This is a genomic window from Ferrovibrio sp. (assembly GCF_964218355.1).
GTDB lineage: Bacteria > Pseudomonadota > Alphaproteobacteria > Ferrovibrionales > Ferrovibrionaceae > Ferrovibrio.
This window is the reverse complement of sequence record NZ_CAXPMC010000019.1, coordinates 169,836-224,430: the sequence shown is the minus strand read 5'-3', so window position 1 is coordinate 224,430 and position 54,595 is coordinate 169,836. Positions and strand designations below refer to the sequence as shown.

General features: G+C 67.3%; 54 protein-coding genes and 1 CRISPR repeat array (1 of these 55 running past the window's edge). Of the genes, 29 read left to right on the top strand and 25 right to left on the bottom strand.

The features are described from left to right. From ACEQZY_RS13660 to ACEQZY_RS13650, 3 genes are all read right to left on the bottom strand, one after another. On the bottom strand, positions 1-1,219 hold the 5' portion of the coding sequence (locus tag ACEQZY_RS13660; RefSeq protein WP_370155193.1) for a pyruvate dehydrogenase complex E1 component subunit beta. The gene continues 164 nt to the left of window position 1, outside the view; the window shows 1,219 of its 1,383 coding nt (coding positions 1-1,219); the start codon lies at positions 1,217-1,219; its stop codon lies off the left edge, out of view. 20 nt (positions 1,220-1,239) lie between these two features. Next, a complete protein-coding gene (gene pdhA / locus ACEQZY_RS13655) occupies positions 1,240-2,256 on the bottom strand; it encodes a pyruvate dehydrogenase (acetyl-transferring) E1 component subunit alpha (protein WP_341704930.1) in 1,017 nt (338 codons plus the stop codon). A gap of 153 nt (positions 2,257-2,409) precedes the next feature. After that, positions 2,410-2,721 (bottom strand): septum formation initiator family protein, encoded by a 312-nt coding sequence (locus ACEQZY_RS13650; RefSeq protein WP_341704931.1) that lies wholly within the window; start codon positions 2,719-2,721, stop codon positions 2,410-2,412. 155 nt (positions 2,722-2,876) lie between these two features. Between ACEQZY_RS13650 and ACEQZY_RS13645 the strand changes: the two genes are divergently transcribed. Genes ACEQZY_RS13645 through ACEQZY_RS13635 form a run of 3 tightly spaced genes read left to right on the top strand, consistent with a single transcriptional unit; the run spans position 2,877 to position 5,093 of the window. Then, a complete protein-coding gene (locus ACEQZY_RS13645) occupies positions 2,877-3,506 on the top strand; it encodes a DUF1190 domain-containing protein (protein WP_370155190.1) in 630 nt (209 codons plus the stop codon). A gap of 13 nt (positions 3,507-3,519) precedes the next feature. After that, a complete protein-coding gene (locus ACEQZY_RS13640) occupies positions 3,520-4,656 on the top strand; it encodes a glutathionylspermidine synthase family protein (protein ID WP_370155188.1) in 1,137 nt (378 codons plus the stop codon). Positions 4,657-4,667: 11 nt separating this feature from the next. After that, entirely contained in the window at positions 4,668-5,093 is a 426-nt protein-coding gene (locus tag ACEQZY_RS13635) for a DUF350 domain-containing protein (protein ID WP_341704934.1), read from the top strand. On the opposite strand, the gene ACEQZY_RS13630 is transcribed toward ACEQZY_RS13635, so the two are convergent. The 3 genes from ACEQZY_RS13630 to eno form a co-directional block, all read right to left on the bottom strand. After that, a complete protein-coding gene (locus ACEQZY_RS13630; RefSeq protein WP_341704935.1) occupies positions 5,087-6,475 on the bottom strand; it encodes an adenylate/guanylate cyclase domain-containing protein in 1,389 nt (462 codons plus the stop codon). The two genes, ACEQZY_RS13635 and ACEQZY_RS13630, sit on opposite strands and share 7 nt — an antisense overlap. A 127-nt stretch (positions 6,476-6,602) precedes the next feature. Then, positions 6,603-6,965, bottom strand: coding sequence for a hypothetical protein (locus ACEQZY_RS13625; protein ID WP_341704936.1), 363 nt, complete (start codon positions 6,963-6,965; stop codon positions 6,603-6,605). A 2-nt stretch (positions 6,966-6,967) separates the two neighbouring features. Beyond that, the gene (eno, locus tag ACEQZY_RS13620; protein ID WP_370155185.1) at positions 6,968-8,248 is read right to left on the bottom strand and encodes a phosphopyruvate hydratase; all 1,281 of its coding nucleotides are present in this window, start codon (positions 8,246-8,248) and stop codon (positions 6,968-6,970) included. Positions 8,249-8,460: 212 nt separating this feature from the next. Between eno and ACEQZY_RS13615 the strand changes: the two genes are divergently transcribed. Further along, entirely contained in the window at positions 8,461-8,997 is a 537-nt protein-coding gene (locus tag ACEQZY_RS13615) for a peroxiredoxin-like family protein (RefSeq protein WP_370155182.1), read from the top strand. Positions 8,998-9,022: 25 nt separating this feature from the next. Here the strand turns inward: ACEQZY_RS13615 and ACEQZY_RS13610 are convergent, their stop codons facing one another. From ACEQZY_RS13610 to secG, 6 genes are all read right to left on the bottom strand, one after another. Beyond that, complete coding sequence (locus ACEQZY_RS13610) at positions 9,023-10,177, bottom strand: hypothetical protein (RefSeq protein WP_370155180.1); 1,155 nt, start codon at positions 10,175-10,177, stop codon at positions 9,023-9,025. Positions 10,178-10,272: 95 nt separating this feature from the next. Beyond that, a complete protein-coding gene (locus ACEQZY_RS13605; protein ID WP_370155178.1) occupies positions 10,273-10,560 on the bottom strand; it encodes a hypothetical protein in 288 nt (95 codons plus the stop codon). Between the two features lie 185 nt (positions 10,561-10,745). Then, complete coding sequence (locus ACEQZY_RS13600) at positions 10,746-11,390, bottom strand: hypothetical protein (protein ID WP_341704329.1); 645 nt, start codon at positions 11,388-11,390, stop codon at positions 10,746-10,748. Between the two features lie 11 nt (positions 11,391-11,401). Continuing rightward, on the bottom strand, positions 11,402-12,247 hold the full coding sequence (gene kdsA, locus ACEQZY_RS13595; protein WP_341704330.1) for a 3-deoxy-8-phosphooctulonate synthase: 846 nt from the start codon (positions 12,245-12,247) through the stop codon (positions 11,402-11,404). 223 nt (positions 12,248-12,470) lie between these two features. After that, positions 12,471-14,102 (bottom strand): CTP synthase, encoded by a 1,632-nt coding sequence (locus tag ACEQZY_RS13590; RefSeq protein ID WP_341704331.1) that lies wholly within the window; start codon positions 14,100-14,102, stop codon positions 12,471-12,473. Positions 14,103-14,201: 99 nt separating this feature from the next. Beyond that, positions 14,202-14,519: a preprotein translocase subunit SecG gene (gene secG, locus ACEQZY_RS13585; RefSeq protein ID WP_370155174.1), complete on the bottom strand. Its 318-nt coding sequence runs from the start codon at positions 14,517-14,519 to the stop codon at positions 14,202-14,204. Between the two features lie 244 nt (positions 14,520-14,763). Here secG and ACEQZY_RS13580 point away from each other — a divergent pair, with 244 nt between their 5' ends. The 4 genes from ACEQZY_RS13580 (at position 14,764) to cas2 (ending at position 20,347) form a co-directional block, all read left to right on the top strand. Further along, positions 14,764-15,717 carry a 2-hydroxyacid dehydrogenase gene (locus ACEQZY_RS13580; RefSeq protein ID WP_370155172.1) on the top strand — a complete coding sequence of 318 codons (954 nt, stop codon included), beginning with the start codon at positions 14,764-14,766 and terminating at the stop codon, positions 15,715-15,717. A gap of 221 nt (positions 15,718-15,938) precedes the next feature. Continuing rightward, positions 15,939-19,058 carry a type II CRISPR RNA-guided endonuclease Cas9 gene (gene cas9 / locus ACEQZY_RS13575; RefSeq protein ID WP_370155170.1) on the top strand — a complete coding sequence of 1,040 codons (3,120 nt, stop codon included), beginning with the start codon at positions 15,939-15,941 and terminating at the stop codon, positions 19,056-19,058. Positions 19,059-19,067: 9 nt separating this feature from the next. Further along, positions 19,068-19,997, top strand: coding sequence for a type II CRISPR-associated endonuclease Cas1 (gene cas1, locus ACEQZY_RS13570; RefSeq protein WP_370155167.1), 930 nt, complete (start codon positions 19,068-19,070; stop codon positions 19,995-19,997). Beyond that, complete coding sequence (cas2, locus tag ACEQZY_RS13565; protein WP_370155165.1) at positions 19,994-20,347, top strand: CRISPR-associated endonuclease Cas2; 354 nt, start codon at positions 19,994-19,996, stop codon at positions 20,345-20,347. Before cas1 ends, cas2 begins: the two co-directional genes overlap by 4 nt. Positions 20,348-20,419: 72 nt before the next feature. Continuing rightward, positions 20,420-21,109: a CRISPR direct-repeat array (repeat unit 36 nt; unit sequence AGCCTAGCATTTCAGAAATCGCGGTCCAGCCGGAAC). A 320-nt stretch (positions 21,110-21,429) separates the two neighbouring features. Here the strand turns inward: cas2 and ACEQZY_RS13560 are convergent. Both ACEQZY_RS13560 and tpiA read right to left on the bottom strand, forming a co-directional pair. Continuing rightward, positions 21,430-22,476 carry a lysine-2,3-aminomutase-like protein gene (locus ACEQZY_RS13560; protein WP_370155164.1) on the bottom strand — a complete coding sequence of 349 codons (1,047 nt, stop codon included), beginning with the start codon at positions 22,474-22,476 and terminating at the stop codon, positions 21,430-21,432. Positions 22,477-22,485: 9 nt separating this feature from the next. After that, positions 22,486-23,241, bottom strand: a complete 756-nt coding sequence (gene tpiA / locus ACEQZY_RS13555; protein WP_370155162.1) for a triose-phosphate isomerase — start codon at positions 23,239-23,241, stop codon at positions 22,486-22,488. 194 nt (positions 23,242-23,435) lie between these two features. On the opposite strand from tpiA, the gene ACEQZY_RS13550 reads away from it, so the two are divergent. The 7 genes from ACEQZY_RS13550 (at position 23,436) to ACEQZY_RS13520 (ending at position 30,959) form a co-directional block, all read left to right on the top strand. Beyond that, a complete protein-coding gene (locus ACEQZY_RS13550) occupies positions 23,436-25,343 on the top strand; it encodes a SurA N-terminal domain-containing protein (RefSeq protein WP_370155160.1) in 1,908 nt (635 codons plus the stop codon). Positions 25,344-25,370: 27 nt separating this feature from the next. Beyond that, on the top strand, positions 25,371-26,891 hold the full coding sequence (gene trpE, locus ACEQZY_RS13545; RefSeq protein WP_341705137.1) for an anthranilate synthase component I: 1,521 nt from the start codon (positions 25,371-25,373) through the stop codon (positions 26,889-26,891). 51 nt (positions 26,892-26,942) lie between these two features. Beyond that, entirely contained in the window at positions 26,943-27,839 is an 897-nt protein-coding gene (locus ACEQZY_RS13540; RefSeq protein WP_370155158.1) for a methyltransferase domain-containing protein, read from the top strand. A gap of 17 nt (positions 27,840-27,856) precedes the next feature. Then, entirely contained in the window at positions 27,857-28,579 is a 723-nt protein-coding gene (locus tag ACEQZY_RS13535) for a DNA-3-methyladenine glycosylase I (protein WP_370155155.1), read from the top strand. A gap of 44 nt (positions 28,580-28,623) precedes the next feature. Further along, positions 28,624-29,370, top strand: a complete 747-nt coding sequence (locus ACEQZY_RS13530; protein WP_341705134.1) for an SDR family NAD(P)-dependent oxidoreductase — start codon at positions 28,624-28,626, stop codon at positions 29,368-29,370. A gap of 4 nt (positions 29,371-29,374) precedes the next feature. After that, complete coding sequence (locus ACEQZY_RS13525; protein WP_341705133.1) at positions 29,375-29,986, top strand: 2-hydroxychromene-2-carboxylate isomerase; 612 nt, start codon at positions 29,375-29,377, stop codon at positions 29,984-29,986. A gap of 94 nt (positions 29,987-30,080) precedes the next feature. After that, on the top strand, positions 30,081-30,959 hold the full coding sequence (locus tag ACEQZY_RS13520) for a methyltransferase domain-containing protein (RefSeq protein ID WP_370155152.1): 879 nt from the start codon (positions 30,081-30,083) through the stop codon (positions 30,957-30,959). Positions 30,960-30,996: 37 nt separating this feature from the next. On the opposite strand, the gene ACEQZY_RS13515 is transcribed toward ACEQZY_RS13520, so the two are convergent. Beyond that, positions 30,997-32,349, bottom strand: coding sequence for a divergent polysaccharide deacetylase family protein (locus ACEQZY_RS13515; protein WP_370155150.1), 1,353 nt, complete (start codon positions 32,347-32,349; stop codon positions 30,997-30,999). 158 nt (positions 32,350-32,507) lie between these two features. On the opposite strand from ACEQZY_RS13515, the gene ACEQZY_RS13510 reads away from it, so the two are divergent. From ACEQZY_RS13510 to ACEQZY_RS13500, 3 genes are all read left to right on the top strand, one after another. After that, positions 32,508-33,035: an O-acetyl-ADP-ribose deacetylase gene (locus tag ACEQZY_RS13510; protein ID WP_370155148.1), complete on the top strand. Its 528-nt coding sequence runs from the start codon at positions 32,508-32,510 to the stop codon at positions 33,033-33,035. A 242-nt stretch (positions 33,036-33,277) separates the two neighbouring features. Continuing rightward, on the top strand, positions 33,278-34,027 hold the full coding sequence (gene lexA / locus ACEQZY_RS13505; protein WP_370155146.1) for a transcriptional repressor LexA: 750 nt from the start codon (positions 33,278-33,280) through the stop codon (positions 34,025-34,027). A gap of 117 nt (positions 34,028-34,144) precedes the next feature. Continuing rightward, positions 34,145-34,618 (top strand): gamma-glutamylcyclotransferase family protein, encoded by a 474-nt coding sequence (locus ACEQZY_RS13500; protein WP_370155144.1) that lies wholly within the window; start codon positions 34,145-34,147, stop codon positions 34,616-34,618. Positions 34,619-34,625: 7 nt separating this feature from the next. On the opposite strand, the gene ACEQZY_RS13495 is transcribed toward ACEQZY_RS13500, so the two are convergent. Continuing rightward, on the bottom strand, positions 34,626-36,932 hold the full coding sequence (locus ACEQZY_RS13495; RefSeq protein WP_370155142.1) for a ComEC/Rec2 family competence protein: 2,307 nt from the start codon (positions 36,930-36,932) through the stop codon (positions 34,626-34,628). Between the two features lie 59 nt (positions 36,933-36,991). On the opposite strand from ACEQZY_RS13495, the gene gltX reads away from it, so the two are divergent. Further along, positions 36,992-38,395: a glutamate--tRNA ligase gene (gene gltX, locus ACEQZY_RS13490; protein ID WP_370155140.1), complete on the top strand. Its 1,404-nt coding sequence runs from the start codon at positions 36,992-36,994 to the stop codon at positions 38,393-38,395. A gap of 28 nt (positions 38,396-38,423) precedes the next feature. Here the strand turns inward: gltX and ACEQZY_RS13485 are convergent, their stop codons facing one another. The 4 genes from ACEQZY_RS13485 to ACEQZY_RS13470 form a co-directional block, all read right to left on the bottom strand. Beyond that, positions 38,424-39,296, bottom strand: coding sequence for a hypothetical protein (locus ACEQZY_RS13485; protein ID WP_341705630.1), 873 nt, complete (start codon positions 39,294-39,296; stop codon positions 38,424-38,426). Positions 39,297-39,442: 146 nt separating this feature from the next. Beyond that, positions 39,443-39,961 carry a hypothetical protein gene (locus ACEQZY_RS13480; RefSeq protein WP_370155138.1) on the bottom strand — a complete coding sequence of 173 codons (519 nt, stop codon included), beginning with the start codon at positions 39,959-39,961 and terminating at the stop codon, positions 39,443-39,445. Positions 39,962-39,966: 5 nt separating this feature from the next. Further along, on the bottom strand, positions 39,967-40,176 hold the full coding sequence (locus tag ACEQZY_RS13475) for a hypothetical protein (RefSeq protein WP_341705255.1): 210 nt from the start codon (positions 40,174-40,176) through the stop codon (positions 39,967-39,969). A gap of 85 nt (positions 40,177-40,261) precedes the next feature. After that, positions 40,262-40,486: a sulfurtransferase TusA family protein gene (locus tag ACEQZY_RS13470; protein ID WP_341705254.1), complete on the bottom strand. Its 225-nt coding sequence runs from the start codon at positions 40,484-40,486 to the stop codon at positions 40,262-40,264. Positions 40,487-40,636: 150 nt separating this feature from the next. On the opposite strand from ACEQZY_RS13470, the gene ACEQZY_RS13465 reads away from it, so the two are divergent. Genes ACEQZY_RS13465 through ACEQZY_RS13455 form a run of 3 tightly spaced genes read left to right on the top strand, consistent with a single transcriptional unit; the run spans position 40,637 to position 43,235 of the window. Next, the gene (locus ACEQZY_RS13465; protein ID WP_370155136.1) at positions 40,637-41,725 is read left to right on the top strand and encodes a YeeE/YedE family protein; all 1,089 of its coding nucleotides are present in this window, start codon (positions 40,637-40,639) and stop codon (positions 41,723-41,725) included. 42 nt (positions 41,726-41,767) lie between these two features. Further along, positions 41,768-42,511: a cytochrome c biogenesis CcdA family protein gene (locus ACEQZY_RS13460; RefSeq protein ID WP_370155134.1), complete on the top strand. Its 744-nt coding sequence runs from the start codon at positions 41,768-41,770 to the stop codon at positions 42,509-42,511. Positions 42,512-42,557: 46 nt separating this feature from the next. Continuing rightward, complete coding sequence (locus ACEQZY_RS13455) at positions 42,558-43,235, top strand: SOS response-associated peptidase (protein WP_341705251.1); 678 nt, start codon at positions 42,558-42,560, stop codon at positions 43,233-43,235. Positions 43,236-43,238: 3 nt separating this feature from the next. Here ACEQZY_RS13455 and ACEQZY_RS13450 read toward each other — a convergent pair whose 3' ends face one another. Continuing rightward, positions 43,239-43,988, bottom strand: a complete 750-nt coding sequence (locus ACEQZY_RS13450) for an SDR family NAD(P)-dependent oxidoreductase (protein ID WP_341705250.1) — start codon at positions 43,986-43,988, stop codon at positions 43,239-43,241. A 131-nt stretch (positions 43,989-44,119) separates the two neighbouring features. On the opposite strand from ACEQZY_RS13450, the gene ACEQZY_RS13445 reads away from it, so the two are divergent. Both ACEQZY_RS13445 and eutC read left to right on the top strand, forming a co-directional pair. Further along, positions 44,120-45,514 (top strand): ethanolamine ammonia-lyase subunit EutB, encoded by a 1,395-nt coding sequence (locus ACEQZY_RS13445; RefSeq protein ID WP_341705249.1) that lies wholly within the window; start codon positions 44,120-44,122, stop codon positions 45,512-45,514. Further along, positions 45,511-46,257, top strand: a complete 747-nt coding sequence (gene eutC / locus ACEQZY_RS13440) for an ethanolamine ammonia-lyase subunit EutC (protein ID WP_370155131.1) — start codon at positions 45,511-45,513, stop codon at positions 46,255-46,257. Before ACEQZY_RS13445 ends, eutC begins: the two co-directional genes overlap by 4 nt. Here the strand turns inward: eutC and ACEQZY_RS13435 are convergent. Both ACEQZY_RS13435 and ACEQZY_RS13430 read right to left on the bottom strand, forming a co-directional pair. Then, complete coding sequence (locus ACEQZY_RS13435) at positions 46,247-47,668, bottom strand: FMN-binding glutamate synthase family protein (protein WP_341704393.1); 1,422 nt, start codon at positions 47,666-47,668, stop codon at positions 46,247-46,249. The two genes, eutC and ACEQZY_RS13435, sit on opposite strands and share 11 nt — an antisense overlap. Before the next feature lie 112 nt (positions 47,669-47,780). Beyond that, on the bottom strand, positions 47,781-49,172 hold the full coding sequence (locus ACEQZY_RS13430; protein ID WP_370155288.1) for a class II fumarate hydratase: 1,392 nt from the start codon (positions 49,170-49,172) through the stop codon (positions 47,781-47,783). Between the two features lie 339 nt (positions 49,173-49,511). Here ACEQZY_RS13430 and ACEQZY_RS13425 point away from each other — a divergent pair, with 339 nt between their 5' ends. Then, a complete protein-coding gene (locus tag ACEQZY_RS13425; protein WP_341704394.1) occupies positions 49,512-50,567 on the top strand; it encodes a methyl-accepting chemotaxis protein in 1,056 nt (351 codons plus the stop codon). 15 nt (positions 50,568-50,582) lie between these two features. Here the strand turns inward: ACEQZY_RS13425 and ACEQZY_RS13420 are convergent, their stop codons facing one another. Together ACEQZY_RS13420 and ACEQZY_RS13415 are read right to left on the bottom strand one after the other, a co-directional pair. Then, a complete protein-coding gene (locus ACEQZY_RS13420; RefSeq protein ID WP_370155127.1) occupies positions 50,583-51,512 on the bottom strand; it encodes an SAM-dependent methyltransferase in 930 nt (309 codons plus the stop codon). Positions 51,513-51,532: 20 nt separating this feature from the next. Continuing rightward, on the bottom strand, positions 51,533-51,736 hold the full coding sequence (locus ACEQZY_RS13415; protein ID WP_370155125.1) for an Arc family DNA-binding protein: 204 nt from the start codon (positions 51,734-51,736) through the stop codon (positions 51,533-51,535). Between the two features lie 426 nt (positions 51,737-52,162). Between ACEQZY_RS13415 and rpsF the strand changes: the two genes are divergently transcribed. From rpsF to rplI, 4 genes are read left to right on the top strand one after another with little or no spacing between them, the layout of a single operon-like run. Then, the gene (rpsF, locus tag ACEQZY_RS13410; protein ID WP_370155123.1) at positions 52,163-52,633 is read left to right on the top strand and encodes a 30S ribosomal protein S6; all 471 of its coding nucleotides are present in this window, start codon (positions 52,163-52,165) and stop codon (positions 52,631-52,633) included. After that, a complete protein-coding gene (gene rpsR / locus ACEQZY_RS13405; protein WP_341704398.1) occupies positions 52,633-52,902 on the top strand; it encodes a 30S ribosomal protein S18 in 270 nt (89 codons plus the stop codon). Before rpsF ends, rpsR begins: the two co-directional genes overlap by 1 nt. A gap of 47 nt (positions 52,903-52,949) precedes the next feature. Then, positions 52,950-53,936, top strand: coding sequence for a DUF2232 domain-containing protein (locus tag ACEQZY_RS13400; RefSeq protein ID WP_370155120.1), 987 nt, complete (start codon positions 52,950-52,952; stop codon positions 53,934-53,936). Next, the gene (rplI, locus tag ACEQZY_RS13395) at positions 53,936-54,493 is read left to right on the top strand and encodes a 50S ribosomal protein L9 (protein WP_370155118.1); all 558 of its coding nucleotides are present in this window, start codon (positions 53,936-53,938) and stop codon (positions 54,491-54,493) included. Before ACEQZY_RS13400 ends, rplI begins: the two co-directional genes overlap by 1 nt. Positions 54,494-54,595: the final 102 nt, after the last annotated feature.

The following is a 54,595-nucleotide window of genomic DNA, read 5'->3' as shown; positions in this document are numbered from 1 at the left end:
TTTCCGAACCGACGCCCGATTGCGGGAAACCCTCTTCCACCACGACCAGGCGGTTGGTCTTCTGCACCGACTGCACGATGGCGTCCTTGTCCATCGGCCGGATGGTGCGCAGGTCGATCACCTCGGCATCGATGCCTTCCTCGGCCAGCTTCTCGGCCGCCGCCAGCGCATGGCCGACGGCGATGGAATAGCCGACCAGGGTGACATCCTTGCCGGCGCGGGCGATGCGCGCCTTGCCGATCGGCACCACGTAATCGTCCAGCTTCGGCACCTCGAAGCTGCGGCCGTAGAGAATCTCGTTCTCCAGGAAGATCACCGGATTGGGATCGCGGATCGCGGCCTTGATCAGGCCCTTGAAATCGGCGGCGGAATACGGCGCCACCACCTTCAGGCCGGGGATATGCGAATACCAGGCGGCGTAATCCTGGCTGTGCTGGGCGGCAACACGCGCCGCGGCGCCGTTCGGGCCGCGGAACACGATCGGGCAGCCCATCTGGCCGCCCGACATGTACAGGGTCTTGGCCGCCGAATTGACGATCTGGTCGATCGCCTGCATGGAGAAGTTGAAGGTCATGAACTCGACGATGGGCTTCAGGCCGCCGAAAGCGGCGCCGACGCCGAGGCCGGCAAAGCCCATCTCGGTGATCGGCGTGTCGATCACCCGGTCGGGACCGAACTCGTCCAGCATGCCCTGGCTGATCTTGTAGGCGCCCTGGTACTGCGCCACCTCCTCGCCCATCAGGAACACGCTGTCGTCGCGGCGCATCTCTTCCGACATGCCCTCGCGGATCGCCTCGCGCACCGTCATGGTCACGAACTCGGTGCCGTCCGGAATGTCCGGGTCCTTCAGCTCCGGCGCCGGGGTCGGCGCCGCAGTCACAGCCGAAGCCTTGGCGGCGGCGGGCGCGGCGGCCTTCGCCGGCGCAGGCTCCTGCTTCGGCGCGGCGGCAGCGGCCGGTGCGGCGCCGGGCTTCTCGTCCTCGCCGCGCAGCAGCGCGATCGGGGCATTGACGGCGACGCCCTCGGTGCCTTCGGGCACCAGGATCTTCTCGATCACGCCCTCGTCGACCGCCTCGAATTCCATCGTCGCCTTGTCGGTCTCGATCTCGGCCATGATGTCGCCGGCCTTCACCGTGTCGCCGGCCCGGACCAGCCATTTCGCCAGCTTGCCCTCGGTCATCGTGGGCGACAGGGCCGGCATCAGAATCTCGATTGCCATGATTTTCTCCTCCGGCCCGCTCAGGCTTCCACGTAGACGTCGGTCCACAGCTCCGATGGATCGGGCTCGGGGCTTTCCTGGGCGAAGTCGGCGGCTTTCTGGACGATATCCTTGACCTCCTTGTCGACGGCCTTCAGCGCATCCTCGTCGGCCATCTTGTTGCCCAGCAGCACGCTGCGCGCCTGATCGATCGGGTCATGCTCGGAGCGCATCTTGCTGACCTCGTCCTTCGAGCGGTATTTCGCCGGGTCGGACATCGAGTGGCCGCGATAGCGGTAGGTCATCATCTCCAGGATCACCGGCCCCTTGCCGGCGCGGCAATGGGCGACAGCCTCCTCGCCCGCTTCCTTCACGGCCAGCACGCTCATACCGTCGACCTGGCGCCCGGAGATGCCGAAGCTCTCGCCGCGCTTGTACAGCGCCGGCTGCGCCGAGGCGCGGGCCACCGAGGTGCCCATGGCATACTGGTTGTTCTCGATCACGTAGATGACCGGCAGCTTCCACAGTTCGGCCATATTGAAGCTTTCATAGACCTGGCCCTGGTTGGCCGAGCCGTCGCCGAAATAGCAGAAAGTGACGTTGTCGGTCTTCCTGTACTTCTGGGCGAAGCCGAGGCCGGTGCCCAGCGGCACCTGGGCGCCGACGATGCCGTGGCCGCCGTAGAAATGCTTCTCGCGGCTGAACATGTGCATCGAGCCGCCCTTGCCCTTGGAATAGCCGCCGATGCGGCCGGTCAGCTCGGCCATCACCCCGTTCGGGTCCATCCCGGTGGCCAGCATGTGGCCGTGGTCGCGGTAGGAGGTGATGACGGCATCGCCGTCCTTGGCGCAGGCCTGCAGGCCGACGACGACGGCTTCCTGGCCGATATAGAGGTGGCAGAAGCCGCCGATCAGGCCCATGCCGTAAAGCTGGCCGGCCTTCTCCTCGAAGCGGCGGATCAGAAGCATGTCGCGGTAATAGCGGAGCATCTCGTCCGCTGCCGGCAGCTTGGCCGCCTTTTTGGCCGCGGTTTCGCCCGCCTTGCCTGCTTTCGCCATCTGTATCCTCCCGGAATGACGCAACGGCATGCACCGTTTATTGGCGCTGTCGGAGGCGGAAGATGGCGGCTAACTTAGGTTAAAACAAGGGATATTCTGTAGTTAACTTGATTTCGGTTAATCGACGCAATTCCGTTTCTTCGCGCACCCCGTTCAGCGTCCGAGTATTACCAGATCATGGGGCCTGATCATACCCAGAACCCGTCGCGACTGCTCTTCCAGCATGTCGGCATCCAGCGCATCCTCGCGCAGCAGGCCGGTGCGCCGCTCGAGAATCCGCCGTTCCGCCGTCACCGCCGCCAGCGCCGTCTCGGTCTGCTGGATCTGCAGGGTCAGGCGGGTATAGGCGTTGATGCCATGCTCGCCCTCGATGGCGTGGTAGCAGAAATAGCCGATGGCCGCGAAACAGATCACGGGCACGATGGCCGCAAGGGAATGACGCCGGATTTCGCTGTATGCGCTCATGGGGGAATCGAATCACATCCGAGTCGCCGGGTCAACGCGAATCGACTCGGCGAGTCGTGATTCGTGCCGGAGAGTCAAAGTCTTATAGGCAGCTCGATGGCTGGGCGCCAGCGCCGCCCCTTCCCCGCGGCGGGGCAACCCGCTATTTTGCAGCCATGTCCAGATCGCACCCGCGCCGCAAATCCCGTGTCATCCGCCTGGCCCTGATGGGCACCGTCGGCCTGGTCGGCCTGACCGGCTGCGAGGAGAAGGACCCGCTGGCCGGGCAGGACGTGATCCGCGACCAGGCGGAATGCAGCAGCAAGGCCGATCCGGATGCCTGCCGCATGGCCCTGGCCGATGCCCGCGAGGCGCATCTGCGCAGCGCCCCGCGCTTTGCCAGCCTGACCGACTGCGAAGACCGCTTCGGCCTTGGCAACTGCGGCACGCCGCAGCAGGTGCTGGCCGGCAACGACGCCTTCCGGGCCGCGCAGCCGGCCGCCGGCACCGCCCCGCAGTCAGCGACCCCGCAGCAGACCGCCCCGCAGGAGCAGACCGCGCAGGGCTCGGGCTCGCTCTTCATGCCGATGCTGATGGGCTACATGCTGGGCCGCGGCCTCGGCGGCACCTCGCCCTGGGCGGCGCAGCCGCTCTACCGCGACCCGGGCAACACCGTGTATTCCGGCAACCGCAATCTCGGCCAGCTCAGCACCAGCCGTTTCCCCGATGCGCCGAAGGCGACCCCGGCCAGCATCGCCCGCGGCGGTTTCGGCACCACCGGACGCGCCTTCACGGTTGCCGGCTGAGCCGGGCGGCTGCATGCAGCGCCTCGCGGTCGATCCCCGCCCCGACTGGCGCGAGCGCGCCGAGGAACTCGGCTTCGCCTTCCACACCATCGACGGCCAGCCCTACTGGTGCGAGGATGCCGCCTACTGCTTCTCGGCAGCGCAGATCGACGAGCTCGACGATGCCGCCCAGCGACTGGAGGAAATGAGCCTCGACCTGGTCGAGGACGTGGTGCGCCGCGGCGCCTACGAACCCTTCCGGCTGAGCGACACCGCCTGCGCGATGATCGAGGAATCCTGGCGCCGGCAGGACAAGAATCTGTATGGCCGCTTCGATTTCGCCTGGGCCGGCAGCGGTCCGCCGAAGCTGCTGGAATACAACGCCGACACGCCGACCGCCCTGTACGAATCCAGCGTCGTGCAGTGGGAATGGCTCGACAGCTACTGCGCCCATTGCGACCAGTTCAACGGCATCCACGAGATGCTGATCGAAGCCTGGAAGAATTTCGGCCTCTGGGGCCACCGCGTGCATTTCACCTGCGTGCGCGACCATGCCGAAGACATCGGCACCGTCGACTATCTGCGCGACACCGCCCTGCAGGCCGGACTGGAGACCGGCCGGATTTTCGTCGACGAGATCGGCTGGAACGGCAAGCGCTTCGTCGATCTGGTCGCCAAGCCGATCACCGTGCTGTTCAAGCTGTATCCGTGGGAATGGCTGCTGCAGGAAGGCTTTGCCGGCCATATCGGTCCGTCGGGCGTGCGCATGATCGAGCCGGCCTGGAAGATGCTGCTGTCGACCAAGGCCCTGCTGCCCCTGCTGTGGGACCGTTTTCCGGATCATGAGAATCTGCTGCCGGCCAGCTTCGAGGCGGATGCCATCCGCGGCGCCCGCGTCTCGAAACCCTTCTGGGGCCGCGAGGGCGCCGGCATCACCCGTCTTGCCGCCGATGGCAGCATCGCCGAGGCCGTGCCGGGCCAGGCCGAGATCGCCGAAGCCGCCGATGCCATGGTCTGGCAGCAGGCGGTCGAGATGCCGTGCTTCGATGGCTTCTATCCGGTGCTGGGTGTGTGGATGATTGCATCGCGCGCCTGCGGACTCGGCATCCGCGAAGATAACAGCCCGATCACCCGCAACAGCAGCCGCTTCGTTCCCCACCTCTTCGAGTAAACGGACCGCCCATGATCAGCACCGCGACACCCGACCTCAGCCGCTATCTCTTCACCCTGCCGGATTTCGCGATCTTCTTCATCTGCGCGATCATCCTGCTGATGGTGTTCCTGGTGGTCTACACGCGCCTGACCCCGCAGAAGGAATGGAGCCTGATCAAGCAGGGCAGCAATGCCGCGGCGATTTCGCTGTCGGGCGCCACCATCGGTTTCGCCATCCCGCTGGGCAGCGCCATCACCTATTCGCAGAGCCTGGCCGACATGCTGGTCTGGGGCGCGGTGGCGCTGGTGATCCAGTGGGGCACCTTCGTGGCCGTGCGGCTGCTGATCCCCGGGCTGCCGCAGCGCATCACCGACGGCGAGACGGCGGCCGCCATCACCGTGGCCGGCATCAGCATCGCCGTCGGCCTGCTGAACGCCGCCTGCATGACCTACTGACCGGGTTTCGCCGCCGTCCCGGCCGGCCAGACACAGACCTCCACGCTCTGCTGCCGGCCCGGCAGATGCACGGCGCCGGCCGCGGCAAAGGCCGGCAGGTCGGGCGCACTGTCCCGCGCCGTCGCCAGGCAGGCGGCCGAGACCGCGATCCGGCAATCCAGCTCGCGGGTCAGCGCCTCCAGCCGGCTGGTGATGTTGACGGTGTCGCCCAGCACGGTGAATTCCAGCCGCCGGTCGCCACCGATATTGCCCACCACCACCGGCCCGCAATGCACGCCGACCGACAGCCGCACGGTATCGGCGCCCCGCGCCGCCCGCTTGGCATTCCAGCGGTCGATCTCGGCCTGCAGGTCGACGGCGCAGCGCAAGGCGCGGGCAGCCGAGTCAGGGGCTGCGGCAATCGCCCCGAAGGTGGCCAGGAAGCCGTCTCCCATATACTTGTCGAGCGAGCCGCCATGGCCGAACACCACGCGGCTGCCGCGTTCGTGGAAGCTCTTCAGCAGCCGCACCACCCGGTCCGGCGGCAGCTGTTCCGACATCGCCGTGAACCCGACGATATCGGCAAACAGTATCGCCACCTCGCGGGTGGTCGGCACGCCGAACGGCCGCTCGGAGGCGATGATGGCATCGGCCACATCGGGCGAGACATAACGCGCCAGATCGGCACGGGCGATCTCGGCCCGGGTCTGGCGCAGCAGCATGCGGCGGGAGCGCCAGACCGCCGCCGCCAGGATCGCGGTGGCAATCACCGCCAGCACCATCTGGTTCATCAGGGTGAAGATGCTGACGAAATGGGGATCGACGATCATGCCCAGCAGGGCCTGCGATGATTCCGCCTGTACCGGATCGTAGGGCAGCGTGTCAGGACGCAGCAGCACCAGCAGCACGCCAGTTCCCCACGCCGCCACCGCGCAGAAGCCGGTCCAGATCACCTGCAGCGGCGAGTAGGACAGCGCCGCACCGACGATCAGCAGGATGAGATAGAGGAATTCCGGTCCGCGCACCCGCATCTGGATCGGAAAGCCGGAATCGATATGGCCCGGTGGCGGCAGGATGACCACTGCCGTAACCAGAATGGCATCGAGCAGCACGAAGGCCAGACGCAGCGGTACGGCATAGCGGTGCCGGCGCAGCAGATACGGAACCACCCCCAGCAGGAGCAGAAGCAGGCTGACCGAGAGATAGTAGACTTGGCGTTCGGGCTCGATTGCCAGCACCAGCCACAGCATCACCGCAAGCACCGCCACCAGCCGGGCGCGGAAGGCGAAAACCAGGCCGCGCTGCTCCTCGTCGGCAATGGCCCGGTGGATACGGGCCTCGAGCCGGGTGCGCGGGCCGCGGCGCTGCCACAACCGCGCCGCCGTGTCTGGCTGCCGATTCATCACGTCTCCCTGCCGCCGGGTCGCACCGGCCGCGGCGGCACTGTTCCGCCCGGCAGGCAAACCTAGCACCCGGTTCCACGGCTGGGCTGTGACGGATGTCGCAATCCGGCGCCGCGGTGCACAATCCTCAGCGGCAGCGCACCAGCATGCGGTCGGCCTCGATGGTCTCGTCGAAAGCCACCAGCTTCTGCGGGGTCAGGTCGAATACCACCAGCGCCAGCTCGCGGTCCGGCTGCTCGGCATCGATCAGGATGATCTTGTCGCGCTCGGTGCGGACGCGGCCCTCGCGCGGATCGCCCTCGTCCAGCGTCGAACGGAAGCCGCCTTCCTGGGTGAATTCCAGCAGCTCGCCAGCCTCGCAGGCGGCAGGATTGATCGCCCAGCGGCCGAGGATCATGCCGGGCCGCACCGTCACCGCCTGCGCCATCGCCGCTCCCGCCATCAGCAGGGCGACCAGCGCAACCGGGAGTGAAGACCCGGCGCGATGCATGCTCAGCGCCGCTTCAGGGCGGCCAGGCCCGGATATTTCGCCGCCGCCTCGAGTTCCTGCTCGATGCGGATCAGCTGGTTGTACTTGGCCATGCGGTCGGAGCGGGCCAGCGAACCGGTCTTGATCTGGCCGCAATTGGTGGCGACCGCGAGATCGGCGATGGTGCTGTCCTCGGTCTCGCCCGAGCGGTGCGACATCACGGCGCGGTAGCCGTTCTTGTGCGCCAGCTCGACGGCTTCCAGCGTCTCGGACAGGGTGCCGATCTGGTTCACCTTGACCAGGATCGCGTTGCCGACGCCCTTCTCGATGCCATCGGCCAGACGCTTCGGGTTGGTGACGAAGAGATCGTCGCCGACCAGCTGGCACCTGCCGCCGATCACGTCGGTCAGTTCCTTCCAGCCGGCCCAGTCGTCTTCGGCCATGCCGTCCTCGATGGAGACGATCGGATAGTCGCCGACCAGCTTGGCCCAGTATTTCACCATATCGGAGGGCGACAGCTTCAGGTTCTCACCATCCAGATGATACTGGCCGTCCTTGAAGAATTCGGTGCTGGCGGCATCCAGCGCGATCATCACATCCTTGCCGGCCCTGTAGCCGGCGGCCTCGATGGCCTGCATGATGAAATCAAGCGCGCCGCGGGTGCTCGGCAGGTTCGGCGCGAAGCCGCCCTCGTCGCCTACATTGGTATTGTGGCCGGCATCCTTCAGCTTCTTCTTCAGCGTATGGAACACCTCGGCGCCCATGCGCACGGCATCGGCGATGCTCGGCGCCGCCACCGGCATAATCATGAATTCCTGCACGTCGATCGGATTGTCGGCATGGGCGCCGCCATTGATGATGTTCATCATCGGCACCGGCAGCACATGCGCGGCCGCGCCGCCGACATAGCGGTACAGCGGCAGGCCGGCTTCCTCGGCAGCCGCCTTGGCCACGGCCATGCTCACACCCAGAATCGCATTCGCACCCAGCCGCGCCTTGTTCGGCGTGCCGTCCAGCTCGATCATCATGCTGTCGATCTTCAGCTGCTCGGCCGCCTCGATGCCCGACAGCGCATCGAAGATCTCGCCATTCACCGCCTGCACGGCCTTCAGCACGCCCTTGCCCAGATAGCGCTGCTTGTCGCCGTCGCGCAGCTCGACCGCCTCATGGGCACCGGTCGAGGCACCCGAAGGGACCGCGGCGCGGCCCATGGCGCCGGATTCGAGATGCACGTCGACCTCGACGGTCGGATTGCCGCGGGAATCGAGAATTTCGCGGGCGACGATGTCGGTGATGCCGCTCATGGCGGAAAACCCCTTGTTCTGGCCGGAAGGAAAGACGGAAAACCGGCCGAAGGGATAGCCCGCCGGGCGCAGGCGGGCAAGGCTTCCGCCTGCGGGGGGATCACGCAGGTGTTATGCCGCTTTCCCGCCGGCCTGCGTTAACTGACTGTCCTGAACTGACTGTCCGGGCCGTGAGAGGCCACAAACCACAACCCAGCAAGGGGAAATACCCGATGACCCGTCTGATGCCGCGCCAGCCCGTCCCCGCCCTGGACGTTCCCACCGCAGGCGGCCCCGCCTGGTCGCTGGCGGCGCAGCAGCCGGCCCGGTTCACCCTGGTGGTGTTCTTCCGCGGCCTGCACTGCCCGATCTGCCGCACCCAGCTGCGCGACCTGCAGACGAAGCTGCCCGATTTCGAGAAGCGCGGCGTCTCCGTGATCGCGCTCAGCAGCGACGACGAGGAACGCGCCACCCGCACGAAGACCGAATGGGGCCTCGATGGCCTGACGCTCGGCTACGGCCTGCCGCTGCCGAAGGCCCGCGAATGGGGCCTCTATGTCTCGGCGGGCCGCGGCAAGACCTCGATCGGCGTGGAAGAGCCGGCACAGTTCAGCGAACCGGGCCTGTTCCTGATCCGGCCGGACGGCACGCTGTATTTCGCCAGCGTGCAGACCATGCCGTTTGCCCGGCCGCAATTTGCCGACATCCTGAACGCCATCGACTTCGTGGTGGCCAAGGATTATCCGGCCCGCGGCGAAGTCGCCGCCTGACGCCGGTCCCGGCGCACCCGGCCCGTCAGCGCGCCCGGTTCACCCGGGCGACGAAGCCATAGGCCCGGGCCGGGCCCTCGCCGGCCTGCAGCGGACAGGCGCGGTCGGCGGCGGCCCCGACGGCGCGGAACAGCGGCTCGAAATCCGCCTGCACCCGCTGCAGCCATTCGGCGGCGGCGCTGTCGATGCCCTGGCGGTATTGCGGCTGGTCGGCACGGGCCTCGCCGAGCTGGCGCCGCACGCCGTCGGCCTCGTCGATCATCAGGCCGTATTCATAGGCGGCCTCCTCCAGCCGGCCGGCCTGCAGCAGGTTCAGCACCAGTTCGGCGCGGTTCCACAGGAAATCCTCGATGCTGCCCCGCTCGCGGCCAGACCGCATGGCGCGGTAGGAGAAATCCATCCGCGCCTCGTAATAGGCCTGGAAGTCGCGGCAGGCTTCGGCGAGGCCGCCCTCGCGCCAGACGGATACGACCGGCACCAGCGGGCCGCACTGGCCGCAGCCCCGGAAATAGTTGCCCCAGCGGTCGTTGGAACTGACCAGGGCGAAACGGCCATCCCGCTGCAGGTCGGCGGCAAGGATCGGCCGGCCGCTGTCGCGCGGGGTGATCTCGTCGATCTCCGCACCCAGCGCCAGCACCGACAGCTCATAGCCGGCATAGCCGGAACCGCCGGACCCGAATTCGACGAACAGCAGCGGCCGGCCGGTGCCGAAGGGATCGCCGCCGCTGGGTTCGACGATGCGCACCAGCCAGTCCTCGGCACTCAGCCGTTTCGCCGGCGCGACCGTGCCGTCCGCAGCAATGGCAACGTCGTGGATCTCGAACACCATCGCGCCGCCCCGGGCGGGATCGGCGGTGTCGCGCAGGTCCCAGACCAGCGCCAGCCGGGCCGGATGGTCGGCGCCCGCACGCAGCAGAAGCTGCTGCACCAGTGTCGCCCCGGCCGGCTGCGACTTCTGCAGGGCGGCGGTCAGCGCCGCCATCCAGTGCGGCCAGTGGCGCTGCGGCACCAGGAAGGGCGTGTCCGGCCCGCCCTGCGGGTCGGCCGGATCGCCCGCCGTCTCGCCAAGATAGTGGAATGTGGCCGGATCGCGCGCCAGCGCCGGTGCCGCCTGCCACAGGGATGCCGCCAGACTGGCGACCAGCGCCAGCAAGCCTGTCCGGAGTCCAATTGTCGTCATGTGTCCCGTCCCGCCGATGAACCTGCCCTGGACGGATCAGGCGCCCGGATTGTGGCGGGATCGGGGATGAATTCGGGCGAAGCGGCGGCAGCCGCTCAGTCCGCGGCCTGTTCCTTCATCCAGGCATCCAGCTCGGCCAGCAGATGCGGCGCGGCGGCCAGCGCCTGCAGGATGGCCACATCCTGCTCGGGCGAGCGGCGTTCGTCGAGGATGGCGCAGACATAGGCGGTGATGCCATGCACCAGCTCGTTGCTGGCCAGCAGCTCGGCCGGATTGGTCAGGCCGCGCGCCCGCTCGGTTTCGGCATGCACCAGCCGGGTCAGCAGGGTGACCTTCTGGATCGGCGGCAGCGCCGCAAAGGCGCCCTGCAGGGCGGTGGTCATTGGTTCTCCCCCGTCGTCACCCTCGGGCTGGACCCGAGGGTCCATCCTATCAACGCGCAGGGCCGACCTGCAAACACCATGGCTACGAAGACGTGGACCCTCGGATCCAGCCCGAGGGTGACGATTTTGGCATCTTCAGATGTCATGGCCGGGCCTGTCCCGGCCATCCACGACTACTGTTGCCTTTATCGACCGCTTGGAGGAATTCCAGCCAATTGCAGAAACCGCAGCCCAAGCTTCTCATAGTCGGTTCCTGATCTCACCTGCCGGTCCACAGCGTGGTAGCGGCTACCAGACTGGCCTTCGATTATCCATCGCCAGCCGTCTGTCGCAGGAAGTTCGTCCGACGTAGGTGTCATGCTCCAGAAGGATGTGCCACTCATAACCACTTTGAATTCGTGCCACTCAGCAACAGTAAGCGGCCGAGTTATTTTGCTTAAGATCTGCTCATTGGCTGGAGACATCACTGTCGCCTCCAGCCGGTAATCGCGCATCTCACTCAAGATACGCACAACTACAACACTGGAGAAGCTCGGAATCCACAGCAGCCGGTAGGCTTCTGTATTTGTAGCCCTAGCGCAAGAAAGCGAAGGCTCCCCTGCATTCCGTAATCGGCGCGCATAACTTTCCCCCGCATTGCCGTACCTGTTCTGGAAAGTCCCACGTGGGAAATATTCTTCGCCGGCTTCGCATTCGGTCCTGACATTCTCGGATTGAGCGCCGCAGGCTCCAAGAATAACGCCAATAACAGCCAGCACCGACACCCTGAAAACGTGGATGGCCGGGTCAAGCCCGGCCATGACAGTTTTGGGGATGGCGGACAGCCGCACGGGCTAACCGCTTAATGCCCTGCCTTCGCCAGATGGTCAAACTCAAGGAGCTGTTCGAGGATCGGTTCCAGCTTGTCGAAATGCACCATGTTGGGGCCATCGGATGGCGCGCTGTCCGGGTCCTTGTGGGTTTCCATGAACACGGCGGCGACGCCGATGGCGACGGCGCCGCGGGCGAGGATCGGCACGAAGCGGCGGTCGCCGCCCGAGGCCGTGCCCTTGCCGCCCGGCTGCTGCACCGAATGGGTGGCGTCGAACACCACCGGGCAGCCGGTCTCGGCCATGATCGGCAGCGCGCGCATGTCGTTGACCAGGGTGTTGTAGCCGAAGCTGACGCCGCGCTCGCACAGCATCACGTTCGGGTTGCCGCAATAGTCGAATTTCTCGACGATGTTCTTCATGTCCCAGGGGGCGAGGAACTGGCCCTTCTTCACGTTGACCGGCTTGCCGGTCTGGGCGGCGGCGACCAGAAGGTCGGTCTGCCGGCACAGGAAGGCCGGGATCTGCAGCAGGTCGACATGCGGCGCCACGGTGCGGCACTGCTCTTCCGTGTGCACGTCGGTGATGACCGGCACCTTGATCTCGCTGCGCACCGCATCGAAGACCGGCAGCGCATTCTCCAGCCCGAAGCCGCGGTTCGACCGGATCGAGGTGCGGTTGGCCTTGTCGAAGGAGGTCTTGTAGACGAAGTTGATGCCGAGCCTGTCGGTCATTTCCTTCAGGCTGCCGGCCATGTCCAGCGCGTGCTCGCGGCTTTCCATGGCGCAGGGCCCGGCCAGCAGGGTGAAGGGCAGGTCGTTGCCGATCTCGAAGTCGCCGACCTTCACATGGCGGACTGGATTCTGGGTGTCGCTCATACCGGTTTCTCCTGACTACGCGCCCCTGCCACCCTTATACGCGCCGGGCCGGGATTTGTCCCTGCCGAGATAGGGCAGTCCGGTTAACAAACCACCCGGTCTGACAAGCCGCCCGCTGGCCCGGGTCTGGCTCCCCGCTTTCGCGGGGATGACGGAAAAAGAAACCGTCGTTCCCGCGCAAGCGGGAACCCAGTGCCGAAGCTGCGCCCGGAAACAGCTGGGCCTAGACCAGCCGGGACTGTTCCAGCGCCGCCTTCACGAAACTGGCGAACAGCGGATGCGGCTCGAAGGGCTTCGACTTCAGCTCGGGGTGATACTGCACGCCGATGAACCACGGATGGTCGGGCAGCTCCACGATCTCGGGCAGCAGGCCATCGGGCGACATGCCGGAGAAGACCAGGCCGCATTCCTCCAGCTTCGCGCGATACTTGGTGTTGACCTCGTAGCGGTGACGGTGGCGTTCGGAAACCGTGGTGCTGCCGTAGATTTCCGCCACCCGGCTGCCGGCGGCCAGCGCCGCGTCATAGGCGCCCAGCCGCATGGTGCCGCCGAGATCGCCGGCCCTGCTGCGCTGTTCCAGCTCGTTGCCGCGCATCCACTCGGTCATCAGGCCGACCAGCGGCTCTTCGGCGGGGCCGAATTCGGTGCTGCTGGCCTTTTTGATGCCGGCCTTGGAGCGCGCGTATTCGATCACCGCCATCTGCATGCCGAAGCAGATGCCGAAATACGGCACCTGGCGCTCGCGGGCGAAGGTGACGGCGCGGATCTTGCCTTCCGAACCGCGCTCGCCGAAGCCGCCCGGCACCAGGATCGCATGCACGCCGTCCAGCGCCGCCAGCGCGGTCTCGTCCTTCTCGAAGGCCTCGGCCTCGATCCACTCGATGTTGACCTTGACGTTGTTGGCGATGCCGCCATGGGCCAGCGCCTCGGCCAGCGATTTGTAGGCATCCTTCAGGCCGGTATATTTGCCGACGATGGCGATCTTCACCGCGCCTTCGGGGGCGGTGACGCGCTGGACGACATTCTCCCAGCCCGACAGGTCGGGTTCCTTCGAGGCATCCTCGCCGAAGGCCTGCAGCACCTGCACGTCCAGCCCGGCCGCGTGATAGGCCAGCGGCGCGGCATAGATGGTGCTGACATCCAGCGCCGGGATCACCGCCTCTTCGCGCACGTTGCAGAACAGGGCCATCTTCTTGCGGTCGCCCTGCGGAATCTCGCGGTCGGCGCGGCAGAGCAGGATATCCGGCTGAATGCCGATCGAGCGCAGCTCCTTGACGGAATGCTGGGTCGGCTTGGTCTTCAGTTCGCCCGAAGCCGCGATGTAGGGCACCAGCGTGCAGTGGATGTAGATCGCCTGGCCGCGCCCGGCTTCCAGCCCGAACTGGCGGATCGCCTCCAGGAAGGGCAGGCTCTCGATATCGCCGACCGTGCCGCCCACTTCCACCAGCATGAAATCGACGCCCTCGCGGTCGTCGGCGATGAAGTCCTTGATGGCATCGGTGATATGCGGGATCACCTGCACGGTGCCGCCCAGATAGTCGCCGCGGCGCTCCCTGGCGATCACGGTCTGGTAGATGCGCCCGGTGGTGATGTTGTCGGTCTTGCGCCCTGGCACGCCGGTGAAGCGCTCGTAATGGCCGAGATCGAGGTCGGTCTCGGCCCCGTCATCGGTGACGAAGACCTCGCCATGCTGATACGGGCTCATGGTGCCCGGATCGACATTGATATAGGGGTCGAGCTTGCGCAGGCGGACGGTATAGCCACGGGCCTGCAGCAGCGCGCCGAGAGCCGCCGAAGCCAGACCTTTGCCAAGGGATGAGACCACGCCGCCGGTGATGAAGATGTACCGCGTCATGGGCGTCCTGTTTAACTGATTCATCCGACACAAAAAAGGGCTTTGCGCGCCGCGGCGCGCGATTTCACAGGTCTGAAATTATTCTTTCAGGCCAGACAGTTACTTCGAGAGCGGAACCTGCGGCTGGGCCGGCTGGGCGGGCAGTCCGGCCGGGGCCTGGGTGGCCGGCGCGTCGAGAATCGAGCGCGGGGTGCCGCGGTTGCCGGCCAGAATCGCCAGCACGATGCTGGTGCAGATGAACAGGGCCGCCAGGATGGCCGTGGTGCGGGTCAGCAGATTCGCCGTGCCGCGCGCCGACATGAAGCCGCCGCCACCGCCGCCGATGCCCAGCGCGCCGCCTTCCGAGCGCTGCACCAGGATCACGCCGATCAGCGCCAGCGCGAGCAGGATGTGCACAACGAGCAGGAAGGTCATCATCGGTCCGGTCTCCGCGACTTAAGCCGGGGGGCTTTTACACCCTGTGGCCGGGGAGGAAAAGCCCCAACCCGGCGACGGGCGGTCAAATCGCCGCCATGACGGGGATTTGGCCGGGAATCCGCCCATTCCGGCCCCGCGGCCCCGCCCCTGTGCGCTTCCGGCAAATCCCGCTACGGTACCGGCCAGCCCCGCATCCGACGGGGAATCAGCCATACCCTCCCCCCGCTTCACGAGGCCCCGTTCCGTGCCCTCCGACATCCTGCTGCTGATGGTCCAGGTGCCGGCCGCCTTCCGCGACCGCATGGCGGCCCGTTTCGAAATCCTCGGCCCCTTCGACCGCCATCCGGCGGCGGCCCTGACCCCGGACCAGGCCGGGCGGGTGAAGGCCATCGTCACCTTCGGCTCGCTGGTCAGCGACGCCGCCCTGTTCGACGCGGTGCCGCATGCGAAACTCGTCTGCTGCTGGGGCACCGGCTTCGAGCGGGTCGACCGGGCGGCCGCGCAGGCCCGCGGCATCACCGTCACCCATAATCCCGGCGCCAATGCCACCGCGGTGGCCGATCATGCCATGGCCCTGATGCTGGCCAGCATCCGCCGGGTGATCCCCACCGACCGCTTCCTGCGCACCGGCGCCTGGCAGGGCAACGCGAAAACCCGGCAGGTGCCGGTGCGCGGCCTGACCGGACGGCGGGTCGGCATCTACGGACTGGGGGCCATCGGCGCGAAAGTCGCCACCCGCTGCGCCGCCTTCGAGATGGAGGTCGGTTACTGCAGCCGCAGCCGGCGCGACGGCATGGCCTATGCCTACTTCCCGACGCTGCTCGAGCTTGCCGGCTGGGCCGACGTGCTGGTGGTGGCGGCCCGCGCCGACGCGGTCACCCGCCACAGCGTGAATGCCGGGGTGCTGCGTGCGCTGGGCCCGGACGGCCATGTCGTCAACATCGCCCGCGGCAGCATCATCGACGAGGCGGCGCTGATCGCGGCGCTGGAGCAGAAGGTGATCGCCGGCGCCGGACTGGATGTCTACGAGCACGAACCCGCCGTGCCGGAAGCCCTGCGGGCGCTGGAGAATGCCGTGCTGACCCCGCATACCGGCGCCGGCACCCTGGAGGCACGCGACGCCATGCTGGACATGACGGTCGCCAATATCGAAGGCTTCTTCGATGCCGGCCGGGCGCTGACCCCGCTGCCGGAATGACTGCAGCGGCCTGATCGCGGCAGCCTGATCGCACCGCCGGCCAGGCTTGACGGCCGGCCTGGAGATGACAAAGGGGGCCGGAGCCCCCTTTGCGATCTTGTGACGATCCAATCGTCTTGTTAACGACCAGACCACGATTTCTGAAATGCCATGCCAGGTTGCATACTTTGTGGCAGCTTGTCAATATAGTTGCCGAAAAATGCCGTTTAGGGGGGCTATGGATGCAACTGCACTATCGTCTCGCACTCGACATTGGCACCAATTCCATTGGCTGGTGGCTGTATGAGCTCGACAGCAAGGGCTCACCTGTCCGTTCTCTCGACGGCGGGGTGCGGATTTTCAAGGATGGCCGCAACCCGAAAGACAAGACCTCGCTGGCCTCCACCCGCCGCCTCGGCCGCTCGATGCGCCGGCGGCGCGACCGCTATTTGCGCCGGCGCAGCAAACTGCTGAACCGTCTGGTTGCCTGTGGCCTGCTGCCGACCGAGGAAACGGCACGCAGGGCCCTGGTCTCGCTCGACCCCTATGCCCTGCGCGCTGCCGCACTGGAGCGCCGGCTGGAGCCGCACGAGATCGGCCGTCTGCTGTTCCACCTGCATCAGCGCCGGGGCTTCAAATCGAACCGCAAGACCGACCGGGCCGACAGCGAACGCGGCGTGGTGCGCCAGGGCGTCAACCGCCTCAAAGCCCTGATGGAGGAGGCCGGCGCCCGTACGCTGGGGCAGTTCCTCCATGCCCGTCATCTGAAAGACGACTGGGTGCGCGCCCGCAAACGCCCGATGGCCAACGACAAGGGCAAGACGGTCGAGCAATACGACATCTATCCCGAACGCGCCCTGGTGGAAGCCGAATTCGATGCCGTCTGGGCCGAGCAGGCGAAACACCATCCGGCGATCATGACCGCCGAAGCCCGCGCAAAACTGAAAGACGCGATCTTTTTCCAGCGACCGCTGAAACCGGTCGATCCCGGGGTCTGCACCTTCAACCCGTCCGAACGCCGCCTGCCCTGGGCCGATCCGCTCAGCCAGCGCCGTCGCCTGTACGAGCAGGTGAACCAGCTGATGATCGTCGTGCCGGGCCAGAAAAGCATCGCTCTTACCCGGCCGCAGCGCGATCTTGTGGCCGAAGCCCTGCTGACCAATCCGAAGCGCACCTTCAACCAGATCCGGCGCCTGCTGAAACTGGCCCCGGATCTCCGGTTCAATCTGGAAAGCGACAAACGCAAAGACCTGATCGGGGATGAGACCGCCGCCATTCTGGCGCGGGACGGGCATTTCGGCCCCGGCTGGCGCCGGCTGCCGCTGGAACGGCAACGGCAGATCGTCAGCCGCCTGCTGGAGGAAGAGGACGAGCAGGCGCTGGCCGCATGGCTGCAGCAGGAATGCGGTCTCGATGCCGCGCAGGCCATGACTGTCGCGCTGGCGCCCCTGCCGGGCGGATACACCGCCCTGGGCGAAACCGCGTCGCGCAAAATCCTGGCCGAACTGGAAAAGGACGTGGTTGTTTACAGCAGGGCGGCGGAACTGGCCGGCTACCATCATTCCGACTTCCGCACCGGGGAAATCCGCGACAGCCTGCCCTATTACGGTGACTGGCTGCCCACGGCGGTGAAGCCCGGCACCGGCAACCCGGAAGACGACGAGGCAACACGCTATGGCCGCATCGCCAATCCGACCGTGCATATCGCCCTCAACCAGTTGCGCCGGCTGGTCAATGAGCTGATCGCCCGGCATGGGCATCCGGCGCAGATCGTCGTCGAACTGGCGCGCGATCTCAAAGCGAACAAAAAGCAGCGCGAGGAACAGGACAAACGGCATACGGCCAGCAAGAAGCAGGCGGATACGCACCGGGAAATTCTGGCCGGCCTGGGACAGCCGGATACCGGCGAGAACCGCCTTCGCCTGCGCCTGTACGACGAACTGGCGCCGCTGGAGCACAAATGCCCCTACAGCGGCAAGCCGATCAGCCAGCGCATGATCTTCAGCAGCGAAGTGGAAATCGACCACATCCTGCCTTTCTCGCAGACGCTCGATAACCGTTTCGACAACCGCGTGCTTGTTCTGAGCGAGTGGAATCGCCGCAAGGGCAATCGCACGCCCTACGAGGCCTTCGGGTCCACCCCGGACTGGGAGGATATCGCGGCCCGGGCCGAGCGGCTTTCACCCGGCAAACGCCGCCGGTTTCAGCCCGATGCGATGGAATGGTTCCTGAAGAACGAGAAGGACTTCCTCGCCCGTCACCTGACCGATACGCAGTATCTGAGCCGCACCGCCCGGCAGTATCTGTCGGCAGTCTGCGATCCCGATCAGGTCTGGGCGATCCCCGGCAGCCTGACCGCGCTGATCCGGGGCAAATGGCGGTTCGACGAATTGCTGGGCAGCAACACCAAAAACCGCGACAACCACAAACACCATGCCAAGGATGCCGCGGTGATCGGCCTGATCGACCGCGGGCTGCTGAATGCCATATCCCGCGCCTCGGCACAGGCGGCAGATCGCGGCGACCTCGAACATATCGAAGTACCGATGCCGTGGCCGGGCCTGAAAGCCGAGATCAGGGCCCGTCTCGACGCCATTGTGGTCAGCCACAAGCCCGAGCGCAGCGAGGCCGGCTGCGGCCGGGTCGGCAAATTCTTCAAGGACACGGCTTATGCCGTAGTCGGCCCGCCGGACCGGCGCGGCGTGCCGCTGGTGGCCCATCGCGTGCCGCTGGAAAGCCTGAAAACTGCCGCCGACCTGGAGACCATTCATAATAACGAGCCGCTGAAAGCAGCGTTGCGCGCGGCCACGCATGGCAAGGAGGGCAAGGCATTCAGCGAAGCCCTGCTGGCCTTTCGCGAGGCCGACGGCCCCTTCAAGGGCATCCGCCGCGTCCGCGTTGCCGAGCGCACCAGCGTGATCATGGTCCGCAACCGGCAGGGCGTTGCTTACAAGGGGTACGCGTCGGAGGGAAATTTCAGCTTCACCATCTGGCGGCTGCCGAATGGGAAATGGCAATCGGAAATCGTGTCGCTGTTCGATGCCGCTCAGGCGGCGCCGTCATCGGAAATCCGCAAGGCGCATCCCACCGCAAAAAAGATCATGACCTTGCGGCAGGACGACATGATCGCGATCGAGGATGCGGAAGGGCGGTGCATCATGCGGGTGGTGAAATTTTCGACCAACAAAACGATACAACTGGCCGAGCATTTCGAAGCCGGCGCGCTGAAGGATCGCGATGCCAACAGGGACGACTACTTCAAATACACGAACACCTCTGCCAGCGGCCTGCAGAAGCTGAAGGCGCGCAAGCTGCGCATCACGCCGGGCGGAAAGATATATGATCCCGGCCCGCTGGAATGATGGCTGCCCGTGGAACGCATCGTCGATATCAGCCAGGATAACCAGCATCTCAGCATCCACCGCGGATTCCTGCTGGTCGAACGTGATGGCACCGAAGTCGGCAGGGTGGCGCTGGACGATATCGCCGCCCTGCTGGTTCATGCCCATGGCATCACCTACTCCAACTCCGTGCTGGTCGAGCTCGCGGCCCGCAACGCACCCCTGGTGGCCTGCGGCCCCAACCACTTCCCGGTTGCCTGGTCGCTGCCCATAGACGGCCATCACGATCAGGGCGGTCGCCTCCGTGCCCAGTGGGATGCACCGCGCCCACTGATGAAGCGTTTGTGGCGGGATATCGTGGCTGCCAAGATCAGGGCCCAGGCTGCATTGCTGCTCTCGCGTGGAGAACGTGGCGGCGAAGGCATTCGCGCCATGGCACAGCGCGTGAGATCAGGCGATCCGGAGAACCTGGAGGCACAGGCGGCGCGACGCTACTGGCCTTTGCTGTTCGGCGAGGACTTCCGGCGCGACCGCGCCGCCGATGGCGCAAACGCCATGCTGAATTATGGCTATACTGTCCTGCGGGCTGCAACGGCACGCGCCGTGGTTGGCGCCGGCCTGCATCCAACCATCGGCATAGCCCATGTCGGGCGCGGCAACGCCTTTGCTCTGGTCGACGATCTGATGGAACCGTTCAGGCCTGTTGTCGATCACGCAGTCATGGGGTTGCTGCAGGATGGCGAGCAGGAGGTGTCTCGCACGGTGAAAGAACGGCTGGCCGGCGTGGTAGCCACCGACATGCAGCTCCCTGACTGTGTCAGTCCGCTTCATGTGGCTCTCGACCGCTTCACCCTGTCGATAGCCAGGGCTTTCGAAAATGCCGATGGCAAACTCGACTTTGCACGTCCGATTTTCGGACCACGGCAGCTTGGCTTCGGCGACATGGAAGCCGGTACATGAGCGGCGGCAACTCCCGGTTCACGATCCTCAGCGGATATCGCCTCATGTGGATGATGGCCCTGTTCGATCTTCCGGTCGACGATCCAGAGCGCCGCAAGGCCGCGGCGGATTTTCGCAATGACCTGCTGGATCTGGGATTCCAGATGACCCAGTTTTCGGTGTATTTGAAGTATCTGACCGGCAAGGAGCAGGCCGAGACATTGATCCGGCGGATTGCAGCTGCCGTACCGGAATATGGCGATGTGAAAATCCTGTGCTTCACCGACAAGCAGTACGAGAATTTAGTCAGCTTCCGGGGGCGAAAGCGGGAAGCCGCTCCGAAGAATCCTGGTCAGCTGGCGCTGTTCTGACAGCACTTGCTCGCTTTAGGCGGCGTAGATTTGTCGATAACGCCGCACTTACAACAGGTTACAGACAAATCCAGCCTAGCATTTCAGAAATCGCGGTCCAGCCGGAACGTCCCGCCTGCTGCCCGCCGGCCATGACTAGCCTAGCATTTCAGAAATCGCGGTCCAGCCGGAACCTGTAACTCGGCCTTCTTGGTCAGCCAGTAGCCTAGCATTTCAGAAATCGCGGTCCAGCCGGAACAACAGGCCGGCGAGGATGGTGAATGCGAGGAGCCTAGCATTTCAGAAATCGCGGTCCAGCCGGAACTGAACAGCCTGCTGGGTGGCAACAAGACCAGCCTAGCATTTCAGAAATCGCGGTCCAGCCGGAACACACGGCGCTAGAGTGTGGCGGAGCAGGAAGCCTAGCATTTCAGAAATCGCGGTCCAGCCGGAACCGCGCCATTCGTCGGTGCTGATGATGCCGTAGCCTAGCATTTCAGAAATCGCGGTCCAGCCGGAACGAGCCCGACCATGGCTGACCTTGCGAAGCAGCCTAGCATTTCAGAAATCGCGGTCCAGCCGGAACACACGGCGCCGGAGTGTGGCGGAGCAGGAGAGCCTAGCATTTCAGAAATCGCGGTCCAGCCGGAACTGCTGATCGGCCAGATGTTCACCGCCGGCAGCCTAGCATTTCAGAAATCGCGGTCCAGCCGGAACCGAGCGCGCGAAGGGTGGTGAGGGATGAGCAGCCTAGCATTTCAGAAATCGCGGTCCAGCCAGCCACACATCGCCTGGCACCCCAGGCACCCGACCCCAGTTTGGCAAAAATAACGTGGATGGCCGGGTCAAGCCCGGCCATGGCGGATAGCGGGAGCAACCCTTCTTGACATCGGGCTGCGCGTTCTCATCTTGTTCTGAGCAGCCGCCCGCCGGGAAAAACCGGCGAACGGGGCCGCGTGCCATTCATTCAGAAGGAGCAATAAGCGCCAGCGGTCACTGGCGGTCAGAAACGGTCTCCAGCGGTCAGAAACGGTCACCAACGGTCACCAGTGGGCCGCAGCGGTCAGCAGCGGTCACCAGCGGTCCGCAACGGTCAGAAACGGTCACGACCGGTCGGCAGCGGGATCTGCATACAGGTGCGTGCAGCCCCAGGGGTCGGTGACCTCCCAGCCCTGGCCGTCCGCCCGCGGCGCCGCATAGAGCGGGCCGACCGGCACCTTCCCGTGGCCGCCGGGGATGTCGAGGATGTAGGTCGGCTGCATCAGGCCGGAATGGCGGCCGCGCAGGCTGCGCATCAGCGCCTGGCCGCGGCCGAGGCTGACGCGGAAATGCGCGGTGCCGCGGGCCAGGTCGCCGTGATGCAGGTAATGCGGCTTCACCCGGTTCCGCACCATGGCCCGGAACAGGCCGGCCAGCGCCTCGGGCGTGTCGTTGACGCCGGCCAGCAGCACCGACTGGCCGAGCACCGGGATGCCGGCATCGACCAGGCGGGCGATGGCCTCACGGGCGGGGGCGACGAATTCGCGTTCGTGGTTGGCATGCAGCAGCAGCCACACGGCTTTGTCCCGCCCTTCCGCTCCCCGGCCGCTCTTCAGGGCGTCGATCAGGGCAGGCGAGACACGCTCCGGATCGACCACCGGCACCCGGCTGTGCAGGCGGATCACGCCCAGATGCGGGATCGCCGCCAGCCGCTGCAGCACGGATTTCAGCCGGCGCGGCGAGACGATCAGCGGATCGCCGCCGGTGAGGATCACCTCCCAGACCTCCGGGTGATCCGCGATATAGGCGATGGCGGCATCGAGCTGGCCGGCGGTCAGGCCGCGGCTGCCGGGTCCGACCGTCTCGCGGCGGAAGCAGAAGCGGCAGTAGACGGGGCAGACATTGACCAGCTTGAGCAGCAGCCGGTCGGGATAGCGGTGCACGATGCCGGGCAGCGGGCTGTGGGCCTCGTCGCCGATCGGGTCGGCCGCTTCGTGCGGATGCGTCACCAGTTCGGCGGCATCGGGCAGGAACTGGCGCGCGATGGGATCGGCCGGGTCGGCCGGGTCGATCTGCGCCTGCAGATGGGGCGTCACCGCGACGGCAAACTGCGCGGCCACCTGTTTCAGTGCCGCGATATGCCCGTCCCGGTCCCGCTCCTCGGCGCCCATGGCCCGGCGTTACTGCAGGCCCTTGGCCTGGACGATGGGCCAGAAATCGGCCGCCTTCAGGCTGGCGCCGCCGACTAGGGCGCCATCGACATCGGGCACCGCCATCAGTTCGGCGGCATTGTCCGGCTTGACCGAGCCGCCATAGAGGATGCGGAAGCCGGCGCCGTCGTCGAAGCGGGCCAGCAGGTCGCGGCGGATTTCGGCATGCACCTCGGCCACCTGCGCGGTGGTCGGCGTGCGGCCGGTGCCGATCGCCCAGACCGGCTCGTAGGCGACCACGGTATTGGCGGCGGTGGCACCGTCGGGCAGCGAGCCGCGGATCTGCGCGGTGACGATCTTCAGGGTCTCGCCGGCATCGCGTTCCGCCAGGGTCTCGCCGACGCAGACGATGGCGACCAGCCCGGCACGGTGGGCGGCGGCGGCCTTGGCGCGCACCGTCTCGCTGCCCTCGCCATGGTCGGCGCGGCGTTCGGAATGGCCGGTGATCACATAGGTCGCGCCGGCATCCTTCAGCATCTCGGCGGCGATGTCGCCGGTATGGGCGCCGGCGGCCTTCGCATGGCAGTCCTGCCCGCCCACGCCGACGGCCGTCCCCTTCAGGGCGGCGGCCATGGCGGCAACCAGGGTGGCCGGCGGGCACAGCCCCAGTTCGGCGGCCGGCGCCTGCGCCCGGGCCCGGTCGGCCAGGGCGGTCGCCTCGGCCAGGCTGGCGGCCAGGCCGTTCATTTTCCAGTTGCCGACGATCAGGGGGCGGCGCGCGGCCATGCTGCTGTCTCCTTGCACGAAATCCGCGTCTCTCTAGCAATTTCCGCCACGAAAGGCAAAGCCGGCACCCCCGCGCCGCGGCCGCCGGGTGCCTTGCCGCCCCCGCCCCCCGCCTTTAGTATGCCCGGCCATTCCGCCGGGCGCCCTGCCCGGGCCGGGAAACCTTGTTCCGCTTCACTTTTTTCGGGTGTTTCATGCTGCAGCAGATGCGTTCCGGCGCCGCTTCCTGGATTGCCAAGGGTCTGATGGTCCTCCTCATCCTGAGCTTCGGCGTCTGGGGCATCGCGGATTACGTGTCCGGCTTTGGCGCCGGCGGCGATGTCGCCAAGGTCGGCAACGAGGCGATCACCCAGACCGAGTTCGCCGATGCCTGGCGCCGCGAGCTGGCCGGCCTGCAGCGCCGCTTCGGCGGCAGCTTCTCCTCCGACCAGGCCCTCCAGCTCGGCCTCGACGAGAGCGTGCTGAACCGCCTGGTGGAAGACCGCCTGTACGGTCAGGCCGCAAAGGACCTGCATATCGCCATCGGTGAGGATGACGTGCGCGAGGCGATCATGAATGCGCCCTCCTTCAGGGGCCCGACCGGCCAGTTCGACCGCTTCGCCTTCGAGAATTACCTGCGCAACGAGGGCTATTCCGAAGGCATGCTGATTGCCGTGCTGCGCGGCGAGCTGGCCCGCACCCGCCTGCTCGGCAGCCTGTTCGGCACCATCGCCACGGCGCCCGCGCTGATGACCAACACCATCCTCGGCTACCGGCTGGAACGCCGGCTGGCGGAATATGTGCTGGTCGATGCGACGAAGCTGCCGGACCCGCCGGTGCCGGCCGATGACAAGGTCGAGGAATATTACAAGGCCAATCCGGCCGCCTTCACCGCGCCCGAGCGCCGCGACATCGCCTGGTTCGCCGTCACCCCGGCCGCCCGCGCCGCGCAGATGCAGGTCAGCGATGCCGAACTGCACGAGGAATACGAAGCCAGCAAGCAGGCCTATGTGACGCCGGAGAAGCGCGCAGTCGAGCAGGTGGTGTTCGCCACCGAGGCCGAGGCCAAGGCTGCCTACGAGGCGGTGCAGAAGGGCGAGGATTTCATCGCCATGGCGGCCCGCACCCAGAAGCTGAAGCCGGCCGATGTGCAGCTCGGGCTGCTGACCCGGAACGACCTGCCCGCCGCCATTGCCAATGCGGTCTTTGCCCAGGCGCCGAACACCGTCGGCCAGCCGGTCACCTCGCCGTTCGGCTGGCATCTGGTGCGCGTCACCGCGGTCGAGCCGGGCAGCACCAAGAGCTTCGACGAGGCCCGGGCCGAACTGCGCCAGCAGATCGCCCTGCGCAAGGCGCTCGACGGCATGGTGGCCCTGCGGGCGAAAATCGACGACCAGATCGCCGGCGGCGCCAGCCTGGACGAGATCGCGAAGGCACAGGCGGCCAGCCTGCAGACCGCCGCCGGCCTCGATGCCGGCGGGCTGGACAGGGACGGCAAGCCGGCGGCCGGCCTGCCGCAGAGCCGCGACTTCCTTGCCCAGGCTTTCGACATGCCGGAAGCCGGCGAGCCGGTGATCGTCGACCTGCCGGATGGCGGCATCGCCATCCTCAAGGCCACCGCGGTCATGCCGTCGGCGGTGCGGCCGCTGGCCGAGGTGAAGGCCGACGTGATCGCGGCGCTGCAGACCCGCGCCCGCGCCACGGCTGCGGATGACCGCGCCCGTGCCATCGCCGAAGCCGTGCGCAAGGGCGGCGACCTGGCCAGGGAAGCGGCCGCCATCGGCGCCAGCGTGCGGCTGAGCGCGCCGCTGCTGCGCAGCGGCCAGCCGGCCGAGCGCAACCTCTCGCCAACCGTCGTCTCGTCCCTGTTCGCCGCCAGGGCAGCCGGCGAGATCGTCACCGGACCGGCCGCCAATGCACCGCCCGGCAGTGCCATCGTCGCGCGGCTGTCGGCCATCGAACCGGCCGATCCGGCGGCCGTCGCCAGGCAGAGCGAGGCCACCGGCCAGCAGCTGGCCGGCGGCATGGCCCAGGATCTGGTGCAGCAGTATCGCCGCGTGCTGCAGGCGGAATTCGGGGTCAAGACCGACGCCGCCGCCCGCGCCCGCGCCACCGGACTGTGACCTCCGCATATCGATGATCCCCGCCCGATGAAAGTCACGCCCGACTACGCGACCTTCGCCCAGCGCTACATGGCGGGCGAAGCGCAGGTGCTGTCCACCCAGCTGGTCGCCGACCTGGAAACGCCGGTCTCGGCCTTCCTCAAGCTGGCCGACAGCCGGCCGTGGTCCTGCCTGCTGGAGTCGGTCGAGGGCGGCGCCGTGCGCGGCCGCTATTCGATCATCGGCCTGAAACCCGACCTGCTGTGGCGCTGCCGCGGCAGCCGGGCCGAGATCAACCGCAGCGCCCGTTTCGATCCGGACAGTTTCGAGCCCTGCAGCGAGCCCACCCTGGAATCGCTGCGCCGGCTGCTGGACGAGAACCATATCGACCTGCCGAACAACCTGCCGCCGATGGCGGCCGGCCTGGTCGGCTTCATGGGCTACGACATGGTGCGGCTGATCGAGCCGAAGGTGCCCGACACCAATCCCGACGAACTCGGCTTGCCCGATGGCCTGTTCATGCGGCCGACCGTGATGGCGATCTTCGATTCCGTGCTCGACATGATCACCGTGGTCACGCCGGTGCGGCCGAAGGCCGGCATGGATGCCCGCGCCGCCTATGCCATGGCCAGCGAGCGGCTGGCCGACATCGTTTCCGATCTCGACCGCCCGCTGGGTGCCGTGCGCGACCAGATCGCCGATCTCGATGCCCTGCCCGAACCGGTGTCCAACATGACGCCGGACGAGTACATGGACATGGTGCGGAAGGCCAAGGACTACATCGCCGCCGGCGACATCTTCCAGGTGGTGGTCGGCCAGCGGTTCAGCCTGCCCTTCCGGCTGCCGCCGTTTGCGCTGTACCGCGCGCTGCGCCGCACCAACCCGTCGCCCTTCCTGTTCTTTCTGAACATGGGTGGCCCGTGCCTGATCGGCTCCAGCCCGGAAATCCTCGTGCGGCTGCGCGACGGCACGGTGACCGTGCGGCCGATCGCCGGCACCCGGCGGCGCGGCGCCACCCCGTCCGAGGACGAGGCACTGGCGCAGGACCTGCTGAGCGATCCGAAGGAACTGGCCGAGCATCTAATGCTGCTGGATCTGGGACGCAACGATGTCGGCCGCGTGGCGCAGATCGGCACCGTGAAGGTGACCGAGCGCAACCTGATCGAGCGTTACAGCCACGTGATGCATATCGTGTCCAACGTGGAGGGAAAGATCCGGCCGGAACTCGACGCGCTGGATGCGCTCTGCGCCGGCTTCCCTGCCGGCACTGTGTCTGGCGCGCCCAAGGTGCGGGCGATGGAGATCATCGACGAACTGGAGCCGGTGCGCCGCAGCTTCTATGCCGGGTCGGTCGGCTACTTCTCGGCCAATGGCAGCATGGATACCTGCATCACGCTGCGCACCGCGCTGGTCAAGGACGGCATGATGTATGTGCAGGCCGGCGCCGGCATCGTCGCCGACAGCGATCCGGAATCCGAGCATATCGAGTGCGTGAACAAGGCGAAGGCGCTGATCCGTGCGGCCGAGGAAGCCGAACGCCATGCCAGCCGGGCCGGCCGGGGCCAGTAGGCGGCAACTCTTCCGTTGCTGCCGCAGCCATCCTGCCGCTATGATTCCCGCATGCAGCAGGACCCGTCCGTTGATGCCGCCGAGTGGGAACGCCGCGGCATAGAAGCCGATACCGCCGGCCGCCATGCCGATGCCGAGGCCTGCTTTGCGCGGGCGGTCGCCGGGGATGACAGCCGGTCGATCTCGTGGGTCGGCCTTGCCTTCAGCCAGATCAACCAGAAACGCATGGACGATGCGATTTCCAGCCTGCGGCGCGCGCGCACCAGCCGGCCCGACTGCGGCATCGTCGCCCATCTCCTGAACGCGATGACCGGCGCGACGTCGCAGCATGCGCCGGCGGATTACATTGCCTTCCTGTTCAACAGCTATGCCGGCCATTTCGACACGCATATCGCAGGCCTGCAGTACCAGGGCCCCCGCATGCTGTCGGAACTTGTCGTCCGTGCCGGCTGGAAGGCCGATGCGTCGCGCCAGATCATCGATCTCGGCTGCGGCACCGGCCTGAGCGGCATGCCCCTCCGCGCCTATGCGAAACGGCTGGAAGGCGCCGACATCTCCACCGCGATGCTGCAGCAGGCCAGCCAGCGCGGCATTTACGATCACCTGTGGTGCGGCGATGTGCATGCAGTGCTGCGCCGCCTGCCGCCGCAGAGCTGCGACGCAGTGGTTGCCGCCGACACGCTGGTCTATGTCGGCGAAGCCGCCGAACTGTTCCGCCTGGCCCATGCGGTGCTGAAGCCGGGCGGCGATTTCCTGCTGACGGTGGAAATCTGCGACGACGGTTTCCGGCTGATGCCGTCGGGGCGCTACCAGCACAGCCATGCCTATCTGCTCGGCTGCGCAGACGGATTGCTGGCCGCCGCCGACCATGTCGACGGCCCGATCCGCACCGAGGCCGGCCAGGCCCTGCCCGGACGGGCATGGCGTTTCCACAAAGCCACAGCGTGACCGGAGCCGGCCTGCCGATGCCCACATCTTTCAAGACCATCCGCGCCCGCGCCGAAAAGCGCAAGGGCGGCCCGGCAGCACTGAAGAAACTGCTGCCGCCGCCGCTGGACAACAGGAAGCTGGCGAAGCTGAAGGACGACCGCGTGCTGGCCGAGATGGCCAGACGTGTCTTTTCCGCCGGATTCGTGTGGAGCGTGATCGATAACAAGTGGGACGGTTTCGAGGCGGCCTTTCTCGGCTTCGAGCCGCGCAAGCTGCTGCACAAGCCGGACGAGTTCTGGGAGAAGCTCGCCACCGACAAGCGCATCGTGCGCAACCCGCAGAAAATCCGCAGCGTGCGCGACAATGCCCAGTTCGTTGCCGACATCGCCGCCGAGCATGGCAGCTTCGGGAAATTCCTCGCGGCATGGCCGGCCGACGACCAGCTCGGCCTGCTGGACCTGATGGCGAAACGCGGCAGCCGCCTCGGCGGCAATACCGGGCAGTATCTGCTGCGTTTCCTCGGCCGCGACAGCTGGATAGCCTCGCGCGACCTGGTGCTGTGCCTGCGCGATGCGGGCGTGGATGTCGCCGAGACCCCGACCTCGAAGCGCGACCGGCAGAAGATCCAGCTGCAGGTCAATGCCTGGGCGAAGGAATCCGGCCTGCCGCTGGTTCACATTTCCCGCATCTGCGCCATGTCGATCGGGCCGAACTACGATGCGGAGACCCTGCAGCAGGCGATGGGCGGCGAGGAATAGACACGGCCGCCACGCCTGACCGGGGCGGCGACAGGGAGGACAGGATGGCCGAAAACAGGCTGGGCACCGTCGCCGTGATCGGCGCCGGCGACTATATCGGCGCCGCCATCGCGCGGCGGTTTGCCGCCGGCGGCTATCCCGTCTTTGCCGGGCGGCGCAACGGCGACAAGCTGGCCCCCCTGAAGGCCGAGATCGAGGCCGCGGGCGGTCGCTGCACCGCCATGGCACTGGATGCCCGGCGGGAGGAGGACGTGACCGCCTTCCTTGCCGCGGCCGAGGCGGCCGGGCCGCTGGAAGTCTGCGTCTTCAATGTCGGCGGCAATGTCAGCTTCCCGATCCTCGAGACCACCGAACGGGTGTTCCGCAAGGTCTGGGAGATGGCCTGCCATGCCGGCTTCCTGACCGGGCGCGAGGCGGCGCGCCACATGCTGCCCCGCCGGCGCGGTACCATCCTGTTCACCGGTGCCACCGCCTCCATGCGCGGCGGCAGCGGCTTTGCCGCCTTCGCCGCCGCCAAGGCCGGTCTGCGCGCCCTGGCCCAGTCGATGGCCCGCGAGCTGGGTCCGCAGAATATCCATGTCGCCCACCTGGTCATCGATGCCGGCGTCGACACCGCCTTCGTGCGCGAACGCATCGCGGCCCGCGGCGGCGAGGCTGCCCTGGCCGCCCTGCAGCCGGACCAGCTGATGAACCCGGCCTCGATTGCGGAAACCTACTGGATGCTGCATCACCAGCCGCGCGATGCCTGGACCTTCGAACTCGACCTGCGCCCCTATGGCGAGAAATGGTGACGCCATGACCGCCGTGGAATTCCATTTCGACTTCGGCAGCCCGAATGTCTATCTCTGCCACAAGGTTATCCCGGCCATCGAGCAGCGCACCGGCGCCCGCTTCACCTATGTGCCGGTGCTGCTGGGCGGCATCTTCAAGCTGACGGGCAACCGTTCGCCCATCGAGGCCTATGCCGGCATCCGCAACAAGCTGGATTACATGCAGGTCGAGACCGACCGCTTCATCCGCCGCCACGGCATCACGACGTACCGGTTCAACCCGCATTTCCCGGTCAACACCCTGATGCTGATGCGCGGCGCCGTGGCCGCCGGGATGGAGGGTGTCCTGATACCCTATGTGGAGGCCATGATGCGCTTCATGTGGGAAGACCCCAGGAAGATGGACGACCCGGCGGTGATCGGCGCCGCGCTGGCGGAATCCGGCCTCGATGCACAGCGACTGTTCGCGCTGGCACAGAGCCCGGAGGTGAAGCAGCGCCTGGCCGACAACACGGCTGCTTCGGTGGAACGCGGCAGTTTCGGTGCCCCCACCTTCTTCGTCGGCGACCAGATCTTCTTCGGCAAGGACCGGCTGGACGAGGTCGAGCGGGCCATCCGGGAGGCCGCCGGTCGTTAGGAAAGCATTAAGAGAATCGTTAATAATTATAATATCACAAGTAGCTAAACCCCCAATAAAACACTAGCGTCAGTCCATGCAGCATGACGCTTCCATGACGCCGATGGCGTGGGAACTGCGCGGCATCCAGGCCCACGAGGCAGGACGCCCCGGCGAGGCTGCGGCCTGTTTCGGACAGGCGGTTGCCACCGCCGGCACGGCCCGCAGCTGGCTCGGCCTCGCGCTCAGCCAGATCGATCTCGGCGAGCCGGACAGCGCCATCGCCAGCCTGCGCCAGGCTGCCGCCCTCGCACCGCAATCCGGCGTGGTATCCCATCTGCTGGCTATGCTGACCGGGGAGAATCCCGGCCGCGCCCCCGATGGCTATGTCGCCTGGCTGTTCAACACCTACGCGGCCGGCTTCGACGATCATCTCGCCACCCTGGGCTATCGCGGGCCGGATATGCTGATGGCTCTGGCCAACCGCTTCTGCCAGCCGCAGCACAACCTCGACATCGTCGATCTCGGCTGCGGCACCGGCCTCTGCGGCCTCGCCTTCCGCGATCATGCCCGCCAGCTGGACGGCATCGATCTCTCCTCCGGGATGATCGAGCAGGCCGCCCGCCGCGGCATCTACGACCACCTGCACCAGGGCGACATCCATGCCGTGCTGGCCGCCCTGCCGGCAGCATCCGCCGATCTGCTGCTGGCCGCCGACACCCTGATCTACATCGGCGACCTCGATCCGCTGATCGGCGCGGCCGCCCGCATTCTGCGCCCCGGCGGCAGTTTCCTGTTCACGGTCGAGACCGGCGCTGCCGGCAGCGGCTTCCGCCTCGGCCGCAGCGGCCGCTACACCCATGCCGACGGGTATATCCGCGAGATTGCCGGCGGCCGCCTGCAGGTTGCCGACCAGGCAAATGGAAAAATCCGGGTCGAGGCCGGCGTCTTTACCGAAGGCTGTGCCTGGCGGCTGGTGCGGCCGCAGGCCTGAGGCATCCCCCCGGCAGCATGACCGCGGCTTGCGGCCGTCAGCGTTCCATCTGCTGGCGGCGCAGCAGCACGGTGCTGACCGGCACCAGGCTGAAGCCCCGCGCCTTCGCGCCCGCCACCCATTTTTCCAGCGCGTTCATGGTCGCGGTATGCGGATGGCCGATGGCGATCACGTCGCCGCGCGCCTTCGCGATCCGCTCCATGGCGGCCAGCTCATAGGCGATGCCTGGCGAGCGGTCGTCATCCAGGAAGATGTCGCGGTCGACGGCATCCAGCCCCGCCTTGCGCGCCTGGTCAGACCCCACCGAACCCGGGCCCGACAGGCTGTCGAGCCAGAAGACCTGGTGCTTCTTCAGCTCGTCCATCACCTGCGCCATGCGACCGGCATCGCGGGTGAAGCGGCTGCCCATGTGGTTGTTGACGCCGACATAGCCGTCGAACCGCGCCAGTCCCCAGACCAGCCGGCGCTGCAGCTCGGCGGCATCGAGGCTCATCAGCAGCGCGTTGGGGCCCGGATTGTTGTGCTTCAGGTCCAGCGGCTCCATCGGCAGATGCAGCATCAGTTCGTGGCCGGCCTTGCGGGCGGCCGCACTCTGCTCGGCGAGATCGTTGGCATAGGTCATGAACGACAGCGTGACCGGGCCGGGCAATGCGATGGCGCGCGCGGTGTTGTGCCGGTCGAGCCCGGCATCGTCGATCAGGATGGCCACGAAAGGCGGCTGCGCGCCGGCCGGCGTCGCCACCGCACGGGCGCGCCAGGCCTGCGGCGTGCCACGGTCCGGGGCGGTGTTCTGCGCGGTCGCCGAAGGCGGTGGCGGCGGTGCGGCGGCAAGCTGCGGCGGCGGTTCGGCGGCCGGCGCGGGCGCTGATACAGCGGCCGGTGCAGGGGCCGCCGGCACAGGTGGCAACGGCATGGCCGGCGGCGGAGGCGGAGCCAGTGCCGGCCGGTCGGATTGCGGCTGCGGCACCGGCAGGCGGAAACCGCTGCCGGGAACTGTCTGCAGGGTGGGAGCGGCAGCCGCCACGGCAACGGGGGCCGCGGCAGCAGGAGCCGCGGTCTGCGTCGCTGCCTGCTGCGCCGGCGCCAGCGGGGCCACCGCCGCGACGGCCGTGGCCGGACGCAGCTTCGGCCCGCTGCTGCCCACCGCCATGCCCATGACCACACCGCCGGCCAGCAATGCGGCAGCGGCCGTCATCAGCGGCCAGTTGCTGGCCAGAAAGCCGCGGCTCTTCCCCGCTGCGGGCGGGACGGCCCCAGGCGGCAGCGACGCGGCCGGCAGCGGCGCGGCGGGCGCCGCCTGCGCCTGGGTGGCGCCATAGGCCTGTGCCGCGCTGCGCGCGGAGGCGGCGCGGCGCGGTTTCAGATTCAGCTGCGGCGTCGGATCGCTCATCTCGCCCCGGTTAAACGATGCCCGGCAGGGCGGCAAGGCAGTCGTGCAAAGCCTTGCTGCCATTGTCGTTTCCTGTGGTTAGCGAAGCGTAAAGAGCGCGGCGGCCATGCCGGGCCCGACGAGTCGCCGCCTGGCTGCGGATTCGCTAGGATCGCCCCATGACCACCATCCGCATCGCGGTCGAGACCGGCGACATCACGCGGCTGGCCGTCGACGCCATCGTGAATGCCGCCAATGAAAGCCTGCTGGGCGGCGGCGGCGTCGATGGCGCCATTCACCGCGCCGCCGGCCCGGAACTGCTGGCCGAATGCCGGCTGCTGGGCGGCTGCCCGACCGGCGAGGCACGGATCACCGGCGGTTACCGCCTGCCCGCCCGCCATGTCATCCACACGGTGGGGCCGGTCTGGCGCGGCGGCGGCCATGGCGAGGCCGCACTGCTGGCGGCCTGCTACCGCAACAGCCTCGACCTTGCCCGCCTGCACGGGCTGGACAGCATCGCCTTTCCGGCCATCTCCACCGGCATCTATGGCTATCCGCTGGAAAGCGCCGCCGCGGTGGCAGTCGCGGAAATCCACCGATTCGTTGCCGCCGAGCCGCGGCCCCGGCTGATCCTGCTCAGCTGCTTTTCCTACCGGGCGGAAGCGGTCTGCCGCGCCGCACTCGACAGGATCGGATACCATATCTAGAGGAACACCGGCCAAACACCTCCGATATATTGGGGGTGCAAGGGCGGGCCTGTGGAAAAAATACTTGACCCGTATGCAGAACCTCATTAGAACATAACGTGGATTTCACGTTCATGGCGCCTGCCATGGTGCAGCTGCCGACCCGGTGACCGGTCAGCCCCGAGATTCGGGGCGGCAGCCGGAACACCAGGCCAGGGCAGCGAGCCAGGACATCAGGCCAGGACAGTCGAGGAGGCTATCCGATGTTGACCCGCAAGCAGCATGACCTGCTGATGTATATTCACGAGAAGCTGGAAACCACCGGCGTTTCCCCCTCCTTCGAGGAAATGAAGGAGGCGATGCAGCTCAAGTCCAAGTCGGGCATCCACCGCCTGGTCACCGGGCTGGAGGAGCGCGGCTTCATCCGCCGCCTCGCCCACCGCGCCCGCGCCCTCGAGGTGCTGCGCCTGCCGGACTCGGCGGTGCCGATCCGCGGCGGCATCGGCGGCAGCGGCAGCCCGCCGCGCGCCGCGGCGCCCCGCAACCGCATGATGCCGCGCGCCGTGGAAAGCGGCGGCGACAAGCCGATGCAGGGCACGCCGGTCTCGGTCAATCCCTACAATGCCCGCGACATCGTCACCCTGCCGCTGTATGGCCGCATCGCCGCCGGCACGCCCATCGAGGCTTTGCGCGACATGAGCACGCAGATCGACGTACCGATCGGCCTGCTGGGCAATGGCGAGCATTACGCGCTGGAAGTCGCCGGCGATTCGATGGTCGATGCCGGCATCATGGACGGCGATACCGTCATCATCCAGCGCAGCGAGAATGCCGATAACGGCACCATCGTGGTGGCGCTGGTCGACGAACAGGAAGTGACGCTGAAGCGCCTGCGCCGCAAGGGCAACTCGGTGGCGCTGGAAGCCGCCAATCCGGCCTACGAGACCCGCATCTTCGGCCCCGACCGGGTGAAGATCCAGGGCCGGCTGGTCGGCCTGCTGCGGCGCTACTGATCGACAGCTGCCAATTGACAAGCCGGCATCTGCCGAAATGATGACGGGGCGCAGCGAAACGAAAGCTGCGCCCCGTTTCTTTTTTGGGATGCAGATTCCTTTCCGGATGCAGGATCGATGACCGTCTCCGTCTGGTATTTCGCCTATGGCTCGAACATGAACCCGGCGCGACTGGCCGATGACCGGCTGCTGCCGCGCGGCGTGCGCGTCGAACAGCGCCTGCCGGCCTCCCTGCCCGGCTGGGCGCTGGCCTTCAACAAACCCTGGGCGAAGTTCAACGGCGCCGGCGCCGCCAATATCGTGCCGCGCGAGGGCGGCCTGGTCTGGGGCACCATCAACCTGATGGCGCCGGCCGGCCTCGACGTGCTGGACGAATACGAGGGGGTCGCCACCGGCCAGTATCGCCGCCAGCCGATGACGGTGTTCGGCGCCGATGGCCGGCCGGTCGAGACCATCACCTACATTGCCGAGAATGTCGCCGCGCAGGATCTGCTGCCGCATCGCGAGTATCTGGCGCATCTGCTGGCCGGACGCGACCTGCTGCCGGCCGGCTATGTCGCCATGCTGGAACGCCAGCCCTGCCACGGCTGAACCAACGTCATTCCCCCTGGCGTTCGGGTGCCTCGCCGCCCCAGAGCGGCCGCACCCAGGGCCGCCGGCCACGGGTTTCCGCCACGGTGACCATGCGGATGCCGGTCTCGCGGTCGAGATACAGCAGATGCGCGCCGGCGCGGCGCAGGTCGTTGCGGTCGATCACCACCCGCGCCGCCGGACAGCGGTAGCGCACCGGCATCTGCAGCGCGATCACCGCATCGGCATGGCGGCAGTCTTCGGCAATCGCCTGCGGCCGGACCGGCAGCGCGACCAGAAATCCCTCATGCCGCCAGGTGCAGCCATCCGCATCGCAGCGCAGGCTGCCATCGGCGCCGCTGCGGCCCTCGCGGTCGCTGCGACGCAGGGCCGGCCATGGATAGAGCGGCGGTCCCCCGAGGTGCTGCCACCAGATCTCGCCGGTGAAGCTGCGCGGCGGGATGGTGCCGCTGATATACACATGGCGGCCGTCGCTGCCGCGCGCCGCCGTCATGCGGCCATCGCCGCCGACCAGCAGATCGGGCAGCGGCACCAGCCACGGCGACAGGCTGCCGAACGCGAGGCCAGCCAGCCCGAGCCAGCGCCAGCCACGCCGCCACAGGCACAGCCACAACCCGCCGGCAGCAATGGCCGCGATCCCCCAGACCGGCATGGCCGGCACATAGCCCACCGCACCGGGCCAGCCGGCCACCCAGTCGGCGAGCATCACCAGCAGATCGACACCCCAGACCATCGGCACCAGCGCCAGATGCTCCAGCCCCAGCGGCAGCAGCAGCATGGCGAGAATGCCCAGCGGCATGATCCAGAAGCTGACCAGCGGCGTCGCCAGCAGGTTGGCGACCAGCGCATAGTCGGCGACGCGGTTGAAGTGATAGGCAGCAAAGAAGGACGAGCCGAGCCCGGCCACGAAGCTTGCCGCCATGGTGCCTGCAGCCCACAGCAGGGCCAGCCGCAGCGGCGCGCCATCGGCGGCCGCACGCCACTGCGTCAGCCTCGGCCCCCAGACCTCGAATGCCGCGACCAGCGCGGTGACGGCAGCAAACGACATCTGGAAGCCCGGATCGAGCAGGCTTTCCGGCCACAGCACCAGCAGCAGCAAGGCCGCCCAGGCCACGCTGCGCAGGGTGATGGCACGGCGGTCCAGCATCACCGCCAGCAGCGCCAGCGCGACCATGATCAGCGCCCGCAGGGTCGGCAGGCCTGCACCCGACAGCAGCGTATAGGCCGCAGCCCCGAGCAGCGCGGCAGCCGCGGCCCATTTCTTGATCGGGTAATGCAGTGCCAGATGCGGCGACAGCGCCAGCAATGCGCGCACCAGGAAGAACAGCAGGCCGGCCACCAGCGTCAGATGCAGGCCGGAGATCGACAGGATATGGGCCAGTCCGGAATCGCGGAACGCCTGGTCGGTGGCTTCCGGAATCGGCCCGCGCTCGCCGGTCAGCAGCGCGACGGCAATTGCGCCGCCCGGCCCTTCGGCGTTTTCCGCCAGCCGCCGCGACAGCGTCTGCCGCAGGCTGCCCAGTGCCAGTCGCGCCTCGTCCCGCCAGTCATTCGCCGCCGCGGACTGGCCGGGCAGGATTTCCGGCGCGGCGATGGCATAGCCGACCGCGCCGATCTGGCGGAACCAGGCGATGCGGGCAAAGTCATAGGCGCCCGGCAGGGCCGGTTCCGGTGGCGGCGACAGCCGTGCGCGCAGGCGGATACGCTGGCCCGGCCACAGGGTGTCGCCCTCGCGGCGCAGGCTGACGCGCAGCCGCAGCGGTGTTTCCAGTTCGCTCAGGCCGGCGATGGCCAGCTGGTCGAGCAGGATGCGGTAACCGGCATCGCGCGGCTCGGCCTCCAGTACCCGGCCCTCGATCCACACCGCGCCCGTATGCCGCTGCAGCGCCGGCGCGGCCACTGCGGCACTGCGCTCGGCCGCCAGCCAGGGCCCCGCCAGCAAGGCCAGCAGCGCGACCAGCGGCAGCCGCAGGATGGCGAAGGGTGGCAGCTGCAGCCAGTGCAGCGCGAACAGGGCGGCCAGCCCGGCGCCCATCGCCAGTCGCAGCGGCATCAGCGCCGGCTCGAAAGGCAGCAGGAAATACCCGGCGATGCCACTGCCCAGCAGAACCGGCAGCCAGAGAAACCAGCGATCCCGCTCGGCCAGCAGCAGGACAGCGAGGTCGGAGGCGCGCAGGGCGGCGACGGCGCCGGCCAGTTGCAGGCCGCGGCCTGCCAGCCTTCCCCACAGACCGCTCAGTCCCGCCGGCCGCGCCATGGCGGCCAGAGTGGCGATGGCCCGCAATGCCGGCAACGGGTACAAATCGGGAAGCACGGTTGCCCGCCTGCCCCCGTATGCTAAAACCCTGCTTCCCAAGCTTTCCGGATCGTCCGATGACCAAAGTCGTTACCCGTTTCGCCCCCTCGCCCACCGGCTACCTGCATATCGGCGGCGCCCGCACGGCGCTGTTCAACTGGCTGTTCGCGCGACACCATGGCGGCACCTTCCTGCTGCGCATCGAGGATACCGACCGCGAACGGTCGACCGAGGATGCCGTGCAGAAGATCTTCCAGGGCCTGCAGTGGCTGGGTCTCGACTGGGATGGCGAGCCGGTGATGCAGTTCGCCCGCATGAAGCGCCATGCCGAGGTGGCACATCGGCTGCTGGCCGAGGGCAAGGCCTATCACTGCTACTGCTCGCCGGAAGAGCTGGAGGAGATGCGCAGCAAGGCGAAGGCCGAAGGCCGGCCGATGCGCTATGACGGCCGCTGGCGCGACCGCGACCCGAAGGATGCGCCAGTCGGCGTGAATCCTGTCGTGCGCTTCAAGGCGCCGCAGACCGGCACGACGGTCATCAGGGACCATGTGCAGGGCGAGGTGACCTTCCAGAACGAGCAGCTCGACGACCTGATCATCCTGCGCTCGGACGGCACGCCGACCTACAATCTCTCCGTCGTAGTCGACGACCACGACATGGGCGTCACCCACATCATCCGCGGCGACGACCACCTGACCAATGCGGCACGGCAGACCCAGCTGTATCTTGCGGCCGGCTTCCCGGTGCCGGACTTCGCGCATATCCCGCTGATCCACGGTCCCGATGGCGCCAAGCTGTCGAAGCGGCATGGCGCGCTCGGCACCGAGGCCTATGCCGATATGGGCTATCTGCCGGCGGCGATGCGCAACTACCTGCTGCGGCTGGGCTGGAGCCATGGCGACGACGAGATCATCTCCACCGAACAGGCGCTGGAGTGGTTCGATCTCGACCATGTCGGCCGCTCGGCCGCGCGCTTCGACTTCGCCAAGCTGAACAGCCTGAACGGCCACTACATCCGCCACAGCAGCGACGACGACCTGCTGGCCGCCGCCCTGCCCTTCATCGCCAGGCATGCCGGCCGCGCGCCGACCGACGCCGAGCGTGCCCAGGTGAAAGCCATCCTGCCGGCCGTGAAGGAACGCGCGAAAGACCTGAACGAACTGGCCGAGGGCCTGCTGTTCCTGTTCGCCACCCGGCCCATCGCGCCCGATGCGGCGGCCCAGAAGCATCTCGACGAGGCCGCGAAGGCACGGCTGAAAAAGCTGTCGGCCGCCCTGTCGGCGCTGAACGACTGGAGCGCGGCGGCAACCGAAGCCGCCGTGCGTGCCCTGGCCGAGGCCGAGCAGGTCAAGCTGGGCCAGCTGGCACAGCCTCTGCGCGCGGCGCTGACCGGCCGCACCGTCTCGCCGCCGATCTTCGATGTGCTGGCGGTGCTGGGTCGCGAAGAGGCGCTGGCACGGCTGAGCGATGCAGCAGGCTGAGACGGCCCGTTTTCAGGAAACGAGATGCCTAGCGCCGACGGTGCTTGGAGGCAGCCGACTGCTCGGACATGAAGCTCTGCAGCTTCTCGATCGACTGGCGCGGCATCGGGTCCTGCCCTGACAGCATCAGGGTGAGGGCCACGCGGCTGACGCCGATGCGCTGGGCCAGCTGGTCGAGCGACAAGGCCGCCTGCTTGCAGGCCTGCGAGACGGCAACCAGCGACCCCTTCTCGACATAGAAGCGGCCCCACTGCTCGCGCACGCCGATTTTCGCCGGCAGGGTCGCCATGCCATTGCCGGCCATGCTGGCCCGTTCCAGCGGAATGCTTTCCGGCGGCACCAGGGAGGTGCGCATGGTCGACGGCGTGGCCGACATCTTCGGCGGCGGCGGGGCCGGCTGGAATTCGTCGAGCCTGGGCGCGCCCTCGATGCTCTGCTCGAGCAGCCGGCGCACCGCGTCGACCAGTTCCTGGCTCACCGGCGCAAGGTCATGCTCCTCGCCGAAGCGATCGTAATACTGCGCGATCTCGCTGAGGCGGTTCAGCCGGCGTTCGAGGAATTCGCGGGCACCCAGCGGCAGCCGGCGGCCCGACTGCGTGATGTTGATCAGGTAAATCCGCGTCGTATCCAGTTCGAGGATGGTGATCTTCCAGCGGATTTTCGACAGATGCTTCTGCAGCGGCAGACGCTTGGTCTCGTCGAATTCCGGGATGCGGCCATCGACCAGATCGACGAAGACGTAGAAATGCTCCATCTTCTCGACGAAGCGCTTGTAGTCGGCAAAATTGCTGGTGAGGTTGCCTTCGTTGCGGCAAAAGGCGAGCAGTTCGCGGCTCTGGTTCTCCACCACGCCGACCAGTTTCAGGGTTTCCTGAACAACCGGTTTGATCGCCTGGTTCACGTCTCGGTTCCCATCCGCCGGTCAGTCCTGCCGGCCTCGAGTCACATTGCACCGCACTCAGACTAAGATTTCTGCCAGAAAAACGGGGATGCGGCAATCCGGCTTGATGCCTCCCGGCCCTGCAAATATGGCCGGCGTGACCGTGGTCAATGTTTAGGCGCAGCCGCCGGCGGCGTGGCCGGGGCCGCGCCGGCCGCAGCCGGCGCCATGGTGTCCGGCAGATCATGCGGGGCGCAGTACAGGCCGCTGCCCCGCAACCGATGACAATAGGCAAGCACCTGATCGTGCTCGGCAAACCCGCCAATCAGCAAGCGGATCACCTTGCCGCGCTGGCCGCCGAGATCGATCTCGGCATAACGGCGGCCGGCCTCCGTCAGGGCCGGTGCCTGGGCCAGCAGCCGCGGCCAGGCCGCCTCCGCCTCGGTCATGGTCTTGTAGCTGGCGATATGGGCCGCGTATTTCGGCGGTGGGGGCGGCGGCGGTGCCGGCGGCGGCGGCGGTGCCGGCGGCGGGGGAGTCACGGCCGGCTGGATCGGCGGCGGCGTCTGCATGGCCGGCGGTTCCGGCGCCGAGCAGGCAGCCAGCGCCAGCCCCAGGCACAGGCTCAGACACAGGCCTCGTCCGGCCCGCGGATACCGGCGGCCGGCTGCGGAGATCGCCGGCATCGCGCTCACTTCTCGATCAGCCGGAACAGCGAGCGGTCGAGCACCGCATTGATCGAAACGGTCTTGGTGCTGCTGGTATCGCGCTCGTTGACGAGCTGGACATGCATCACATCTTCGCCCGGAAAATGGATCAGGCGGGCCACGCGCCACGTGAAACCGTGCCGCTGCTCGAAACGCTGGCCGGGCACAATACTTTCGGCTGTCAACTTCGCCATGGGAACACCTTGAATCGCCTGCCTTTCAGGCTAGCGCATTCGCTTCCCAGCGCCAACCGCCGGATGCAGGCCAGCAACGATGCGGTCAGGCGGCCTGGCGAATCCGGAACACGAAGACGCCGCCCTGCTCCTCCAGCGAGACCAGGTCGTAGCCCGAGGCCTCGCACAGGGCCGGAATGTCCTTCGCGGCATTGGGGTCGGTCGCCTCGACCGTGAGGATGTCGCCCCGGGGCACGCTTTTCATCCGCTTCTTGGTGCGCAGCACCGGCAGCGGGCAGTTCAGGCCTTTGACGTCGAGAATCTCGCTCATGATCGGCATCCTGGGAGGCGGGTACTTATTTTACAAAAACTAGTGTTAATAAATATAATACTTCACCTAAGAAATGTAAATCCTATACTCCCCCGCAAGTTCGTATTATCACACCGCCCGTCCCGTTTGTGCGATTCCGGAGATGCCGCCATGAGCGCGCTGCCCCTGCCCTATCTCGTCAACCTTGCCGGCCTGCTGCTCGGCGCCGTCTTCGGCGCCGCGGTCCAGCGCAGCAATTTCTGCACCATGGGCGCGATCAGCGACATGGTGCTGATGGGCGACGGCAACCGGCTGCGCAGCTGGGCCCTGGCCATCGCAGTGGCGATGCTGGGCAGCCAGCTGCTGCATCTGGCCGGCCTGGTCGATCTCGGCACCGCGATCTATGCCACCCCCAGTCTCGGCTGGCTCGGCGCCGCCATCGGCGGCCTGCTGTTCGGCTTCGGCATGGTACAGGCGGGCGGCTGCGGCAGCCGCACGCTGGTGCGGTTCGGCGCCGGCAACCTGAAGTCCCTGCTGGTGATCCTGATGATCGGCATTGCCGGCTATGCCACCCTGCGCGGTATCGTCGGTCCGGTCCGCGTCTGGCTGGAAGGCTGGTCGGTGATCGACCTGAAGGCACGCGGCTTCGCCAGCCAGACCCTGCCAGACCTGCTGGGCGGCAGTGCCGCCGTGCGCTGGGCGCTGGCGCTGGCGATCCCGGCCGCACTGCTGGCCTGGGTCTTCGCCTCGCCGCGGTTCCGCCGGCAGCCCAGTCTGATCATGGCCGGCATCGTGATCGGCCTTGTCATTACCGGCGGCTGGGCAGCCACCGGCATTCTCGGCGCCGACGAGTTCGAGCCGGCTCCGCTGGCCTCGATGACCTTCGTCGCGCCGATCGGCTATGCGCTGCAATACCTGATGACCTTCACCGGAGCCTCGCTCGATTTCGGCATCAGTACCGTGGCCGGCGTGATCCTCGGCGCCTTCCTGATGGCGAAAGCCGATGGCAGCTTCCGTGTCGAGAGCTTTGCCGGCGCGCAGGATGTGGTCGCGCATATCGTCGGCGGCATTCTCATGGGCATCGGCGGCGTCACGGCCCTGGGCTGCACCGTCGGCCAGGGCCTGACCGGCGTGTCGACCCTGGCCCTGGGCAGCTTTGTCGCACTTGCCGGGATCGTGATTGGCGGCATCCTGGGGGTCCGCTATCTTGAGGAAGGCAGCCTGCCCGGAGCCTTTCGCGCCTTTTTCCAGCGCGGCTGAACCGCAAGCAACCATCCCGGCTGCCGGGAGAGAAACAGCATCATGGGCGGTCTCGACATTTCCTATGCCGGCGCGGCCGGCGCCGGGCTGCTCAGTTTCCTCAGTCCCTGCGTGCTGCCGCTGGTGCCGGCCTATCTGTGCTTCGTTGCCGGCACCTCGCTGGATCGCCTGGTCGCCGCGGACGGCATCGACCCCGCGCTGACCCGCCGCGTCTTCGTCTCGGCCCTGGCCTTCGTGGTCGGCTTCTCGACGGTCTTCATCATCATGGGGGCTTCCGCTTCTGCGCTGAACCGGCTGCTGATCGAGAATATCGACATCATCGGCAAGGTGGCCGGCGCGGTGATCGTGGTCTTCGGCCTGCATTACATGGGCCTGCTGAAAATCCCGCTGCTCTACCGCGAAGCCCGCATCAATACCACCGAACGGCCGACCAGCATCCTCGGCGCCTATGTGATCGGGCTGGCTTTCGCTTTCGGCTGGACGCCCTGCGTCGGCCCGATCCTCGCCACCATCCTCACCGTTGCCGCCAGCCGCGACCAGCTCGGCTATGGCGTCTCGCTGCTGGCCACCTACGCGCTCGGCCTCGGCATTCCCTTCCTGCTGGCGGCACTGGCGGTGAAGCCGTTCATGGGCTTCATGCAGAAATTCCGCCGCCACCTGCACAAGGTGGAGATCGTCGCCGGCGCCCTGCTGGTGGTCACCGGCATTCTGATTTTCACCAACAGCCTCGGCCAGATCAGCTACTACCTGCTGGAGCTGTTCCCCTGGCTGGCAGTCATCGGCTGACGGCTTTTGCTGGCCCGAATCGGGCGCGGTCCGCTATGCAGGAGGCATGTGCGGACGCTACAGCCTGACGAAATCCCTCGACGATCTGGCATCGTTTTTCGAGCTGTATGAACTGGCGCAGAAACCGAATCTCGCGCCGCGCTGGAACATCGCGCCGACGCAAGGCTCTGCCGTGCTGCGGCTGTCCGCCGATCACCATCCTGAAATCGCCATGCTGCGCTGGGGCTTCGCCGGACCCAACAATGCGCCGCTGATCAACGCGCGCAGCGAAACCGCCGCCGGCAAGCCGACCTTCCGTGAGGCTTTTGCCGCCCGCCGCTGTCTGGTGCCGGCCGACGGCTTTTATGAATGGCAGGCGATTGACGGCCAGAAGGCAAAGCAACCATGGCGGATCGGCCTGAAAGGCGGCGGCCTGTTCGCCTTCGCCGGCCTGTGGCAGCGCGAGCCGGCCTTCGGCGATGCCGACTGTTTCACCATCCTGACCACGGCAGCCAACGATTATCTGGCACCGCTGCACGAACGCATGCCGGTGATCCTGCCGCGCGAGCGGTTCTCGCTGTGGATGGATCCGGCCACGCCGCCGGCGATCCTGCTGCGCCTGCTGCAGCCCTATCCGGCCGAGGCGATGGCGCGCTACCGCGTCACCGCGGCGGTGAACAGCATCCGCACCGACGACGAGAGCTGCTTCGTCCCGCTCAACCCGGCCCTGAAACGCGCCGCCTGACGCCTACAGCATCTGGCCGCCGTCGACGGCAACGGTCTGGCCGGTGATCCAGCTGCCTGCCTGCGAGCACAGGAACAGCACCAGGTTGGCCACTTCCTCGGGCCGGCCCATGCGGCCGAAGGGGATGCCGCCAAGGATGGCATTGTAGAGTTTCGGATTGCCCTGCTTCGCCTGGTCCCAGACGCCACCGGGGAATTCGATCGAGCCCGGCGCCACGCAGTTGACCCGGATATTCTTCGCCGCCAGCGCCGCCGCCTGGGTCATGGTGTACTGGATCAGTGCCGCCTTCACGGCGCCATAGGGCGGCGTGCGTGCATTGGCGGCAAGGCCGGAAATCGACGAAATATGCAGGATGGCGCCGCCGCCGGCCTTTTCGATATGCGGGATGGCGGCATGCGAGGCACGCACGCTGCCCATCAGATCGACATTGATGGAGGCGGCCCAGCCGGCCTCGTCGTCGGTGCGGCCGAAACCGGAGGCATTGTTGATCAGGATGTCGATGCCGCCGAGGGCCGCGGCCGCCGCCTCGACATAGCCGCGCACGGCATCGCCGTCACCGAGATCGCAGGGCGCGGCATGGGTCTTCACGCCCAGCGCCGTCAGTTCTGCCTCGGTCTGGCGCAGGCCGCTTTCGGAACGGGCACAGATCGACACGTCGGCACCTTCGGCAGCAAAGCCCAGCGCAATCGACCGGCCGATGCCACGGCTGCCGCCGGCGACCACCACGCGCCTGCCCTTCAGTCCCAGATCCATGGTTCCACTCCCTTTCCGATACCAGGCAGACAGCTTGGGCGATGGCAATCCTGCAGGCAACGGTCGTGACCAATGGACCAATTCTCTGGTATGCTTTTTGCTGTTCCGTCCCGGCAACCGACCGGAGCATCATGACCGCCTATACCCACAGCCTGAACGGTACCCGCTACCGGTTCGACGACCTGAAGACGCTGCTGGCCTGCGCCACGCCGCTGCGCTCGGGCGACCAGCTGGCCGGCATTGCGGCGGAAAGCGACGAACAGCGCGTGGCGGCGAAAATGGCGCTGGCCGACCTGCCGCTGAAAACTTTTCTCGGCGAAGCCGTGATCCCCTACGAACAGGACGAGGTGACCCGGCTGATCGCCGACAGCCACGATGCCGCCGCCTTCGCCCCCGTCTCGCATCTCACCGTGGGCGGCTTTCGCGACTGGCTGCTGTCCTATGCCGCCAACACGGAGGCGCTGGCCGCGCTGGCGCCGGGCCTGACGCCGGAAATGGTGGCGGCGGTTTCCAAGCTGATGCGCAACCAGGACCTGATCGCGGTGGCGGCGAAATGCCGGGTGGTAACGGCCTTCCGCAGCACGGTCGGACTTGAAGGGCGGCTGGCCGCCCGGCTGCAGCCCAATCACCCGACGGATGACCCCGAGGGCATCGCCGCCGCCCTGCTCGATGGCCTGCTCTACGGCATGGGCGATGCCGTGATCGGCATCAACCCGGCCAGCGACAGCGTACCCGACGGCATCCGCCTGCTGGACCTGCTGGACGGCGTGCGGCAGCGGTTCGACATCCCCGCACAAAGCTGCGTGCTGGCCCATGTCACGGCGACGCTGCAGATGATCGAGCGCGGCGCGCCGGTCGATCTGGTGTTCCAGTCCATTGCCGGCACCGAAGCCGCCAATCGCGGCTTCGGCGTCGATCTCGCGCTGCTGCGCGAGGCCCATGATGCCGGCCGGTCGCTGAAACGCGGCAGTGTTGGCGACAACGTGATGTATTTCGAGACCGGCCAGGGCAGCGCCCTGTCGGCCGATGCCCATCACGGTGTCGACCAGCAGACCCTGGAGGTGCGGGCCTATGCGGTGGCGCGGGCATTCCGGCCGCTGCTGGTCAATACGGTCGTCGGCTTCATCGGTCCGGAATATCTCTACGACGCCAAGCAGATCATCCGTGCCGGGCTGGAAGACCATTGCTGCGGCAAGCTGCTCGGCCTGCCGATGGGGGTCGATGTCTGCTACACCAACCATGCCGAGGCCGACCAGGACGACATGGACAGCCTGATGACCCTGCTGGGCAATGCCGGCGTGAATTTCCTGATCGCCGTGCCGGGCGCCGATGACGTGATGCTGAATTACCAAAGCCTGTCGTATCACGACGTGCTGGGCCTGCGGCATCTGCTGGGCCTGAAGCCGGCACCGGAATTCGAGGCCTGGCTCGGCCGCATGGGCCTGCTGGACGCAGCCGGCCGCCTGCCGCCGCCCGCAGATGGCAGCAGCGCCGTGAAGCGCCTGACCGCCATGGGGCTGGCGTGACGACACCGGCCGACGACCCCTGGTCGCGCTGGCGTGCCGCCACCCGCGCCCGTATCGGCCTGGGCCGCAGCGGCGATGCGCTGCCGACTTCGGCACAGCTCGAATTCCAGGCGGCCCACAGCCGTGCCCGCGATGCCGTGCATGGCGCTGCCGACTTCGCCGCGCTGGCTGCCGCGCTGGCGCCGTGGGACTGCATTGCCGTGCACAGCCGGGCGCCGGACCGTGCCACGTTCCTCAGGCGCCCGGATCTCGGCCGGCGCCTCGTGCCCGAAAGCCTGCCGGTGCTGGAAGCTGCCCGGAGCGACTGGGACATCGCCTTCGTGGTGGCCGACGGACTGTCGGCCCGCGCGGTCGAGGCCCATGCCGTGCCGCTGCTGCGGGCCTGTCGGGCGCGGCTGGGCGGCCTGCGTCTGGCGCCCGTGGTGCTGGCGGCACAGGCGCGCGTGGCCCTCGGCGACGAGATCGGCGCGGCACTGGGGGCCGCCTGCATCGCCGTTCTGGTCGGCGAGCGACCCGGCCTGACGGCGGCCGACAGCCTCGGCGTCTATCTCACCTGGGCGCCGCAGCCGGGCCGGCGCGATTCCGAGCGCAACTGCATCTCCAACATCCATGGCGACGGCCTCGGCCATGATGCCGCAGCGGATATCCTGTGCTGGCTGCTGCGCGAGGCATCGCGGCGGAAACTCAGCGGCATCGGCCTCAAGGTCGACCCGGCCGCCATCGCCGGCACGCTTACAGGATAAGATCGCCGCCGTTCACGCGCACATGCTGGCCCTTCAGTTCGCGCACCGACTTGCAGCCACAGGCATGGGCGATGGCCTCGACATCGTGTCGAACGGCCTGGGCATAGTTGGCCACCCGCACACCCTTGCGCGCCGGATCGAGGCCGCGCATGAACCGCGGATCATTCGAGGTCACGCCGGTCGGGCAGTGGCCGGTGTTGCATTTCATTGCCTGGATGCAGCCCAGCGCGAACATGAAGCCGCGCGCCGAGACAACGAAATCGGCACCCATGCAGATCGCCCAGGCCACCTTGTCTGGCGTCAGCAGCTTGCCCGAGGCGACCAGACGGATGCGGTTGCGCAGGCCATAGTCACGCAGACGCTGGGCCACGTAAGGCAGTGCCTGCACGATCGACTGGCCGACATAATCGGCCAGCGGCGCCGGCGCGGCGCCGGTCCCGCCCTCGGCACCGTCGATCTGGACGAAGTCCGGCGCATCGTCCGGGCATTGCTGCAGGTAGCCGAAAAACTCGTCGACGAATTCATAGCTGCCGACCGCCATCTTGATGCCGACCGGTTTCTGGGTGGTCCGCCGCACCCGGTTGATCAGGGCAACCAGGGTCGGGATGTCGGTGATGTCGTGATGCCGGCTCGGTGAGTTGGACGGCTTGCCCGGCTCGATGCCGCGGATCTCGGCAATTTCGGGGGTGACCTTCGAGGCCGGCAGGATGCCGCCGCGGCCGGGCTTGGCGCCCTGGCTCAGCTTGATGCAGAACATCCGCACCTGTTCGATGGCGGCAATCTTGCGCAGCTTCTCCTCGTCGAGATTGCCGTCCTTGTCGCGCACGCCGTATTTGGCGGTGCCGATCTGGAAGCAGATGTCGCAGCCGGCCTTCAGGTGGTAGGGCGACAGGCCGCCCTCGCCGGTATCGAGCCACATGCCGGCCATCGCCGCGCCTTCCGACAGCGCGGTAACGGCCGCCGAGGACAGCGCGCCGTAGGACATGCCGGAAATGTTGAAGAAGCTCTTCGGCTTGTAGGGATGGCGCACGATGTCCTTGCCGATCCACTTGCCGGTATAGGCCTCGGCCTCCTCGTCATTCACCGGAAAGGCGGAATGCAGGAAATAGATGTGGCCGGGCTGCTGGGCATCGACCTCGGAACCGAAGGCGATGTAGTTGGAGACGCCCTTGGCCGAGCGATAGACCCAGGCGCGGGTCAGGCGGTTGAACGGGCGTTCCTCCCAGTCTGCCGTGAACCAGTACTGGCGGAAATACTCGCCCAGATTCTCCATGACATAGCGGAAACGGCCATAGATCGGGAAGTTGCGCCGGATCGCGTGGTCGCGCTGGATCCAGCGGTCATAGACGTAGTACCAGGCCATGGTACCGGCCGCGAACAGGACAATCGCGGCAAACGCGTAGCCAAGCATCTCGTTCTCCCACCCCTGCGCCACCCTGTGCCGGCGGCTTGGGGCAAGCCTAGCACAATCCGCAGTGGAACCGGACTACCATTAAAACATCACCGCAACGTTACCGCCCCCGTCAGTCCGCCGGCCCCAGCATGCGGTGGGGGTCGGCCAGCCGGTCGTATTCCTCCGCGGTCAGCAGGCCGAGATCGATGGCCGCCTGTTTCGGACTGGTGCCGTCGGCAAAGGCCTTGTTGACGATCTTCGCCACCCGGTCGTAGCCCAGATGCGGGTTCAGCGCGGTGGCCAGCATGATCGAATGCTCCACGTTGCGCTGCAGCGTGGCGGTGTTGGCGGTGATGCCGGCCACCATGTCGGTGCCGAAGGCGGTGGCGGCATCGCTCAGCAGGGTGATCGCCTGCAGGATGTTGTGCACGATCACCGGCTTGGCCACATTCAGCTCGAAATGCCCCGCCGCCGCCGCATGGGTCACCGTCACATGGTTGCCCATCACCTGGTAGCAGACCTGCAGCATCGCCTCGGCCAGGGTGGGATTGCGCTTGCCCGGCATGATCGACGAGGTCAGGCCGTCATGGGGCAGCAGCAGCTCGCCCAGACCCGCCCGCGGCCCCGAGCCGAGGAAGCGGATGTCGTTGGCGATCTTGGCCAGCGAAACGGCCACCGTGTTCAGCGCACCGCTGGCCTCCACCAGCGCGTCATGGGCGCCCATGCCCTCGAACTTGTTCGGGTTGGCAACAAAAGGCAGGCCGCTGAGATCGGCCAGCTCGGCGGCGAAGGCCGTATCGAAACCCTTCCTGGCGTTCAGCCCGGTGCCGACCGCCGTGCCGCCCTGCGCCACCGGATACAGCCGCGGCAGGACATCATGGATGCGGGCGCCGGCCAGCTCGACCTGGCGGGCCATGGCGCCGAACCCCTGGCCGAGCGTCATCGGCACGGCGTCCTGCAGGTGGGTGCGGGCGATCTTCACCAGCTCGCTCCAGCCCGCCGCCTTGGCGGCCAGCTGGCGCTGCAGGCCTTCCAGCGCCGGGATCAGCCGGTGCTTCAGCTCCAGCACGGTGACGATATGCATCACCGTCGGGAAGGTGTCGTTGGACGACTGGCCGCGGTTGACATGGTCGTTGGGATGCACCGGCGCCTTGGTGCCAAGCGGCTGGCCGAGCAGATCGTTGGCGCGGTTGGCGATCACCTCGTTGGCATTCATGTTGGTGGCGGTGCCCGATCCGATCTGCCAGACCGGCAGCGGGAAATGCGCGTCGAACTTTCCTTCCCAGACCTCGCGGGCCGCCTGCTGGACCGCCTCGGCCAGGTCGGCCGGCAATTCGCCAAGCTTCGCATTGGCCCGCGCGGCGGCCAGCTTCTGCAGGCCGATCGCCTGCACCAGCGCCGGCGGCAGCCGCTCGCTGCCGATGCGAAACAGCTGCAGGGCCCGCTGGGTCTGGGCGCCCCAGTAGCGCTCGGCGGCCACCTCGATGGTGCCGAAGGCATCGCGTTCTGTCCGGGTCTGCATGGTCACTCCATCGGTATCCTGAGCATGGTCCATCCTCACATAAGTCGGGCCGGGACCGGTTGGAAGATCACGGAACGAGCATGCACTGCCTGTTTTCTGGCCGGATTCTGCACGCACCCAGCCCATTTATTGGGCAGCCCATGCCGGAGATTCCGGAAACCGCCACAGCCTGCTGCACCCGTGGAACAGAAGCCGGTGCCCTGCCCCGCTCTTCCCCGGCCGGCCACAATAACGCACAGAACAACAAGGGTTTCCCGCAATCCTTCCGTGTGCGGCATGTTTCGTGCAGACAATATCCCCAACCGTTCTCGCCGGACTTAAAGATAACAGAGCCAGACCATGACGACCCAGATGCATCATCTGCAGGTTCACAAGCTCATCGACGACATCGAACAGGATGTGCAGCAGTTCGGTGCCACCAACGAGGAGATCGCCTTCCAGACCACCCTGCTGTCGCTGAACGCCTCGATCGAGGCGGCCCGCGCCGGCGAAGTCGGCCGCAGCTTCGCCGTGGTCGCCCAGGAGGTGAAGGCGCTGGCCAACCAGGCCTCGACCAACTCCAAGCGCTTCCGCGAGGTGGTGCTGACCCGCATCACCGATTCCAAACGCGCCGCCGAACAGATCGTCGGCCAGATCGTCAAGGACCTCGAAGGCCCGCGCCTGACCGACATGGCGCAGACCATGGTGCAGCTGATCGTGCGCAACCTGTATGAGCGCACCTGCGACTGCCGCTGGTGGGCCACCGACGATGCCATGTGGCGCGCCCTGCAGGAACCCTCCGATGAACTGCTGGCCCGCGCCGGCGAGCGGCTCGGCATGATCAACCGCTTCTACACCGTGTACCTGAATCTCGTGCTGGCCGACGCCCAGGGCCGCGTCGTCGCCACCTCGAACCCGAAACTCTTCCCGCGCGTCGCCAAGGCCTCGGTCGCCCGCACCAAATGGTTCCAGGCCGCGATGCAGTCGGCCAGTGGCGACGACTATATCGTCGACGACATCAGCCAGAGCGCCAGCCACGACAACAAGGCGGTGGCGATCTACGCTGCCGCGGTCCGGGCGGGCGGCGAGATCTACGGCGCCCCGCTCGGCGTGCTGGGCGTCGTCTTCGACTGGGACAAGCAGGGCCGCAGCATCGTCCACGACGAACCCTCGCTGAGCGACGAGGAATGGAAACGCACCCGCGTGCTGCTGCTCGATGCCGGCCGGCGCATCATCGCCGCCTCCGACGGCAAGGACCTGTACCAGACCTTCACGCTCGACCACGGCGGCAAGGACCGCGGCTATTACTATGCCGCGGACGGCTCGCTGGTCGCCTTCGCCCGCACCATCGGCTACGAAACCTATGACGGCCTGGGCTGGTATGGCGTGATCGCCCAGCAGCCACGCCGGGACTGAGGCCGCCACCGTCCGTCATTCCGGCCGGCGCCACAGCCAGCTCAGTTCGTGCTTGTTGTTGTGCATGTGGCGCAGCCGGCTGCCCGGGATGGCGGCGAAGGCGCGCGCCGTCTCGTGGTCGGTTTCGCCCTGGAATTTCAGGGTGCAGACGGCATTGCGCACCTGTCCGGTGGCCAGCCAGCGCTGCACCAGCGCCAGCAGCCGCGCCGGATAGCAGATCACGTCGGAACACAGCCAGTCGACGGCACCGAAGGCCGCCGGGTCCAGCGCGAAGGCACTGCCCTGCTGCCAGGTCACGCCCGGTATCGCCGCGACGGCCGGTGCCAGCGGCGCCTTGTCGACGGCGGTGACCGTGGCACCCAGCTTCGCCAGCACCCAGGTCCAGCCGCCCGGCGAGGCGCCGAGATCGAGACAGGTCTGGCCCGGCTGCGGCAGGCCGCCGGGCACACCGCCACCATGCTCCAGCGCATGGCGGGTCAGGGCTTCCTGGAATTTCAGATAGGCGCGGCTGGGGGGTCCCTCGCGATCCTCGACGAAGCGCCATTCGCCATGGGGCATGGGCGACGCGCAATGCGCCGCATGCAGCATGCGGTCCGGCGCCAGCAATGTGAAACTGCCCAGCGGCGCCGCCGGCACCGGCGCCGCGAAAACCGGCGGCTTCGCCGAGACATGCGGCAGCTTTTCGGCGATCAGTTTCGCCCGGCGATGGTGCAGCGGCGCATAGGCAGCCCAGTTGCGCTGGATCGCCTTCAGCTTCGCGGCGGCATCGCCAATCGATTCAATGGCGATTTCCTGTACGTCGAACCAGGTGTTGGCAGCCCAGGCGGCATCGATCACGGCATCGGCCAGCAGCAGGCGGCCGTGTTCGGCGACCACATGCCCCGCCAGTTCGTGGCGGAGCTGGGCGTCGAAGCCGTCGGCGGCGAGATAGCCTGTCAGGGTCATGGTGCGGGTGCGGGTCCGTGTCAGCGACGGTCCGGATACCCGTCGCCCGCCGGACTGTCCACCGCCGGACCGTCCACCGCCGGCAGGCCGCGCCGGGCCGGCAGCAGGGCAGCCATCAGGATCGCCCGCAATTCCGCTTCCATGGAGCGGCCGTTCCAGGCCGCCCGCAGACGCAGCAGGGTCCGTGCCTCTTCGGGCAGGCCGCGAATACAGAACGATGCCATGACCCTCTCCTTTGCTGACCGCCGCGAACCGCTGGTGACCGTTACGGACCGCTGGTGACCGTTACGGACCGCTGGCGACCGCTGGTGACCGCCAGTGACCGGCCGGGACCGTTTCTGACCGCTGGTGACCGCTGCAGACCGCCGGCGCCATCAGTGATAGCAGTGCGCGCATGGCGATTTGGGACCAGAAGCCCGATGAATATGAACATATAGCGTACATCTGCCAGTTTCAAGGCCTCTCCGGCATCCCCGGGGCCGGGCCGCCGGCCCATATTGCCAAGGGAGGGAAAATCGCTATAGTCCGCGCCCTCACATAGCTCCTTGCTGGGTGTTCCCGAGAGACTTTCCCGGGGCCCCGGCTAGGTCCGATCCGTCGGCACATGGGGTGCCGCCGCCGGGCCGCAAAAGCCAGAAGGAGAGCTGCCGATGGCGTTCTACGAGAACGTATTCATCGCGCGCCAGGACGTCTCGACCGCCCAGGTCGAGGCCATGGTTGCGCAATTCAGCGAGATCATCAAAGGCCAGGGCGGCGAGGTCACCAAGACCGAGCAGTGGGGCCTGCGCAATCTCAGCTACCGCATCAAGAAGAACAAGAAGGGGCATTACGTGCTCCTGAACATCTCGGCCAGTGGCGCTGCCATTGCCGAGCTGGAGCGCAACATGCGCATCCACGAGGATCTGCTGCGCTACCTGACGGTGCGCGTCGAGGCCCTCGAGGAAGGCCCGTCCGCCATGCTGCTGAACAAGGGCCGCGACGACCGCCCGGATCGCGGCGACCGTCCGCGCTTCGGCGACCGCGATCGCGGTGACCGTGGCGACCGCGGTGATCGCGGTGATCGCGGCGAGCGCCGCCCGCGTTTCGAGCGTGATGACTCCAACTCTGCGGAGGCCAACTGATGTCGAGCTTTGGTTCCAAGCCCGCTGCCGGCGGCCGTCCGGCCACCCGCCGCCCGTTCTTCCGGCGCCGCAAGACCTGCCCGTTCTCGGGCGCCAATGCGCCGAAGATCGACTACAAGGACACGAAGCTGCTGTCGCGGTTCATTTCCGAACGCGGCAAGATCGTGCCCTCGCGCATCACCGCAGTATCCGCCAAGAAGCAGCGCGAACTGGCCCAGGCCATCAAGCGCGCGCGCAACCTGGCGCTGCTGCCCTTCGTCATCAAGTAAGGTCCTGAGCGGCCGTCAGCCGACGGTCGCGTGAGGGAACCCCGGATATGACCCGCAGCCTGATCATCGGTGGCCTTGCCGGCCTGGCGAGTGCGGTGCTGACGCTGACCGTGGCCCACGGTCTGCTCGGCTTCGTGCTCTCCTATCTGGCGCCACTGCCGCTGCTGCTGGCCGGCCTGACCCATGGCGTGCTCGCCGTGGGCATCGCCGGCGCGGTAGGCACGGCGGTCAGCGGCCTCAGCGGTCCGGCCACCAGTGCGATCTTCCTGGCCTTTTTCGCGGCCCCGTCCGCGATCCTGGTCCGGCAGGCACTGCTGGCCCGGCCGGCCGGGGAAGCGGGTCCGGAAGCCGAGCCGGTATCCGGCGCGCTGGAATGGTATCCGGCGGGCCGGCTGGTGCTCTGGCTGTCCGGCTGGGCTGCCGGCCTGTTCGTCCTCGCGCTGCTGGTGACTGCCGGCAACGAGGGCGGCCTGCCCGGCACCATCCAGCCGGCCGTCGAGAAGATGCTGGTCGCCTTCCAGCAGGCCATCCCCGAGCTGGCCGGCAAGGGTGTCGATGCGGCGGATATCGCGGCCTATCTGGCGCCGCTGCTGCCGTCGGCGATGACCTTCGGCTGGCTGGTGGCGATGGTCCTCAACGGGGTGCTGGCCCAGGGCATGGCGGTGATGCTGAAGCAGAACCGCCGCCCCAGCCCGCAATACCGCGCGCTGGCACTGCCGCGTTTCCTGGTGGTTCTGCTGGCGGTGGCCGCCCTGGCGATTGTCGTGCTGCCGCGCGACGCCGCCTTCGCGGCCATCACGATGACGACGGTTCTCGCCTTCCCCTACCTGTTGCAGGGGCTGGCGGTGGTGCATGGCCTGGCGGCCAAGACCGCCATGCCGGGTTTGCTTTTGGCCGCCTTCTACGCGGCTTTGGTGGTTGGCCAGCTGGGCGCCTTGATTGTCGTGCTGATGGTCATCCTTGGACTGATCGAAGAATGGGCGGGTTTCCGCCGGCACCTCGCCGGGACCGGAACCGACCGGGAGAACAACTGATGCAAGTGATTTTGCTCGAACGTGTCGAAAATCTCGGCCAGATGGGCGATGTGGTGAAGGTGAAGGACGGCTACGCCCGGAACTTCCTGCTGCCGCGCAAGAAGGCGCTGCGGGCCACCGATGCCAACAGGGCCGTGTTTGAAACCCAGCGCGCCCAGCTCGAGGCGCAGAACCTGGCCAAGAAGGGCGAGGCCGAGAAGGTTGCCGCCAAGATGGAGGGCACTGCGGTCGCCCTGCTGCGCCAGGCCGGCGACAGCGGCCAGCTCTACGGCTCGGTCAGCGCCCGCGACATCGCGGAAGCTGTCACCGCCGCGGGCTTCAGCGTCAACCGCAACCAGATCGTGCTGTCCAGCCCGATCAAGATGGTTGGCGTGTATGCCGTGAAGGTCGTGCTGCATGCCGAGGTCAGCACCGAGGTGAAGGTGAATGTCGCCCGCTCCGAGGCCGAGGCCGAGGCACAGGTGAATGCCGAGAGCCTGCTCGACGAGGGCGTCGCCCTCGAGGGCGACGAGGCCGAGGCGGCCGACGAGGACGAGGACGAGGCCGCCGAGGCCTGACTGTCGCCGCCGTATCGGCAGAGATACGGCCGCCAGCGACAGCCTACCGACTGTACCGAGCGGGCCGGCAGCGATGCCGGCCCGATTCGTTTTCCTGTCCAT

Coding starts and splice junctions, on each gene's coding strand:
- pdhA (WP_341704930.1), bottom strand. CDS start 2,256: ATGGCGAAAGCAGGCAAGGCGGGCGAAACCGCGGCCAAAAAGGCGGCC.
- ACEQZY_RS13650 (WP_341704931.1), bottom strand. CDS start 2,721: ATGAGCGCATACAGCGAAATCCGGCGTCATTCCCTTGCGGCCATCGTG.
- ACEQZY_RS13645 (WP_370155190.1), top strand. CDS start 2,877: ATGTCCAGATCGCACCCGCGCCGCAAATCCCGTGTCATCCGCCTGGCC.
- ACEQZY_RS13640 (WP_370155188.1), top strand. CDS start 3,520: ATGCAGCGCCTCGCGGTCGATCCCCGCCCCGACTGGCGCGAGCGCGCC.
- ACEQZY_RS13635 (WP_341704934.1), top strand. CDS start 4,668: ATGATCAGCACCGCGACACCCGACCTCAGCCGCTATCTCTTCACCCTG.
- ACEQZY_RS13630 (WP_341704935.1), bottom strand. CDS start 6,475: ATGAATCGGCAGCCAGACACGGCGGCGCGGTTGTGGCAGCGCCGCGGC.
- ACEQZY_RS13625 (WP_341704936.1), bottom strand. CDS start 6,965: ATGCATCGCGCCGGGTCTTCACTCCCGGTTGCGCTGGTCGCCCTGCTG.
- eno (WP_370155185.1), bottom strand. CDS start 8,248: ATGAGCGGCATCACCGACATCGTCGCCCGCGAAATTCTCGATTCCCGC.
- ACEQZY_RS13615 (WP_370155182.1), top strand. CDS start 8,461: ATGACCCGTCTGATGCCGCGCCAGCCCGTCCCCGCCCTGGACGTTCCC.
- ACEQZY_RS13610 (WP_370155180.1), bottom strand. CDS start 10,177: ATGACGACAATTGGACTCCGGACAGGCTTGCTGGCGCTGGTCGCCAGT.
- ACEQZY_RS13605 (WP_370155178.1), bottom strand. CDS start 10,560: ATGACCACCGCCCTGCAGGGCGCCTTTGCGGCGCTGCCGCCGATCCAG.
- kdsA (WP_341704330.1), bottom strand. CDS start 12,247: ATGAGCGACACCCAGAATCCAGTCCGCCATGTGAAGGTCGGCGACTTC.
- ACEQZY_RS13590 (WP_341704331.1), bottom strand. CDS start 14,102: ATGACGCGGTACATCTTCATCACCGGCGGCGTGGTCTCATCCCTTGGC.
- secG (WP_370155174.1), bottom strand. CDS start 14,519: ATGATGACCTTCCTGCTCGTTGTGCACATCCTGCTCGCGCTGGCGCTG.
- cas9 (WP_370155170.1), top strand. CDS start 15,939: ATGCAACTGCACTATCGTCTCGCACTCGACATTGGCACCAATTCCATT.
- cas2 (WP_370155165.1), top strand. CDS start 19,994: ATGAGCGGCGGCAACTCCCGGTTCACGATCCTCAGCGGATATCGCCTC.
- ACEQZY_RS13560 (WP_370155164.1), bottom strand. CDS start 22,476: ATGGGCGCCGAGGAGCGGGACCGGGACGGGCATATCGCGGCACTGAAA.
- tpiA (WP_370155162.1), bottom strand. CDS start 23,241: ATGGCCGCGCGCCGCCCCCTGATCGTCGGCAACTGGAAAATGAACGGC.
- ACEQZY_RS13550 (WP_370155160.1), top strand. CDS start 23,436: ATGCTGCAGCAGATGCGTTCCGGCGCCGCTTCCTGGATTGCCAAGGGT.
- trpE (WP_341705137.1), top strand. CDS start 25,371: ATGAAAGTCACGCCCGACTACGCGACCTTCGCCCAGCGCTACATGGCG.
- ACEQZY_RS13540 (WP_370155158.1), top strand. CDS start 26,943: ATGCAGCAGGACCCGTCCGTTGATGCCGCCGAGTGGGAACGCCGCGGC.
- ACEQZY_RS13535 (WP_370155155.1), top strand. CDS start 27,857: ATGCCCACATCTTTCAAGACCATCCGCGCCCGCGCCGAAAAGCGCAAG.
- ACEQZY_RS13530 (WP_341705134.1), top strand. CDS start 28,624: ATGGCCGAAAACAGGCTGGGCACCGTCGCCGTGATCGGCGCCGGCGAC.
- ACEQZY_RS13525 (WP_341705133.1), top strand. CDS start 29,375: ATGACCGCCGTGGAATTCCATTTCGACTTCGGCAGCCCGAATGTCTAT.
- ACEQZY_RS13520 (WP_370155152.1), top strand. CDS start 30,081: ATGACGCCGATGGCGTGGGAACTGCGCGGCATCCAGGCCCACGAGGCA.
- ACEQZY_RS13515 (WP_370155150.1), bottom strand. CDS start 32,349: ATGAGCGATCCGACGCCGCAGCTGAATCTGAAACCGCGCCGCGCCGCC.
- ACEQZY_RS13510 (WP_370155148.1), top strand. CDS start 32,508: ATGACCACCATCCGCATCGCGGTCGAGACCGGCGACATCACGCGGCTG.
- lexA (WP_370155146.1), top strand. CDS start 33,278: ATGTTGACCCGCAAGCAGCATGACCTGCTGATGTATATTCACGAGAAG.
- ACEQZY_RS13500 (WP_370155144.1), top strand. CDS start 34,145: ATGACCGTCTCCGTCTGGTATTTCGCCTATGGCTCGAACATGAACCCG.
- gltX (WP_370155140.1), top strand. CDS start 36,992: ATGACCAAAGTCGTTACCCGTTTCGCCCCCTCGCCCACCGGCTACCTG.
- ACEQZY_RS13480 (WP_370155138.1), bottom strand. CDS start 39,961: ATGCCGGCGATCTCCGCAGCCGGCCGCCGGTATCCGCGGGCCGGACGA.
- ACEQZY_RS13475 (WP_341705255.1), bottom strand. CDS start 40,176: ATGGCGAAGTTGACAGCCGAAAGTATTGTGCCCGGCCAGCGTTTCGAG.
- ACEQZY_RS13470 (WP_341705254.1), bottom strand. CDS start 40,486: ATGAGCGAGATTCTCGACGTCAAAGGCCTGAACTGCCCGCTGCCGGTG.
- ACEQZY_RS13465 (WP_370155136.1), top strand. CDS start 40,637: ATGAGCGCGCTGCCCCTGCCCTATCTCGTCAACCTTGCCGGCCTGCTG.
- ACEQZY_RS13460 (WP_370155134.1), top strand. CDS start 41,768: ATGGGCGGTCTCGACATTTCCTATGCCGGCGCGGCCGGCGCCGGGCTG.
- ACEQZY_RS13455 (WP_341705251.1), top strand. CDS start 42,558: ATGTGCGGACGCTACAGCCTGACGAAATCCCTCGACGATCTGGCATCG.
- ACEQZY_RS13450 (WP_341705250.1), bottom strand. CDS start 43,988: ATGGATCTGGGACTGAAGGGCAGGCGCGTGGTGGTCGCCGGCGGCAGC.
- ACEQZY_RS13445 (WP_341705249.1), top strand. CDS start 44,120: ATGACCGCCTATACCCACAGCCTGAACGGTACCCGCTACCGGTTCGAC.
- ACEQZY_RS13435 (WP_341704393.1), bottom strand. CDS start 47,668: ATGCTTGGCTACGCGTTTGCCGCGATTGTCCTGTTCGCGGCCGGTACC.
- ACEQZY_RS13430 (WP_370155288.1), bottom strand. CDS start 49,172: ATGCAGACCCGGACAGAACGCGATGCCTTCGGCACCATCGAGGTGGCC.
- ACEQZY_RS13425 (WP_341704394.1), top strand. CDS start 49,512: ATGACGACCCAGATGCATCATCTGCAGGTTCACAAGCTCATCGACGAC.
- ACEQZY_RS13420 (WP_370155127.1), bottom strand. CDS start 51,512: ATGACCCTGACAGGCTATCTCGCCGCCGACGGCTTCGACGCCCAGCTC.
- ACEQZY_RS13415 (WP_370155125.1), bottom strand. CDS start 51,736: ATGGCATCGTTCTGTATTCGCGGCCTGCCCGAAGAGGCACGGACCCTG.
- rpsF (WP_370155123.1), top strand. CDS start 52,163: ATGGCGTTCTACGAGAACGTATTCATCGCGCGCCAGGACGTCTCGACC.
- rpsR (WP_341704398.1), top strand. CDS start 52,633: ATGTCGAGCTTTGGTTCCAAGCCCGCTGCCGGCGGCCGTCCGGCCACC.
- ACEQZY_RS13400 (WP_370155120.1), top strand. CDS start 52,950: ATGACCCGCAGCCTGATCATCGGTGGCCTTGCCGGCCTGGCGAGTGCG.
- rplI (WP_370155118.1), top strand. CDS start 53,936: ATGCAAGTGATTTTGCTCGAACGTGTCGAAAATCTCGGCCAGATGGGC.